The following is a 56,697-nucleotide window of genomic DNA, read 5'->3' as shown; positions in this document are numbered from 1 at the left end:
CGTCCTCCTCCGGAGGAACGACGCAAGACCCTACGGGTCGTCAAGACGACAAAACCCTACGGGTTTCAAACCCATTCCTCCGGAATGGGTTTAGAGAATTCCTCCGGAATTCCCGCACGTACCGGAATGTGGTGCGGGTGTGCTCGGCGGCTACGGGCCACGGTGGTGATGGGAAGTCAGGAGCCTTTGGATGCCTGCGCGCACGGCTCCGCAGTGCGCGCAGGCCGAGTCCGGAAAACACCTGCGGCATTATTCGACACATCGTCACAGACAGCTATGCGCCAACAAGAGGGGCGGGTGACTGGAGTGTGAACCGCGTGCCTCATTCTCGTCCGTAGCTAAGAACTGGACTCATCGGACATCACCTTGCATCACTAATAGTCCGGGGTAAAGAACGTTAATTTTGATGGTCCCCGCCGAATGCTCAGACGTACGGCACGTGTGGTGAACCAGCGAACCTGCGCAGTACTCAACCAACCTGCGCAAGCACGCCAGGAGCCAAAACACCACAGCCCAGACGGCTGGACCACCCCAACCCTGCGCAGATTCAGTGAGCTACCCAGCGAAATAACCGCTCATCCGAACTGTATAGAACAGGGTCAGGAGCATGGCCACCGCGCAGGTTCACCGATCCTCGTCAAGCAAGCAGACCGTCACCACGTACTCGGTGAGCGCCACGGCATCGGGCGGCTGCTCACCGTCAGCTCCAGCATCGTCGACCCGGACTGGCGGCCCACCGGCGCGCACTTCTTCAACCATGGTCCATGGAGGATTTCCGTTCCGGCCCCTCAGGTGAGACCAGTATTTCGGCCCAGTCCATCCGCGTGCGTTAACCGCGAACCTCCATCCAGTAGCGTCGCGCGAGTTCGTGACCCCCTGTTGTCGCTGTTTCCACGGCCATATCTACGGGGAGGCCAAGTGGTCCTCCAACCAGCAGCCACCGTCTGACCTGCGCAGAGGCGTGATTTTTCCGTCAAGGCACCAGCACCAGACGACCGCGCAGCCCACCCGCCTCCAGCCTGCGATGCGCCTCGGCGACCTTGTCCAGCGGCAGGACGTCGGCGACTCGAGGACGCAGCCCCGCAGCGACCAACTCGGCAAGACGGGGGCCGTTCGCGCGGATCCACACGTTGTCCACCCGGATGTCTCTCAGCGGCGTCGGCGCGTTGCCCAGCACGCTGACCAACGAACCCCCGCCGCGCACCGCGTCCAACGCCAGCATGCCCACAGACGCCGCGTCGACCGCGGCGTGCACGCCGCGTCGACCGCGGCGTGCACGCCGCCGGGCACCAGGTCGCGCACCGCGGCGGGCAGGTCCGCAGTCCGCGGCACGAAGAACTCCGCGCCGAGATCGTGCAGCAACTCCTCGTCGCCGACGCCCGCTACCGCAACCACGCGCACGCCGGCCAGCGCGGCAAGCTGCACTGTGTATCCGCCCACCGCCCCCGCCGCTCCGGTGACCAGCAACGTATCGCCGAGCTTGGCTCCAGTGATATCGAGTGCCTGAGCAGCGGTGAGCCCGCCCAAGGGCAGAGTCGCCGCAGCGACCAGGTCGGTGCCGGCCGGCATCGCAGCGACCGCGTCCACATCCAGCACCACGTGCTCAGCCTGCGTCTTTAGCGACAACGCCAGCCGGTCAGACAACCCGATCACTAAGTCGCCGAGTCGGAAGCCGACGACCTCGGGTCCAAGCGCCTCGACGGTGCCAGCGACATCCCAGCCGATGCCGATGACCTCCCGGTCAGGGAGCAGACCCGCCGCCGTGAGCGCGCCGGAGCGGGTCTGAATATCCACCGGATTGACAGCCGCGGCGGCGACCCGGATCCGGACCTGGCCGGAACCCGGTTCCGGCACCGGAACCTCCGCCACTTCAAGGACTTCCGGGCCACCGAAGGAACGTACGATCACAGCTTTCATGTCCGCGAACTTACGGGGTGTTACTCTCCAACAGGAAGTACGTACTTGGGAGTGCCTACCCGACCCGGGAGTGCCATGGTCACCCGCACCGCCCCCCAGCGCCGTGCCGACGAGCGCGCCGCCTACGACGCCTACCTCGCCACCTGCCCGGCCCGGCAGCTGCTGGACCGGATCAGCGATAAGTGGGTGAGCCTGGTGCTGAACGCGCTGGCCGACGGACCGCTGCGGTACCGCGACCTGAACCGGATCATTGCCGGGGTCAGCCAGAAGATGCTCACCCAGACGCTGCGTACCCTCGAACGAGACGGCCTGCTGACCCGCACGGTGACCCCTTCGGTGCCGGTCCGGGTGGACTACCAGCTCACCCCACTCGGCCGCAGCCTGCTGCCGGTGATGGCCTCGATCAAGGCATGGGCTGAGTGTCATATCGAGGAAGTCCAAAGTGCCCGTATGGACTACGACCGGGGCGTGGCTGCGGAGCCGCCAGTATCCAGTCCATGACGCCCACCTCACCCCGCCACGTCGACGCCATCGCCGTTGCAGGTCGTTCAGGGATCGTTGGTTGAGGTCGACTTGGCGGGCGAGCCTGTGAGCAAGCTGCCGAAGCCGCCCCGTGAGTTGACCACGACCCCACGGGTCCATCCCCCAGAACCAGGGCAACCCACCCTCGCGTTCCGCGATCCCAACCACTCCCGCCGATCACTTTCGATCTTGTTCCGGGAAAGAGTCCTGTGTGAGAGCTGATTCATTTACACGTCGAGTGAGGCCAGTGCCCGGCGAGTGACGTCGGCCGGGGCCGCAGCGATGACGTCATTGAGTGCGTCCATCGAGGTCTGAAGGTCGCTGATGACCCGAGCCATACGGTCGCGCTCCTGGTGAAGGTCGGCGAGCAAGTCCGAGCAGGTGGGGACGAGACGGTCGCCGGTGTCCCGCAGGCACGGCAGGACCGTGGTGATCGTAGAGGTGCCCAGGCCCGCGGCCAGCAGGCTGCGGATGCGGCGGACGGTGGCAACGTCCTCTTCGATGTATTCCCGGTATCCGCTGGGGCGCCGGGAAGGGTGGAGCAGACCCTGTTCTTCGTAGTAGCGCAGCAGGTGCACGGCCACGCCGGTCCGCCGGGACAGCTCACCGATGCGCACAACGACCTCCTGATGGTCGCGCGGGCTTTGCCCGTTCGACTTGACTCTCATATGGATATGAGACTTTAGCGTCTGCGGCATGAAGGTGAACAAGGGTTTCGCGACGCTCGCCGCGTTGTGCGCGAGCGTCTTTGTCGTGGGTACTTCGGAGTACCTGATCGCCGGGCTGCTGCCCCAGGTCGGCGCTGATCTTGACGTCTCCGTGGAAACTGCGGGACAAGCGGTGACCGCATACGCGCTCGGGGTCGTGATCGGAGGGCCACTCATGGCCCTGCTGACCTCGCGTCTGCCGCGCAAAGGACTCGCCATCGGCCTGATGCTGCTGTTCGCGGCGGGCAGCGCGATCAGCTTCGTGGCCCCGTCGTTCGGCCTGCTCCTGGTGGGCCGCGTGGTCTCCTCGCTCAGTCACGCTGTGTTCCTGGCCCTGGCGCTGGTGACGGCGGCCCGGGTGGTCCCGGCTGAGAGAACGGGCTCGGCCATCGCCGCCGTCGCCTCCGGATTCACCGGGGCCACGCTCCTCGGAGTACCCCTGGGGGCACTGCTCGGGCAGGGCGCCGGATGGCGGGCTCCGTTCGCCGTGCTGACCGTTCTGTCCCTGGTGGGCACCCTGCTGCTTGCCGCCGTACTGCCCCGGCAGAAGGCACCGTCCACGCGACTGCGTGACGAGATACGCGTAGTGGCACGTCGGCCGGTCATGCTCGCCATCGCCACCACCGCGGTGGGCTTCTCCGGGGTCGCCACAGTGTTCACCTACATCGCCCCGCTGCTGACCCGTGTCTCCGGCTTCTCCGCCACGGCGGTCTCCGGTCTGCTGTTCGCCTACGGCGCGGGCAGCTTCTTCGGCAACCTCACCGCCGGAAAGCTGACCGACAAGTCGATGAGCGCCACCGTACGCGGGGTATTCGGCGGGCTGACGGGAACGCTCTTGCTCGTCCCCTTCGCCGTGGTGTGGCAGCCCACCGCGGTGGCAGCGGTCCTGGTGCTCGGCCTGCTCGCCACCGCGACCATCGCCCCGCTGCAGGGACTGATCCTGCACCACGCGGGCGCCGCCCCCACGTTGGCGGTCTCCGTCAACGTGGGCGCCTTCAACCTCGGCGCCGCAGCCGGCTCGGTCATCGGCGGCGCGATCGTCGCCGCCGGCGCTCTGCGATGGACCGGCCTGGCAGGCGCGGTACTGAGTCTGATCGGTTTGGCCCTCGCCTCTCTCGTCCTGCCTCGGACACGGACGTCGGCGAAGGATGCCGACGAATCTCCGATCGCCGCCTGATTTCCGTCCACTCGCCTCGTAAAGGGGGTCGCCGTGGCGCGCGATCCAAATCGCTCGCCACGGCGGGCCCGAAGTCCTGTCCGTCCGGAAGGTCCCCGAGCCCACTCCAGCCCCCGGGAACCAGGTGATTGTCCGCGCGGCCGGTGCCGTGGGCGGCATCGCCGTCCAGCTCGCCCGCAACATCGGGGCCATACTCGACGCCTCGGTCTCCCGCCCCGAGCACCTCTACGCGGCCCGGGAACTCGGCGCCGAACACGTCTGGCACGCCCCGTCCGACCTCCCCCTCCGTACCTATACGGCAGCAGTACTGGACACCGCAGGTATCGACGTGGGCCCCGCCCTCGCGCCAGGGGGCGGTACGTCTCGGTCGCTGACCAGCCCCTGCCCGACATCCCAGGGGCCGCCAAGAGCTATGTCCGGGAAGACCGGGATCACCTCGCCCAGCGTCTCCAGGCCCGTTCGTACACGGCGGGTGGTCAGGCTGCCCAGCCGATGGAGGAGACGTGGGAGTATGCGTCCCAGTCGCTGCCGAGGCCGGTGATGATGTCGTCCCAGATGGCATCGAGTTCCTCGGTGTCGTCCTCGATCCAGGCGTCCACTGCTCGGTCCCAGACGCCACGGACGCTGACATTGCGGCTGGGCAGGTCCCGTTGGTGTTTGCGGTCGACGCTTGACTGGTCGACGGGGTTGATCTCGATGCGGGTGCCGCGGCCGTTGTTGTTGAGGCGGTGTTTGAGGTCGGTGGCGACGTTGCGGCGGCGCAGGTCCCAGTAGGCGGTGTCGAGGCGGGCGAGGTTGGCCTTGTTAGGAGTCTGTTCTTCGGCGAGCCAGGCCATGAGGGTGCGGGGGGATACGTGGATGCCCGCGCGGTCCATGGCTTCGTAGCCGGCGTCGGTCTTGGTGAGGTAGCGCAGGCGGGCGGCAAGTCCTCGTTCGCTGTCGACCGGTGATGAGATACCGGTGACCATGTGCTCGATGGCTGCGCCGAGGGCATCGGCTCCCGGTACGCCTCGGGCGTTGTACAGCCCGAGGTGCATCCAGCGGCCGGCCATCAGCGGGTCGCCTTTCCGACGGTGTACTCACCGGAAGTCTTGGCATCGCTGTGTTTGATCTTCATCTCGGACACCCCGCGGCCTTCGGTGAAGACCTGGCGCCAGTTGCCGGTGACGTGAAGCTCGTCGGTGCCCATCATGCTGATGATGTCGAGACCCGCCTGGTGAGCCTTGTAGGCCTTGCCCCAGAGGTTGGCGTATGCCTGGCTGTGGATGATGTGCATCCAGTCCGGTCGGACCATCTCACGGTTGTGGATCGACTCCCCCATCGTGGAGATGAACTTGGAGTACATCGCCTTGATGTACTCCAAAGTGACGGTGTCGTCCTCGGCGAGCGCGGTCTCGCGTGCGGCTGTGAGGGTTTTACGCAGGGCGTCGAGGAAGTTCTCCGTCGCACCGGACGTCCAGGATTCGTGGACGACGGGTGCTTCGGCAAGGCCGTACTTGGGGCCGGAGAGCCGCTGCAGGAGGCGCAGCGTGGCGTTGGTGACCCACAGGGCGCCCGGCTCGTCACGGTCGCCGATGGGGTCGGGCAGGTGCGGATGGAGCCAGCGGGCGGGGGTGATCAGGTGGACGCCCGAGCGCTTCGGGTCGATGCCGTCGGTGCCGGTGCTGTGCTCGAGTTTGCCGATCGGGAGCCAGCACTTGAGGGCGGACAAATAGGCCGCGTTGACGTCCAGGGCTGTGACCTTGATGTCGCCGGGGGCTCGGAGTGAGTAGTCGGGGTGGCGGAAGTTGGGGCGGGCCTCCCAGATCTGGTCCGGCTCCTTCTTCGAGGGTTTCTTCAGGATGTCCGGCAGCGCCGGGTACGCCGTGAACTGGTAGCGAGCGGTGGCACGCGTCTCGTCGAACAGGCGCATCACGTCGTTGATGGCGCGCTTGACGAGGGCGTTGAGCGCGATGTCGACGTCGCCTGCGGCGTTCGCCAGTTCTTCGTGGACGGCACGGCCGATGAGCCCGGTGGTCTCGTCCTGGGCGCGGGCGGCCGAGCGGGCACGGCGCTGCGGCCGCGTCGGGACGGGTGCCGGAGTCGGCGAGGCAGGAGACGGTGTCGGTGCCGGGGTGCTGGGCGTCGTGGTGGCGGGCCGGCACATGGCTCCGACATGGAGCGGGTGGCCCTCGATGGACTGGTGGGTGGTGATGACGCCGCAGCGGATACAGGGGCCGGGCGCGCCTTCGACGGCCAGTCCGTCGGGTCCACGGAGGGTTTCGAGCGAGAAGGTGAACTCCTCTACCAGGGCCGGTGCCGGGGTGGGTGCGGAGGGTGCCGGCGTGGGGTAGATCTCGGCGAGGCCCTTGAGCAGACGCAGGTACTTCAGGCGGCCGGGCGGCGTTGGTTCCGAGGATCCGGCTTCCCAGTTGGCGACCGTAGTGCGTCCGACGCCAACGGCGGCGGCCACCTGAGCGCGTGACAGGTTTGCCGCCTGACGCAGTCGCAGGCGTTCGGCGGCGGGCGGCATCCAGGCGGTGAGGCGGGCTTCCTCCAGGAGCGCTTCCACGCTGGCTTCTTCACTCATGCGCCCATCCTACAGCGATTTGACTCATTCTGGTGGTAAATTGGACAGTGATTGGACGAATGTTGGCGATTGAGTGTGGGGGCACTTGTACCTTCAGGTGAGGAAGGCAGGCCGCCGTCCACGGGACATGCGTGTCAGCCGGTACCGGATCGTGGAGCGGTTCACTGGTGCTCTTCCGGCAGCATCCAATCCTGTTGGCCTTGGGGAGTGAGGAGTGGCGAAGTTGAGTGGAATTTCCCTTCGGTCGCATCAGGTTGAGGCCGTCGACTCGATTGTCCGAGGGCTTTCCCTCCCCGCATCGGGGTTCGTTCCTGCCCGGGGCCGACGCGGACAGGTCCGGATGGCGACCGGTTCAGGCAAGACAATCACCGCCGGGGTGGCCGCCCTGCGGATGGTTCCGCAGGGCCTGGTCGGGGTCCTCGTGCCAACGCTGGAACTGCTGACGCAGACGGTCGAGGCGTGGCGGGCGGTAGGACACAAGGGTCCGGCGGTCGCGGTGTGCAGCCTGGGCTCCGATCCGTTGCTGGAAGCGCTCGACGTACGGTGCACGACCAATCCCACCCAGCTTGCACTGTGGGCCGGAAACGGTCCGATGGTGGTGTTCGCCACGTACGCCAGCCTCTCGCCGCAAGGTCTGGAGGACGACCAGGGCGATGCCGACAGCGCTGTGGCGCCGGGCGTCCTGGAGCGGGCGATGCGCGGGTCGTTCGGTCAGAGGATGGGGCCGTTCGACCTTTTGGTCATCGATGAGGCCCACCGGACATCGGGTGATCTCGGGAAGGCCTGGGCGGCCGTGCACGACCAGGAGCGGATCCCGTCGGTGCGACGCCTGTACATGACGGCGACACCGCGCCTGTGGGAGGCCTCACCTGCCCGCGGTATGTCGACGGACGCGCCGAACGCCGCAGAAGCGGTCGGCGGGCGCCTGGTGGCCTCGATGGACGATGTCGAGCTGTACGGGCCCGTGCTGTACGAGTTCGGCCTGATGGAGAGTGTCGAGCGCGGCGTCCTGGCCCGTTTCGAGATCGACGTGCTGGAGATCCAGGACCCTGACGGCACGGGAGCGGGCACGTCGGCGGAGGAACAGCGGGGCCGGCGCCTGGCGGCGCTGCAGGCGGCGCTCCTCAAGCACGCGGACACCACTGGTGTCCGGTCGTTCATGACGTTCCACTCGCGCACCTTGGACGCGATGGCGTTCGCCCGCGCCCTCCCGGAGACCGCCGCCGAGCTGCACGGGACGGACCCGATCGCCTATCCGAAGCGGGTGGGCGCGGAATGGCTGTGCGGTGAGCATCCGGCCGCACACCGTCGGCAAGTCCTGGACCGGTTCGCCGACGGCTTGGACGCGGATGGCTGGGTCACCGACCTCGGTGTGCTGAGCAGTTGCCGGGTACTCGGCGAAGGCGTCGACATCCGCGGGAAGCGGGGTGTCGGCGGCGTCGTCTTCGCCGACACTCGCAGCTCACCCGTGGAGATCGTGCAGATCACGGGCCGGGGGCTCCGTCAGGAACCGGGCGAGGGCAAGGTCGCGCGGCTGATCGTGCCCGTCTTCCTCGGCCCTGGTGAGAGCCCGGAAGACATGATGGCCTCCGCTAGTTACCGCCCCCTTGTCGCCGTACTTCAAGGGCTCAGAGCACACGACGAACGGGTCATCGAACGGATGATCCTCAGGACCACCACCGCCCGTGGGCAGGCCGGCCATGTGGTCGGACTGGATCCGCTCCACGAGAACGCCGACGCGGCCCCCGAGGACGAGGAAGGTCGAACGGCTACGCCGGTGGCTGGCGAGGACGAGGGCCCCAGCGAGGTCCCCGGTTCCGAAGGAGCCGAAGAACCCGCCGCCGGTAGCGGCCCTGTCGCTGCTCCCGGGGCCGCTTCGCCGCCGAGCGTGGAGTCAGTGCCGCTGCTGCGGTTCTCCCGGCCCCGGAACCCCGATGTCATCGCCGCCTTCCTGCGTACCCGCGTCCTGCGCCCCGACTCCGAGATCTGGCTGACCGGTCTCAACGCCCTGCGCCGCTGGGTGGACGAACACGGCAACGCGGACGTCCCCCTCGACGCGACCGCTCCGCAGAGCGGCGACCGAGCGGACGAGAAGACCTACGCGCTGGGATCCTGGGTCAGCGAGCAGCGACGCGCCTTCCGTCTCGGAACGCTGAAGGCCTGGCGCACCGATCTCCTGAACGAACTCGGCATGACCTGGTCGGTCGCGGACGCCCGGTTCTTCAAGAACCTGTCCGCGGCCCGCGCCTACCACGCGGCCCACGGCACGCTCGCCGCGCCGAAGGGCGCCTCGATCCAGGGGGTGGCCGTCGGTCAGTGGCTCGCCAATCTCCGTAAGACCGGCGGCCTGGGCGGGGACGTGGAGCGGGCGGTCGAGCGACGTGCCGCGCTGGAAGCGATCGATCCCGACTGGGATCCGCAGTGGCCTGTCGACTGGCAACGCCATTACGCCGCAGCCCTCGAACTCCTCGCCGAGGAGAACGGGCTCACCGAGGTGCTGCCCGGTGTCACCGTCCACGGCGTCGATGTCGGCAGCTGGCTCAGCCGGCAACGCGATCCCGCCGTGTGGCACAACCTCACACCCGAGCAGCGCGAGCGCCTTGAGCACGTTGGTATCCACCCCCACCCCGCCGCGAGCTCGGACGCTACTTCGGCCAGGAGCACCATCACCGCCTTCGAGCGGGGTCTGCAAGCCCTGGCCCAGTGGGTCCAGCGTGAAGGCCCGGACAGGCCGGTCCCCCGCGCGCACCTCGAAGAGATCCTCATCGACGGCCAGCCCGAGCCGACGCCCGTCAAGCTCGGGGTGTGGGTATCCAATACTCGGGCGCGGCGCGACAAGCTCTCGGCGGAACGGCGCACCGCTCTCACCGAACTCGGTGTGCGCTGGGCCTGACACGGGTGGCGTGCAGGGCCCGGCCTGGCGGCGCGGGCATCCCCGTCGGAGGCGTCATCGCCGTTACGCCGTGGGGAAGAGCGCGTGGCGAGCACCTCTCCATGGTCCGTACGGCCGCGCGCGATGTTGTACGCGTACAACATCGCGCGCGGGCCTCCCCCGGACGGTGAATGTTGTACGCGTACAACATTCGGGGAGAGCTCCCCCGGGCCGTGAATGTTGTACGCGTACAACATCGGGAGGCCCGTCCGACGCTTCGCAGGCGGAAGGCATAGCCCTTCAGCGGACGGGTGCCGCATCGCTGTGCCGGGTTGGTGGTTGGGCGGTTGGGATGTGCGGTGCCATCCGCTTCCGGCCGGTGGGTGTGGTGGCCTCGGCCGATGCAATCCCAGTCCGTGGGGCGAAGACACCGGCCGCGACGTGGTCCAGCGCTTCAGGGATCGGCCTGGCTTGCCCGGTCGGAGACGACCCTCTTTGGGCGTCAACCGGGTCACCTGCTGGGCGGACGAGTGCGAATGGCAGCCTGATCAGTGGCTGACGTTCAAGGCCGCGTACTCCGCGATTCCCAGTTCGGACAGCACGCCCCGGAGCCGCTCCAGGGCCGTCGATGCGTCCAAGTTCCCCGTGATTTCAAGGTCAAGATGGCATCGGCCCATGCCGCTGCCCGCACCCGTGACCTCGCCGTCGTACTCGAACGCCGTTTCCAACGCCTCCTCGACCTCGTCACGGTCGATCGGCAGTCCCACGAAGACGATCTCCACGAACACCGCGGTCCTCCTTCTCGGGGTGTGGATGTCACTGTCCTTGACGAGGCAGCGTCGCTCCCCGTTCGCGTGCCGGCTCGTCGCGGGCTCTCCCGATGTTGTACGCGTACAACATCGGGAGAGCCCGCCCCGCGTCGTGAATGTTGTACGCGTACAACATCGGGGAGGCCTCCCCCGGGCCGTGCGCCACTACGCAGCACTGAATCGGCTGCCCAGGTCGGTGCGCGCGGGCAGTCGCGGTCGTGCGCACCGCGTGCCTGCGCTTCAGGCCGGTGTGTTTTCACGCCGCGGTGCGAGGGCGCACTTCATCATCTGGGGCCTCTGCGCCGTCGACCGACTTGGCGGCGCCATTGGGGGATGCGATCGCGCCCGTGCGCTGAACCGGCGCCGCGAGTCGCTCACGGGCCTGCGGCCGCGTGCGGCCGGGGTGGTGACGGTTGGCCACTTCAGGATGTCGGTGGTCACCCCTGCGGCAAGGCCCTCGCTGCTTCGTTGCGGGGGAGCGGATGTTGTACGCGTACAACATCCGCTCCCCCGCGCGCGTGAGTCAGAGCTCGTCTATTTGTTGTCCGCCCGCTCCAGCAGCAGTCCCGCAAGCTTCTTCAGCTCCTCCGCGGGCATGTGATCGGCCAGAGCATCGGCGACCTGCTCCACGTGGCCGAGCTCGATGACCGCCCGTTCTGCCGGCACGGCGGGGTGCCGTGCTGCGCTTTGTGTGGGGACCGGGGTCGTCGGTCGAGCGGCTGCTTTCGCTGCCTCCGGTGTGGGGGAGTGCCCGGTATCCGGGGTTTCGGGAACGGCAGGAGCGGCAGGAGCGGACTGTGCTGCGGGCGCCGTCTCGCGCGCCGGCGTAGCCGGGGCTGCCGGAGAGTCAGCCGCCGGGCCGGTGGGTTCCTGGCCTTCCGGGCCGGGGGAGGGGCGGTCGGGTTGCGCCGGTTCCACGGTGTTCTGCGTGCGGCCCCTTGCCTCTGCGAGGAGGGCACGTTCGGCCTCCCGCTCAGCGGACCGTGCTGCCTTCTCGTCCTTCAGGACGTGCAGCAGCTCAGCGGCGGTCATCAGGCCCTGGTGGTCTTTCAGGTGCCGGACGAGAAGGCGTCCGTCTCGTTCCGGAAGGTCGCCGGAACTGAGCATCCGCTGGATCTCTTCGGGCAGCTCGAGCAGGGACAGTTGGTGCGTGACCCAGGACCGGTCCTTGCCCAGGTTCTCTGCCGCCCGGGTGCGAGCTCCACGCACTGATTCTTCGGCACAGACCTCGACGAGTTCGTTGATGCCGCGGGCTCGTTCGATGATGTCGAAGTCTGCGCGGTCCAGGTTCTCCTTGAGGAGATGGTTTATGAACGTCTCGCGAGAGGCTGCCAGTTCGTCACGGACGACGAAGTCCAGGGCGTCCAGGCCGACCTGAGAGGCGCTGCGATAGCGGCGTTCACCGTTGACGAGGATGTGCCCGGCCTCGCCGATGCGGTCCTCGTGGTCCGGCCACAGGTTCAGATAGACGTCGCGGGAGACGGCCACGCAGGCGGCAAGCTGTGCCGCTCGCAGTTCCTCACCGAAGCGGGTCAGTTCTTCCTTGGTGCCGAAGTTGCGCCGCGGGTTGAGGGGGGTGGGTGCCACCTCGTTGAGGCGCAGGCGGACGAGTTCGTACGCCGGCAGGTCGCCTTGGGTGACGGCCTTCGCTCGGCCGCGTGCGCTGCGGCCGCGGGGGACGTTTCCGAAGGAAGCGCCTGTTCCGAGGCGGTCGGCGGCCTTCATCCGTTCACCGCCATCGCGATGGTGCGCAGGACCTCGGACTGTTCGCAGTCGGGGGCCGACGTGAGCAGTGGCTGCTTGAGGCGGGCTGCTTCGCGCTGTTCCTTGCGCTCGGGAATCACGCCCAGAACGGGCGGGTCCCCGATGGCCTTCCAGCTGTCGAGGGAGGAGGTGGCGATGTATCCCTTACGGCTGTCGTACATGTTGACGATGAAGCCGATCTTGCTGATCTCTACGTCGAGGTCGGCCGTCAGGTCTTCGATCTGGTCGAAGAGCATGTCGTAGGCGTCCGCGGAGGAGTCTTCGGCCAGGACGGGGATCACGACGCCCGAGGCTTCGGGTTCCTCACCGTCGCGGGTGCGCCCGTAATACAGGGCGGTGTCCATGGAGTAGCCGAGACTGGGCGGGCAGTCGATGACGATGTAGTCGAACTCGCTCTCCAGTGGCTCGAGCGCCTTCTCCAGAGCGGTCTCCTTGATGCGCACGTGCCGGGTGGTTGCCAGCTTGGCGTCGAGCAGAAACGCGTCCTTGCAGCCGGGCAGCAGGAACAGGCGGCCGCCGAAGCTTCCCTCCTCTATCGGGACGAGCAGCTCGCGGAGCTTGCCCTTCCCTTCACCCAGCATGTGCTTGGCGAGACTCGGGTTGTCGATGGCGAGCATCGGGTAGCCGAGCTGCTTCGTCAGGTGGCACTGAGGGTCGAAGTCGATGAGCAGGACGCGCTGTCCGGCTTCGGCGAGTGCCTCGGCGATGCCGGCGGACGTCGCGGTCTTGCCGACTCCGCCCTTCTGATTGCCGAAGATCAGGCGTCGGGCGCCGGTTGTGCGGGGGACGCGGCGGGGGGAGGGGTTGCTGTCGAGCCAGAGCCGGATCGACTGGGCGATGCCTTGGTTGAAGGCGATACCGCGGTCCTTGCAGACGTCCTTGAACTGGCCGTACAGCCCGTTGGGAAGGTAGGTGGCGAACGAGGTTCCGCCGGAGGTGTCGACCTGCGGGCGCGGGGAATCCCCGGTTCTCCAGGCGTGGACACCTTCGGTGACGGCGTCCTTGATGTCCACGCCCAACTCGGCTGCGCGGACCTTGAGTTCTTGGCGTAGGGCTGCCGGCAGCTTCGCAACTACCTTTTCCCGATCATCGGGACTGTAAGGGACGGTCATGCGGGTACCTTACTCACCTCGTAGTCGATGGCAAGGCAACACCCCGCAGCGGGTGAGGGCGATCCGTCCGGCCGCGCCCCATGCCAACGCTCCCGTACTCACTGGGCGATCTGCCTCCTGCTCGCGCTGAACTTCCTGCTGACCCGGGGACGGGAGTGGGGGAGTTGCGCAGTGGGGGAGTGCCACAGGCGGCCGTGATCGGTGTGCCGGCGCCGCGGGCCCGGAGGGGATCCGTAGGAGGCACCGAGCGTCTGGAGACACAGCCCGGCCGGGTCCCTGTCCCCGGCCGGGCAGCTCAGCGGAAGGCGTGGACGTTCTCGGTCACCCATTGCTGAAACGTCCTGGCCGGAGTGCCGGTGATCCGGGACACCGTGTCACGCACCTTGAGCAGCTCGTCGTTGACGTCTCCACCCGTCAGGTCCAGCACCGCGTCAGCGGCTTCGTCGCCCAGGAAGTCGGCCATCTCCCGGTGGGCTTCCGCCCGGCTGATCCCGGCGAACGGCACCTGGCGCCCCAGCGCCGTGGCGACGGCCCCGACCTGCTGCCGGGGCGTGACCCTCTCCGGACCGGTCAGCGCGTACGTGCGCTCGTGGTGGCCGGATTGGGTCAGGGCCGCTCCAGCTACCGAGGCGATGTCCGCGGGGTGGATCGTGGGGAGACCGATGTCCGCATAGGGCACGCGGAGCGTTTCGTGCCTGCGAATCGCTCCTGACCACCACAGCGCGTTCGAGGCGAACTGCGTCGGCCGCAGGATCGTCCACGCCATGCCGCTGTCCTGCAGGAGCTGCTCGACAGCCAGGTTCTCGTGGGCGGGGCCCAGGTGCGGGTGGGTCTGGACGGTGATGGAGGAGACCAGCACGACGTGTTCCACGCCTGCCTGCCGGGCCGCCTCGATGATCTCGGCGTCCGATCCCAGGCGTGATACGAGAAAGAGCGAGCGGGCTCCCCGCATGGCGGGCTTCAGCGTGGCTGTCTCGGCGAAGTCACCGACTACGGCCTCGACTCCTTCCGCAAACGCGGCCCGTGCGGTGTCGCGGGTGAGTCCCCTCAGCGGTCCGGCGCCGAGCGCCTGGAGCTCCTTCAACAGCGCGCTTCCGATATTTCCGGTGGCTCCGGTCACGAGGATCATGAGGTCGTCTCCTGTGGTCAGGCGGTGATCAACACGCGTGACGTTAGGACCTCAACCAAACTTAAGGTCAAGGGCGTTGGCGAGCGCACGTGATCGCCGGCCCCGACGCGCCCGAAGGTACGCGACGATCGTGCGCCGGGCGTGCCCGGTTCGCGCGGCACGCCCGCTGCTACGGCGTACGAGAGGGCTGACGATCGACCGTGGCTGCCCCGGAGCTGCTCAACGCTGTGTCCACGCAGGCGTCCATGCAGGCGTCCAGACAGACTTCCTGACCTCGCTGCCGGGGCGGTCGGGGAAGTCGGGACGGTCGGGCTGTGCGGAGCCGAGGTAGGCGCGGAGTGTGGACAGGGCCGGGTGAGGGCTGTCGCGGCGCCAGATCAGCGAGTGCGGATAGACGGGCGTCGGGTCGGTCACCGGGATGCGGCGCAGGCCGTGGCCGGCGGGCCAGATGAGGCGGGTGTGCTCGCCCATGAACGTGGCCAGGGCGGGGGTGTCGGCAATGGTGTCGAGGAGAGCGTCGGAGCCGAAGTTGGGGCCGGTCGCCTCGATGGTGAGGCCGGCCTCGTCGACGAGGTCGTCGTAGTAGGCCGCCCACTCGGTGCCGGGGACGAGGCCGGGCATCCAGATCCGGTGCCCGGCGAGCTGGGCGAGCGGCACCGACCGGGCGTCCGCCAGCACATGGGCGGGGCCGGTGAGGAACTGGAGGGGCTCGTCGAGCACCCGGGCGGACTCGATGTCCTCGGGGAGGGGCCGGCCCGGCACGCCGACGGCGCGGAAGGACGCGTCGATCGCACCGGACCGGACGGCGGCGACGGCCGCCTCGATGTCGAACAGCATCAGCACGTCGAGCTCGATGTCGGGGTGTGCGCGGTGAAAGCCTCGCATCAGCCCCGCCTGTGCGCTGCGTGAAGCGATCACGTCGACGCGCAGCGGACGGCGGCCGGGCCGCACGGATGCGACGGCTCTCTCGGCAACGCGCAGCAGTTCGCGCGCCTGGGGCAGGAACGCCTGCCCGTCGATGGTGAGCTCGGCGCCGCGCGCCGTACGGGTGAACAGCCGCACACCGAGGTTCTTCTCCAGTACGGCGATGCGCTTGGAGACGGCTTGCTGGGTGAGGGCCAGATCGGCAGCGGCTTCCTGGAACTGGCCGGCGTCCGCGACGGCAACGAAGGTACGTACGGCTTCGAGATCCATGCCGGACCACGTTAGGGCACAACGTGTGGTTGTGGACGGTCGGCAAGCCGGTTGTTTGACCTGCTGCGGTGCTGCTCGTTTAGCTCTCATCGGTCAACGTCTGGTTGTTCGGGTGGGAGTCAGGGGCGTGCTGAACGTGAAGGGCAGGAGACCGCTCGGCCGGCGGTTCGGCTGGCTGTGGACCGCGTACGCGGTGAGTGCCTACGGGTCGGGGCTGGGGTTCGGCGCATTGCCGCTGATCGCTGTCCTGGCCCTGGACGCCAGTCCCGCCGAGGTGTCCGCGCTGTCGGCGGTGGGGCCTGCGGTGGGCGCGCTCATCGCGCTGCCGCTTGCGCCGTGGGTGGAGTTCCGGCGCAAGCGCCCGGTCATGATCGCGATGGATCTGACCCGGTTCGCGGCCATGGTGACGATCCCGGTCGCCTATGCCTTCGGATTGCTCGGTTTCGTCCAGATGCTCGTGGTCTCGGCCGTGGTCGCCTCAGCCCGGATCGCCTTCAACGCGTCCAGTGGCGCCTACCTCAAGGCTCTTGTCCGGCCGGATGACCTGCTGGTGGCCAACGCCCGGTTCGAGTCCACGAACTGGAGCTCCATCGCGGTCGGGCCACCGCTGGGCGGAGCGGCGATCGGTCTGTTCGGGCCGGTCGTCACCGTGGTGGCCGACGCGCTGAGCTATCTGCTGTCCGCCCTGTGCCTCACCGCTATCGGAGACGGGGAGGAAGCCCCGCAGAGGCCGGTGCCGCGCCCTGCCGGGGCGGGGGCGTTGCTCGACGGCTGGCGGCACATCCTGACGCATCCCGTCCTACGCGCGCTGTACCTCAACAACATGCTCGTCGGCGGTCTGATCATGGCCACCGAACCGCTGCTGGCCGTGCTCCTCCTACGCCAACTCGGTTTCCCGGCCTGGCAGTACGGCCTCGCCTTCGCGGTTCCCTGTCTCGGCGGGCTCATCGGCTCCCGGCTGGCCGGCCCTGTCGTAGCCCGTTACGGCCGGCACCGGGTGTTCCGGACCATCGGCACCCTGCGCGCCGTCTGGCTGATCGGTCTGGCCTTCGTCCGCCCGGGCATCGTCGGCCTGGTCACCGTGATGGCCGTCGAGCTGGCGATCATCATCAACATGAGCCTGTACACCCCGGTACTCGCTACGTACCGGCTCGAACACACCCCCAGGCATCTCGTCGCCCGCACTCTGTCTGCCTGGTCGATCGGCCAGCAGGTGTCCATCGCCGTCCTCACCGCGCTCGCCGGGCTGCTTGCCGACGCCACCAGCCCCCGCACAGCCCTCACGGCCGCGGGGTTGCTCATCCTGGCCACCCCGCTCCTGCTGCCCCGGGAGGACCTGATGGCGGCACACGAGCCGGAGCCGTCCCGCAGTCACTCATGAGGCGGCCGATAAACCTCATGTTCTAGGGCGAAAAGATCTTTCCGGGCAGGGACTGAACGGTGGGGCCCTTTTCGGTCCCTCTTCAGTCCCTCTTGAGAAAGTGCAGGTCAGAGGGCATATGGCGAAGCTTCGAGGGACTGAAGGGACTGAGAGGTCGCAGTTATCAGCGCTTCAGGAATACGTACCCTTTGTTTCGCGCGTGCACATACACACACACGCATGTAAGAGGGAACAGGGAAGTTCGGTCCCTTCAGTCCCTTCGGTCCCTCGTTTTGAGCAGTCACAAGCTTCTGACCTGCGCTTTTCCCAAAGGGACTGAAGAGGGACCGAAAGGGGCCCCACCGTTCAGTCCCTCCCGCGCGAGCCAGGCCCGACAGTGGCCCGACAGCAGCGACACGCCCGGCCGCCAGGCTCCTGGCATCCCGCGCCACCCGGCCGGACAAGCCCAACTTCCCAGGTGACAAAGGGACTGAAGGGACCAAGTCCGAAAACAGCCACACCTGCGCGCAAGCGCCTCCTGTAGGCTCTGTCGCAATTGAAAAACTCAGTCCCTTCGGTCCCTTATCCCACAGCAAGGACGCTGTGACCTGCATGTTTACCTGAGGGGCTGAGCATGTTGTTGGCCTTCGGCAAGGACGATCAGGGTGCCGCGTCACAGTGAGACCAGTGGGCCCCGCAGTGCGGGAACCACGAGTCCTTACGCTGTTGCGCGCTGGTGTGCCGGGAACGGCTGGCCCGTCCACCCTCTGGCAGCCGGCCGCAAGACCCCCGCCGGGAACTGCCCGCTGTGCCGCGAGGAACAGCACCAGCCGCGGGAATGCCCGTGCCACGCCGCAGGCAGGTGGTGTCACGGCTTCCACGCAGCGACTACGGACCCGGACCTTCTGGAAGCATGGTGGGGAAAGCACCCGCACCTGGGAGTCGGAGTGTCCTGCGGCCCGGCAGGCCTCGTCGTTCTCGACATCGACGCCCACAGTGCCGAAGTGCCCGACCGGAGCCGGCTGCTCCCCGGCATCGTGATTCACGAGAGCGTCAATCTCACAGGGCTCGCCTCCGGGTTCGACACGCTCGCTCTGCTGGCCGCGCTGCGCGGCCAGCAGAGCCCGGTGGACGACCACGGCACCCTTCGGGTACGTACCCCTTCAGGGGGACTGCACGTCTGGTACCGGACGCCGCCCGAAGGGCCGCGCTACCGGTCCTCCGTGGGTTCCAGCCCCAAAGCAGCCCTGGCCTGGCAGGTCGATGTCCGCTCCACCGGCGGCTACATCGTCACCCCGGCCACCCGCACGCCCGCCGGGACCTACACAGCGGTCGGCCCGGCCCGGCTCCCCGCGGTCCTCCCCGACTGGCTCGCGGCAGAACTCCGGCGCACGGGGCACCCGGTGCGCCAGGAATCCGTCCCGGTCCCGTCACCACGGCCCCGTTCACGACGACCGGCCGGGCAACGCGCCCACCAGCTTCTGGAAACGCTGCTGGCACAGGTGGAAGCATGCGCAGCAGCAACGGAGGGAACCGCCTTCACCGAAAAGCTCAACCGCGCCGCCTACACCGCAGGAGGCCTGATCGCCACCGGCCACCTCACCGAAACGCAGGCCCGCGACCTGCTGACCACAGCTGCTGACGCAGCACGACCCCACCGCAGCCGGCACAGCCTCTCCGTCATCGCCTCTGCCCTGTCCGCCGGCGCGAGCCGGCCGCTTCACCTCAAAGGACGCCCATGAGCAGCGCCGACAGCCCACGCTTCGACGCCACTGCCGCAGCGCAGCAGATGCTCGATCTCGAAGTCCGGGCAGAAGCCGAGGCAGGCCAGCCGAGCCTGCCCGCCCAGCAGACCGCCTCAGTCGTCTGTGAACAGCCTTCGCAGTCGGGCCGGCTGCCCGCCCTGCTCACGGACCGCGGCAACGCCAAGCTGTTCGCGGTGATGTTCGGTGATCAGTTCCGACACGTGGAGGGCCTGGGCTGGTACCACTGGGACCAGTACCGCTGGAAGCGCACGGGCGGTGAGAAGGCGGCGGTCTGGGCAGCCGGCGACCTTGCCGAGCAGATGCCCGCGAACGATCCCACCGGTCAGTTCACCGACCGGGAACTCGCCTCCCACCGCAGGCGCTCCATGTCGACCCCCGGGATCAAGGCCATGCTCACCCAGGCCAAGGCGTCCCCGGCCCTCGCCCTGGACCCGGACGTCCTGGACGGTGATCCCTATGTCCTATGCACTCCCGCGGGTGTCGTCGATCTTCACACCGGAGACCTCCACAAGCCCGACCCCGAGACGGACATGCACTCCCGGGCGACCAGCGTCGCCCCCGAGGCGATTCCCACTCCCCGCTGGCACCGCTTCCTCCACGACACCTTCGGTGACGACGCCAAGGGCGAGGAGACCATCCACTTCCTCCACCTGCTGCTCGGCTACTCCGTCACCGGAGACGTCGGCGCGCAGGTCCTGCCCTTCCTCTACGGCACCGGCGCCAACGGCAAGTCCGTCCTGCTGGACGTCATGACGCAGATCCTCGGCGACTACGCCCAGGCCGCCCCACCCGGCTTCCTCATGGAGAAGGGCAAGTTCTCCGAGCACTCCACCGAGCTGACCGAGCTGCACGGCCGCCGGATCGTCGTGTGCTCGGAACTCAAGCCGAACGACAAGTTCGACGAATCCCGGGTCAAGCTGCTGACCGGTGGCGACCGCATCATGGCCCGTCGCATGCGGCAGGACTTCTTCAGCTTCAACCCCACCCACAAGCTGTGGCTGCTGGGTAACCACCGCCCGGAAGTCGGGACCGGTGGCCACGCCTTCTGGCGACGGATCCGGCTGATCCCCTTCGAACGCGTCGTTCCGGCGATGCGCAAGATCGACAACCTGGCCAAGGAACTCGTACAGAGCGAAGGACCCGGCATCCTGCAGTGGCTCATCGAAGGGGCCAAGCTCTATCTCGCCACCCGCGACCCCCTGACCGGCCCCGCCACGGTCCGCACCGCCACCGAGGCCTACGCCACCACCGAGGACCACATCGGCCGCTTCCTCGCCGAATGCTGCACCACAGGGGCTCACGAGCGCGGCTCAGACCGTTCCCCGGGCGATCTCCGTGTCGAGCAGGGCCTGCTGTACGCCACCTACAGCAGCTGGTGCAGCGCCGGCGAAGGCATCCGGCCCGCCACGGCCCGCGCCTTCGCGACCCGCGTCCGCCAGGAACTCTCCCTCGCCTCGCCTGCCGACATGATGAAATCCAGCGGCAAGAAGTACTACCCGGGCCTCGGGCTCCTCTCCGACGACGAACCCAGGGCCGACCATGCCTGAGCCATCCGGCGGCTGCCCGCGCGCGGCCGGCGCCTATCCTGGACACGGTGCCCCCACCCGGGAACGTGCTCATCACACCCACTGCGGCCCGCAATCGGCCGACGACATCGAAAAGGGGCTGCGGTCATGAGTTCGCTGCTGAACGAGAGCGACCTCCGCCATGAGAACGCCGTGGTGTGGCTGGAGAACCCCGAAGAGCTCGACTACGTGCGCCAGGCCCTCGACAAGACGCCGCGGCGCCGCGGCAAACCCCGCTACGAACGGGACGGCCGCATGGTCGGCTACACCGAACTCGACGCCGAAGCCGAAGCCGATCCCGACAGCGGGCTCCAGCGCCGCCGTGTCTTCTTCCTCCTTCCGCACGACCGCGACGCGAAGCCTGACGGTCCGTACCACGAAGGCGCGCCCGGCGAGGCCGTGGACCCGCGCACCATCGAGCCCTGCCGTGTGGGGGACAAGACGCCCCGTTCCCAGCGCGGCCCCGCTGCGGGGATAGCGGCGACTCAGTGACCAAGAGGGTCTGAGTCCGGGCGTTCAGGGACTGGCGGCGGAGCGGAAATCGCTGAGCCGCTTCCTGATAACGCCTGGTCAGACTGCTTACCGGTACAGGAAAAGCGACTGAAGCGACTCAAGGTACGCATCTGTGACGCATCCGAGGCCGAGAGCGTAGGAGCCTGTAGTGCGAAGCTGAGTCGCTTCAGTCCCTGTCTGGCGGCCCGTACCTCTTTGACCTGCGGTTTCGTTCAGTTCCGGGCCAGCGATCAAAGAGACCGGAGCAGAGTCTCAAGGGTTTCGGTCGCTCGGGACACCAGCGACCGGGACAGAGAAGAAGGGGCCCGCGCGGGAGAACTCCGCACGGGCCCCTCAGGGGGCGATCAGGCCTTGGGCAGGGTGATGCCCAGTTCACGCATGGCGTCGGACGCGGGACCGCCTTCGGACCGTTCCGTCTTGTAGCCCTTCACTCCAGGGCTCACGGTGCGGGGGTCGACGGCCTCGGACGGGGCGCCGCTGCTGTAGAGCCCGTCGGGCTGCTGGTCGCGGTCGTGGGGGGCGAGCCAGAAGACCCGGCGGACGTAGGTGCCGGATGCGCGTGAGGGCCGGGCGCCGGGGCTGAGTGTGGCGTACCCGACGAGGCGCCCGGCCCGGTGATAGGGAGGCCGGCGGGTGCGGCCCGCGATGCGGTCGAGGGCCTGCCGTACGTAACCCAGAGAGCTGGTGTCCTCCAGCCACACGAGGTCGTGCTCGTGGGTGAGGTCCTCGGGGTCGATCAGGGCGCTCACGCACGCTCCTCGGTGTTGTCGGCGAGCAGGGCGATACCTGGGTAGTACTTTCTGGAGTTCGAGGTGGCCATCTCCTTGGGCGAACTGATGCCGATGACCTCGCGGACACGGGCGGCGAAGGCGCGTGAGGAGACCGGTGAGGCGCCCTCGCTCTCGCACCAGCGGGTGTAGGCGAGGTGCACCGTCTTCTGTTCGGCGCGCGCACCGGGCCGGACCTTGCAGGACTCGGCGAGGAAGCGCCCGAGGTGGTCCTCGGTCTCCGCGTACGCCGTCGTGGCCACCCGCACTCTCTCCGGCCCGGTGAGATCCTTGTCGCCGCCCAGGTAGCGGCGGGCCCCGGTGATCAGCCACGCCAGGATGCCGGGCCCCTCCTCGGTGACGAGGATGTCGGCGAGGTTGTCGACCTTGCGGATGTCGGGGACGACACGCTCGAAGGGCACCAGGCGCATCCGGCGCCAGAACGCGAAGCCGCCGGTGCCGACCTCGGGTCTGTGGTTGCCCAGCAGGAAGAGCTTGTGGGTGGGGACGAAGGAGAAGAAGTCCTGGCGCATCCGTCGGGCCTTGATGATGTCGCCGCCGGTGAGCAGCTTGACGCGGGCCTCGTCGAAGCGGTCGCCCGCCTTGAGTTCGGAGCAGACGATGACCCGGCGGCCGTGCAGCTCGGTGAGGTCCGTGGGGTGGCTCTCGAAGGGCTTGGCCATCAGGAATCCGGGCGGGGCCGCGTCGGCGTAGTCGCCCAGCAGTTTGACGAGCACGTCGAGCAGGACGCTCTTGCCGTTCTTGCCCATGCCGTAGAGGAACGCCAGGATCTGCGCGCCGACGTCTCCGGTGATGGCGTAGCCGAGCAGCAGATGCAGGAAGGAGATCATCTCCCTTCCCTCGGCGTCCGATCCGAAGGTGTCGGTCAGGAAGCGGTCCCAGCGGGGGGTGGGCATCTGCTGGGGCGAGACCGACGTGGCGCGTGAGTGGAATCCGGCGAGCGGGTCGGGCGGGCCGAGCGCCCCGGTGCGCAGGTCGACGACTCCGCCGGGTGTGCACAGGGCGTACGGGTCGGCGTCCAGGCGGGAGGCGTCCAGCAGCATGCCTTCGGCGGACTTGGCCTGGGTGAGCATGGACTTGATGCCAGGGGTCGACATGGCGCGGCGGCGCTCACGGCGCAGTTCCACGGTGTTGTACTCGCCGGTGGGGTCGGTGGTGGCCAGCGACTCGGCCATGTCGCCGGCGCTCCAGACGACTGTGTCGTGCTCGTCCGGCTCCCAGCGGTAGCCGGTCCACTTGTACCAGCCCAGGCCGTTGACGTGCCGGTAGTCCCGCGCGTATAGGTGGGCGAAGGTCTTCGCCATGCCCCGGTCGGTGAGGGAGTCGGGCAGCAGTCCGGAATCCGTCGTCCGGAACGGCCCGGCGGGCCTGCCGCGCAGGGGCGCGTCCGCGGCCCCGGCGCGTGGGTGCGGTGCGGTGGGCGCGCGTGACCAGGGCGTCTGGTCCTGCGGTGTCCTGGCCAGGATCTGCAGTGCTGTCGTGGCCGGGTCGAAGACGGCAGAACTCACGAGCGTCCTCCCGGGTAGAGGGGGCGTCGGGTGCCTGCGTCGAGTCCATTGCGCACGATGGTGGCCGCGCGGGTGTGCCGGCCGGGCCGGACATGTTCCGCGACGGCCAGCAGCGTGTCGTGTGCGGTGTGGTGGGAAAGGTGGCCCGCGGCCACCAGGCCGCCCAGGGTGAACGCCGCACGGTTGAGCTTGGCGGTGAAACCCGCACCCTGTTCGACGGCCGAGCAGGTGGCGACATCCGCCAGGACGCTTTCCAGCACACGCGCCGCGGCGGTGCGTCCGCCGCCTGCCGCGGCGACCGCCTGGCGGGCGCGGGACGGCGGGGTCCGGTGGGAAGGGGCCGTGGGCGCGGGCGTGTTCAGGTGGCCGGTGCGGGTGAGCTCGCCGGCCAGCCAGGCGGGCAGGGGGGCGGGCGTCCGGCAGTCGCCCACGGGTGTGTAGGTGCCGGCCGTCGTGGTGGTGCCCGGAGCGACGATGTATCCGCCCGTCGCACGTACGTCGACCTGCCAGGCCAGTGCCCGGCCGCGCCCCGAACCCGTCGAGCACAGCCAGTTCCGGCCGGCTCCTGCGCGGTACCACACGTGCATGCCGCCCGAGGGGGTACGGACCCGTAAGGTCGCCGGATCGGCTGCGGGGTCGGGCTCCCGGCGGAGTGCCGCCAGCAGGGCGAGGGAGTGGAAGCCGTTCTCCAGACCGGTCAGGTCCACGCCGTCGTGCACGGGGATTCCCGGCAGGAGCCGTCCACGCTCCGGGAGCGGGACGGCATGGGCGTCGATGTCGATCACGACGAGACCCGCCGGCCCGCAGGAGACCCCGACACCCGACCGCTGGTCATGGCCCCATCGGGCGCTGATCCGGCCGGGGTCCGTGGTCGCGGCGTGGAACCCGTGACACCACCGGCCGGCCGGGATGCAGGGGCAGCCGAGGTGTACGTGTCCGGGCTCGGCGCACGCGGGGCAGTTCCGTACGGGAGTCTTGCGGCCCGCGGCGAGCGGGTGCACCGGCCAGCCGGCCGCCGCACACCACCGCGCGATGGCCAGCATGTCCGGACGGAACGTGGAGTGCACGATGATGACGCCTTCTGACGATTCGGATGGGGAGTGCTGCCGCGGGTACGAGCCGCTGCCGGGGGAGGTGCGGTGGGGAGCCCTCCCACGGGAGCGGCGGCGTCTTGAGCGACTCCGGGTGCGCGAAGGGGCACGGACGGGAGGGCCTACGCCACGAACTGGGCCGGTGCCAGGACCGACGACGGGATGATGCCGGTCAGCGGCCGTCCGGGAATGCCGGTCAGTACGGGCGCCAGGGTGATGGTGGCCGCGAAGTTCTCGACGTCCTCCTGCCGCATGGTGATGCCCACGCGTGCGCGGCCCATCGTGTCGTCCGGGAGTGCGCGGGCGCCGATCAGGCAGGGCGCGTCGAGTTCGACGTAGCGTTTGAAGAGGGTCTCCATTCCCACCGGGGCCATGCGCCGCGGGTGGGTCATGGACTGCGCGGCCTGCAGAGCCGCTTCGAGCAGCAGCATTCCGGGGGCGTGGTCGACCGGGTGGTCGAAGAACAGCGAGTGTCCGGTGTCGACCCGCAGCTGCCAGAGACCGGGGGCTCCCGTGGGGGAGAGCGCCATGTCGTCGAGGGAGTCGCGGCCGAGAAGCTGTGGGGGTATCTCCGTCGCGGGTCTGCTCAGCGGGAGCGGGCGGATGAGGCCTGGCGCTCCGCGGCCGTTGCGCAGTCTTTGGTACACGGCCGGGGCCTGGACGGTTAACCGGGTGCGGGCGCCGGCCAGTTCGATGCCGTTGCGCACGGTGGTGATCTGGAGCGACAGCGCGGAGAGGCGGGTCCCCCGGTAGAGCGAGCTCAGGCACTTGACGTGCAGTTCGACGTGGCCGGAGAGGTCATGGGCGAGGGAGGCCGCAGGGGTGATCTCGTACGCGTAGGTGTCCCACAGCAGGTGGTGACCGAGCGGTACGCCGTATGCGGCGTGGCAGAGCAGCGGGAAGACCTGACGGACCGTCTCGTTGAGAAGCATCAGGTCGAGGTGTCCCTGACGCGTCACGTAGAAGCTGTGGGCGGTGGGCCAGTGGGCGGACACGGTGAACGTGTCGTCGTCCGTTCGGCTCCAACCGGTGAGGAGGACCTCGTCGGCGTTCGCCTTGTGGACGAACTCCTTCTGGACGAATTCGGGGCGCGGCGCAACGGCAGGGCGGTGCATACGGAACTCCCGGGAGATGTTGGGGCAGGTCCAAGTGCGGATGGCGCTGTCGTCGTGAGGTGGACGGTGCAGGCAACGATAGATAACATAGAGGTCGTTCTTTTTTTTGTCGAGCTGTACATGGGAGCTGAGATGGCGCGACCTACACAGGAAAGGGCTCTGAGGACCCGCGAGTTGATCGTGCTCGCGGCTGCGGAGGAGTTCGACAGGAACGGCTACGCGGGGGCGGCCATCACCAAGATCCTGGAGCGTGCGGGGGTGACCGCCGGCGCGCTGTACTTCCACTTCAAGTCGAAGCAGGAACTGGCGCTCGAGGTCATGAACGCACAGCCTCAGACAGTTGTGCCGCACCTTGCTTCGCGGGGACTGCAGCGGTTGGTGGATCTCACCTTGATCTGGTCACGGCAACTGCGTGAAGACGTGTTGCTGCGGGCGGGCGTGCGGCTGGCGGTGGAGCAGGGCGGCTTTGGCGTCCAGAACCTCAATGCCTACCAGAACTGGCAGGGAATCATGACGGATTGTCTGCAAGCAGCCGAGGAAGATGGCCAGTTGCGCCCAGGTGTGGACCCGGACCGGACGGCCACCTTCGTGGTGGGCGCGTGTACGGGTGTGCAGCTGTACGCGGAACTGCGCAACGGCAGGGAGGACCTTACTGAACAGGTGGTGCAGATGTGGCAGCTGCTGCTGCCGGGAGTCGCCGTTGCGGATCTCGCCGACAGGATCGATCTGAATCCGGAGCGGGGCAACAGCCGCGGTGCGCAGCCGGCCATGGGGTGACACCGGCGAGGGCGATGCCGGGGTGGAGGCCGCTTTCGGAGCGGGCCCCGGTGGTCATCGGGTTGGCGATGGCCACCGGGGCCCGCTCCGGCCGGGCAAGAGGAATGTTTCGGATGTCATGACGATCGTCGCTCCGAGAAGGTTCACTACTGACGGGCGGGGAGCCCGCGTCGATGGGGGGAGACACCATGAGTGAGGTACGGCGTCTACTGGACGGCAGACGGATCATGATCACCGGATCGTCCAGCGGGATCGGGGCTTCCGCGGCAAGGCTGTTCGCCGCGGAAGGAGCGCACGTCGCGCTGATGGCCCGCCGCAAGGAGCGGCTGGACGCGCTCGTCGAGGAGATCACCGCCGCCGGGGGACGGGCGGTGGCCGTGCCGGGGGACGTGGCCAGCGACGAGGACGTCGAGCGTGCTGTCGCGGTCACGGTCGACACCTTCGGCGGGCTGGACGCGGCGTTCAACAACGCCGGCTACGCGGTGGCGGGATCCCCGATCCACGAGACGGACCGAGCGGTCTTCGACCGGATCATGGACGTCAACGTGCGGGGCGTGTGGAACTGCCTGCACAGCCAGATCCCGGCCATGCTGTCCACCGGCCGCCACGCGGCGGTGGTGAACACCTCCAGCATCGGCGGAGTCAGGGCCACCGGAGCCGCCGCGGCGTACGTGGCCGCCAAGCACGCGGTCATCGGTCTGACCAAGGCGGCCGCTCTCGAGTACGGCGAGCAGGGCATCCGCGTCAACGCCCTGGTGGTGGGCAGCACGCGCACCGAGATGATGGAAGAGGTCCTGGCTCAGGCCCCGGACCTGGAAACGTCCTTCGTCGAGAAATCGGTCCAGAAGCGCATGGCCGACCCCGTGGAAGTGGCCCAGGCGGCGGCCTGGCTGTGCAGTGACCGGTCGTCGTTCGTCACCGGTGCCAGCCTGTCGGTGGACGGCGGCTGGAGCGCCGTCTGAGGCTGTCCGTTGCGGTTTCGCCGGGCAGGGCCGTGGACCGGCCCGGCCCGGCGGGACCCGGTTTCCGTGCGCACCCCGCGCCTGCCGGGGGGACACAAGTCGCCTCAGGACGGGGGCACTTGCCGAAGCCTCATCCGGTCCTCGCCGGTTGTGCGGTGTCCCGCGACGCGGCCCGTAGGTTCGGATACCGGCTCGCGGAAGGCGCGGTCGCCGAACTGACACCTGCGGAGGACCGCCGTGCCCGACCTGTCTGGAATCGTCAAGGCGTACGACGTTCGCGGTGTGGTCCCGGACGAGTGGGACGAGTCGCTGGCGGAGCTGTTCGGGTCCGCCTTCGTCGAGGTGACGGGTGCACAGGCGGTCGTCGTCGGGCACGACATGCGGCCCTCGTCGCCCGGGCTCTCCCACTCCTTCGCCCAGGGCGTCGCGCTGCGCGGCGCGGATGTGATCGAGATCGGGCTGTGCTCCACGGACGAGCTGTACTACGCGAGCGGGTCCTGGGGCCTGCCGGGGGCGATGTTCACCGCTTCGCACAACCCGGCCCGGTACAACGGCATCAAGATGTGCCGGGCCGGGGCGGTCCCGGTCGGGCAGGACACGGGCCTGGCACGGATCCGCGAGCTCGTCGAACGCTGGGCCGTCTCCGGTGCGCCGCCCCTGCTGAAGCCGGTCGGCGCGATCGAGCGGCGCGATGTGCTCGGCGCGTACGCGGAGCACCTGCGGGGGCTGGTCGACCTGTCCGGGATCCGCCGGCTGAAGGTGGTCGTGGACGCCGGCAACGGCATGGGCGGCCACACCGTACCGACCGTCTTCGCGGGGCTGCCGCTCGATCTCGTTCCTCTCTACTTCGAGCTGGACGGTACGTTCCCGAACCACGAGGCCAACCCGCTGGACCCGAAGAACATCGTGGACCTGCAGGCCCGGGTGCGGGAGTCCGGCGCCGATCTGGGCATCGCCTTCGACGGGGACGCGGACCGCTGCTTCGTGATCGACGAGTGGGGCGAGCCGGTCTCCCCCTCGGTGATCACCGCGCTGGTCGCCGTCCGGGAGCTGGCCAAGGCTCCGGGCGCCACGGTCCTGCACAACCTGATCACGTCCTGGGCGGTGCCGGAGGTCATCGAGGAGAGCGGAGGCAAGCCCGTCCGTACCCGGGTGGGGCACTCCTTCATCAAGGACGAAATGGCCAGGACCGGGGCGGTCTTCGGAGGCGAGCACTCCGCGCACTACTACTTCCGCGACTTCTGGAACGCCGACACGGGGATGCTCGCCGCTCTGCACGTCCTCGCCGCGCTCGGCGGCCAGAGCAGACCGCTGTCCGAACTGGTCGCCCAGTACGACAGGTACGCCGCGTCGGGCGAGATCAACAGCACCGTCGACGATCAGCACGCCCGTCTGGCAGCGGTCCGGGCCGCGTACGAGAGCCGGCCGCAGACCGAGCTCGACGAGCTGGACGGCCTGACCGTCATCACCCCGGACTGGTGGTTCAACCTGCGCGCCTCGAACACCGAACCGCTGCTGCGGCTCAACGTCGAAGCCCGGGACGCCCGGACCTGCGCCAGGGTGCGGGACGAAGCGCTGGCCCTCATCCTCGGCTGAGTGACGGGGGAGTACCGGTCCTCAGCTACCGAACGGAATCGGTAGCTGAACCGGTCCGGCGGCAAAGACGCAGCTCCCGCACCGCGGAGGAGCTTGAGGAGCGACCGAAGCGACCGAAGGCCTCTGTCTATGACGCGCACGGTCTCCGCACGGAGGCGAAGGGCCGGGCTCATAATCCCGGCCTTGCGTCGCTTGAGACGCTGTCCCCTCGGCTGACCCCTGTGACCTGCGCGTTTCTCCGGCCTCGGGGTGGAGCGACTCAGTAGCTGCGTAGCTCCGCCCCGGGCTGCGCCGGTCTCAGACCTTCGGAAGCGTGATGCCGAGCTCCCGCATGGCCGCGGACTCGGGCCCGCCCTCGGAGCGCTGTGTCTTGTAGCCCTTGATCCGGGGCGCGATGGTGCGGGGATCGACTGCCTCGGAGGGGGCTCCATATGCGTAGAGGCCGTCGGGGGCACTGTCCCGGTCGTGGGGGAGGAGCCAGAACACGCGACGCAGGAAGGTGCCCGAGGTGTGCGAGGAGTGGGCGGTCGGGCCGAGGAGGGCGTAACCGACCATTCTGCCGCCGCGATGGTACGCCGGCTTCCCGCGCCGGTTGGGGAGCCGGTCCAGGCTCTGGCGTACGTAGTTCAGGGAACTGACGTCCTCCAGCCAGACCAGGTCGCTCTCGTGAGCGATCTGCTCGGGATCGATCAGAGCGCTCATGAGTTTGCTCCCGCTTCCGCGTTGAGCCCGATACCGGGATAGAACTTGCGCTGATTCGAAAAGACCATGTCTTTCGGGGTGGCGATGCCCACGGTCTCGCGCACCCGGGCCGCGAAGGCCCGGGAGGAGACGGGGGACGCCCCTTCGAGCTGGCACCAGGCTCTGTAGCTGCTGTACAGCCGGCTCTGCTCCGCACGCACCTCCGGTCCCAGGAAGCAGCGTTCCGTGAGGAATCTGCCCATGTGGTCCTCGGTCTCGGCATAGGCGGTGGTGGCGGTACGGACCTGCTGGGGGCCGGTGAGGTCGCGCGGACCGGTGAGATAGCGGCGGGCCCCCGTGATGAGCCAGTGCAGGATGCCGGGTCCTTCCTCGGAGACGAGAAGATCCGCGAGGTTGTCGACCTTGCGGTCGTCGGCGACGATCCGGTCGAACGGGATCAGCTTCATCCGACGCCAGAACGCGTACCCGCCGGTGCCGACTTCGGGGCGGTGGTTGCCCAGCAGCCAGAGCTTGTGGGTGGGGGTGAAGGAGAAGAAGTCCTGCCGCATCCGGCGGGCCTTGATCCGGTCGCCACCGGTCAGCAGCTTCACCCGGGCCTCGTCGAAACGGTCCCCGGGCTTCAGCTCGGAGCAGACGATGATGCGACGCCCGTGGAGCTCGGCCAGATCGGTCGGGTGTCCTTCGAAGGGCCGGGCCATGAGGAAGCCGGGTGGGGCCGCGTCGGCGTAGTCGCCCAGGAGCTTCACCATGACGTCCAACAGGACCGACTTGCCGTTCTTTCCCTGCCCGTAGAGGAAGGGCATGATCTGTGCGCCGACGTCGCCGGTGATCGAGTACCCCAGCAGCTCGTGCAGGAAGTCGATCATCTGACGGCCGGTGCTGTCGTCGCCGAACGTGTCGGTGAGGAAGTTCTCCCAGCGCGGGGTCGCCATCGGGCGCGGCGCGACGCTCGTGGCGCGGGAGTGGTAGTGCTTCTCCGGATCGGGGGCGGAGAGCATGCCGGTGGTCAGATCGACGACGCCCTCGGGTGTGCAGAGGGCGTAGGGGTCGGCGTCCAGGAGTGAGGCGTTGAGGACCATGCCCGGTGCGGCCTTGGCCTGCGTGAGCATGGCCTTCATCCCCGAGGTGGACAGCGCGCGGCGACGGTGGCGGCGCAGCGCGCTGTCGCTGTGCCGGGCGCGGGAGTCCTTCTCGGCGAACGCCTCGGCCATTTCGCCCGCGGCCCAGATGACGGCGTCGTCCTCGTCGACCGTCCAGCGGTAGCCCGACCACTTGAACCAGCCGAGCCCCGGTACGTGGCGGAAGTCGCACCCGTAGAGCTGAACGAACAGTTTGGCGTTGCCGCGGTCGCTGAGGGTGTCGGGGAGCAGCCCGTTCTCGTCGGCGGGGACGGGGGAGGCTCTCTCGGAGGGAGCCTCGGGGGTGGCGAGCTGCATGATCTGCCGGGCGATCTCGACCGGATCAAAGAGCCCTTCCGGAGCGAAGGGCGTCTCGTTCACGAGCGGTCTCCCAGGTCGAGGGGCCGCCGGCTGCCGGCGACCAGGCCGCTGTGGATGATCCGCGCGGCCCGGCGGTGCTGGCCGGGCCGCGCCTGTGCGGCGGCAGCCAGGAGTGCGCTCTCGGCATCGGTGAGGTTCATGCGTCCGGCACCGACGAGTCCGCCGGCGGTGAAGGCCGCCCGGTTGAGTTTGTCGCTGAACCCGGCGCCTTCGGTGACGGCGCCGCAGTCCAGCACCGCGCTCAGGACGGTGGAGAGTGTTCTGGCGGCAGCGTTCCTTCCGCCGCCGGCCGCGATGACCGCGGCGCGAGCGCGGCCCGGTACGGATGCCGCGGTGCGGGCGGCGGGTGGTGGGGCACGGTGCCCCGTACGTACCAGCTCCGCTGCCAGCCAGCGGGGCAGCGGAGCCGGGGCCCGGGCCGGGAGACAGGCGGTGTAGGTGCCGGCGGCTGTGGTGGTGCCGGGGGCGATGATGTATCCGCCGTGCGCCCGGACGTCCACCTGCCACGCCAGCGCCCTTCTGGTGCCGGACCCGGTCGAGCACTGCCAGGCGTCGTTGCTGTCGACCGCGTACCAGAGGTGCAGCCCGCCGGAAGGGGTGCGGACGCGCAGCGTGGTGGTGTCCTGCGCGGGATCGTCCTGCCCGCGCAGAGCGGCGAGCAGGGCCAGGCTCTGGAAGCCGTGCCGCAGTCCGTTCAGGGAAATCGATGGGGGGATGTGAATGCCCGGCAGGAGCCGGTCGTGCTCGGGGGGTGGTGCGAGGTGGGAGTCGACATCGATCACCAGGAGTCCGGCCGGTCCGCAGGCCACTCCCACGCCGAACCGCGGCTGCCGGCCCCACCAGGCGGCGATGCGGGCCCGGTCGGTGGTGGCGCAGTGAAAGCCGTGGCACCACCGACCGGCGGGGATGCACGGGCACTGATCGGGTGCGTGGCTGCGCGACTGGCAGTCGGCACAGTTCGCCGCCGGTGTCTTACGGCCGGGGGCCAGGGGGTGGACGGGCCAGTTGCGTTCCGCGCACCACAACGCCGTGGCCAGGGGAGTGGAAGGCCGGGCGAAAGCCGTGTCGGTGACTGCTCGGTCTATCGGGTCGCTGCTCGGTAACCCCAGGTCAGTGGGCATGGAATGGTCCTCTCAGCGACCGAAGCGACCCAGTGCGGGAATTGTCTCCACCACACGGTTTTGGCGGTGGTGGCCGCATGCGCCGGGGGCGGGTGCGCCTCGGACAGCAGAGGGACATGGGCTCCGTAGTGCTCGGAGATCCGTGGGTCCGGTGCGAGAGGTGGCTGGGCGGCAGGCGCCGACGCGACGTCGGATGCCCGCGTGCCGTGGAGCCGCGGTGACGTCGGATGCGTACGTTCCGTCAGGGAGCGGCCAGGTTCCGGGGCGGGAGCGGTGTCCGGCACCCGGCCCCTGACACCGCTTCAGGCAGCCGGTGCCGCCTGGTGACGCAACGAGATACCTGGTAGCGAGCATGCCATCCCCCCGGGGCGTGCTTGGTGTACTGCTCAGTGGCGCGGCCCCGCCCGGCCTCTCCCGGCAGGGGGTGCTGCGGCCACGTGCGGCCGCTCGGTCCAGCATCCGCACCTTGGTTTGCAGTTGCGCAACTAGAAAATAACGGTGGCCCGGTTTTCTGTCGAGGGAGGGACGGGGGCCGCCGCGTTAGGAACGCGTCAAGGGGCCGGTGGGAGGGAGTGTGTCGGCGCAGGTGATGACGCCGAAACCGCCCGCCGGACGTGCCGTTTCGGCCGGGTGGCGCCGGGCTTTCCGCGGCACCCCCGGTGCCGCGGCGGGAGGCGTGGGGAAGCCTCCGCGGTACGCCCTCCGGGGTCTCGGACACCGCCGGACCTGGGAGATCGGTTCGTACGAGGGCGCCGTCCCGCACGGGCCGGCCGGCAGGTGCGGGCGCCGGGGTGGTCGCCGAAAGCGCCTTCGGCTGCCGGCGGTTCGCTTCCCGCCCTTGCGGAGGATGCACCTCCACATCTCGTCCCATGCTTTGGCCGAAGCGGGCTAGAGATAAAACCGGGGGGTACGTATCTTTGGTTCCGGCGGCGATGCGAAGCGTCCGACCGCTCACCAAACCGCGACTCTGGGGGATAGATGTCAACGGTAGACATGTTCCGGTACGCGATCCCGACCCACCGGCCGTCGTCGGGCGGCGTGAACGGTTCGCCCGCCCTGTCCGGCTATGGTCCACTCACTTCCACGGTACCCAAGGAGCTGGTGCACCGAGCCGCTGTCGCGGAGGTGCTGCTCACCGGATGGGAGCGGCACGAGGACACGCGCTTCGCGGTCACGGCCCAGTGGCCCCGGGGCCACAGCTTCTTCACCCCGGTCAACGGCACGCACTACGACCCGATGATGGTGGCGGAAACAATCCGCCAAGTCGGTTCGCTATTGGCTCACGCGGAGTTCGACGTGCCGGCCGGTCACCAGTTCCTGATGCACGACCTCGAAGTGGCCGTGCAGCCCCAGCACCTGGGGCTGGAGGGCGTTCCCGCCGCGCTGGACATCGAGGTCACCTACACGGAGGTGAAGCAGCGGCGCCAAGGCCACGCCGGCGCCCGCTACGAGGTGGTCATCCGTCGCGACGGGCACGTCGTGGCCACGGGCACCGCCGCCTACACCTGCGTCAGCCCCGATGTCTACCGGCGCGTCCGCGGCAGCCGGCTGTCCGGCGGTCGCCCTGCGCTGCGGCTCTGCGCCCCGGTCTCCCCGCAGAGTGTCGGACGGATGTCGCCCACCGACGTGGTGCTCTCGCCGCTGGGAGAAGCCGGAACCTGGCAGCTGAGAGTGGACACGCGCCACCCGATCCTGTTCGACCACCCGGTGGACCACATCCCCGGCATGGTCCTCGTGGAAGCCGCCCGGCAGGCCACCATCGCCGTACTCAGCCGCACGTCGCCGGACACCTACGGCTTACTGCCGACCCGGGTCACCGCTCGGTTCCAGCGGTACGCCGAGCTCGACAGCCCTTGCACGATCGAGGCGCACGAGCTCCCCGCGGGTCCGGGGCAGAGCCTGGTCCTCGTGTCCGGCCGGCAGGACGGCCAGCCCCTCTTCGACGCCACCGTCACCGCCCGCGGCGTCCACGTCTGACGCAGCGCCCTGCACCCTTCAGAGGCAACTCGTATCCAGGGGGACAGATGATTCTTGTGACGGGAGCAACGGGAACAGTGGGGCGCCTGGCGCTGGAGCGGCTGCCTGCCGACTGCGCGGTCCGCGTCCTGGCCAGGGATCCGTCCCGGGTAGCCGTTCCGCGCAAGGGCGTGGAGGTGGTACGGGCCGACTACCGCGACCCGGCCAGTCTGGGGAAGGCACTCAGGGGTGTGCACCGTGCTCTGCTGGTGACCAGCCGGGTGGGAGGGGACGACGACGTCGTGTTCCTGCGCGCCGCGCGCCGGGCCGGGGTCAGGCGGGTGACGAAGCTGTCGGCGGCCGCCGTCGTCGACGTCCGTGCCCAAGACCTCATCACCAGGTGGCAGCGCGACTGCGAAGCGGCGCTGACCTCCTCGGGGCTCGAATGGACCCTGCTGCGCCCCCGCGCGTTCATGTCCAACGTCCTGTCATGGGCCTCCTCCGTTCGCACCGAGAGCCTGGTCCGCGGGCTGTACGGACACGCCCCCAACGCCTGTGTGCACCCGAGGGACATCGCCGACGTGGCCGTCCTCGCCCTCACCGAGGACGGCCACGCCGGGCGGGCCTACACCCTGACCGGGCCGCAGCCGCTCAGCGCCGTGGAACAGGTGGAGCAGCTCGCGGAGGTGCTCGGCCGCCGGCTGCGGTTCGAGGAGATGGAACCGCCCCAGGCGCGTGCGGCGCTGCTGCGGCGCCATTCCGGTTCGATGGCGGACGCCCTGCTGGACAGCGCGCTGCGCCAGAAGGCCGGTAGCAAGGCGCAAGTGCTGGACACGGTCCGGGCGGTGACGGGCGGTGAGCCGAGATCGTTCCGCTCCTGGGCGCAGGAACACGCGGGTGCTTTCGGGCCCGCGCGGGAACAGGCGACGCGGTCCACTAAATTCTCCGAAAGGGGCTCCCCACTGACAGGACATGCCGTCAGCCTGTAAGATACATACTTGACGGTTTTTTTCAGGTAGGGGTTCACGGGACCCAGCGACATCGGGAAGGGAGGGAGACAGTGGTCAAGCAGGACCGGGCGGTTCGTACCCGCCAGACCATCCTGACGGCAGCCGCGAAGGTGTTCGAGGAACGTGGATACCAGGCCGCCACCATCACTGAGATCCTCGCCACCGCCAGCGTGACGAAGGGGGCCCTGTACTTCCACTTCCAGTCCAAGGACCACCTGGCCGAGGGTGTACTGGCGGAGCAGGACCAGCGGTTGGTGGTCCCCACCCGCAAGTGCAAGGTCCAGGAGATCGTCGATACCGTCGCCCTCCACGCGTACCGTCTGCAGACCGACCCCATGGTCAGGGCCGGGGTGCGCCTGTCGTTGGACCAGCAGGCGACCGAACTCGACCGCAGCGGACCCTTCCTGCGCTGGGCCGAGGTCGTCGGAAGGCTTCTGGAGGAGGCGCAGGGGGAGCTGCTGCCCCACGTGGTCCCGTCCGAGACGGCCGACGTGCTGGTGGGCTCCTTCGCCGGTGTCCAGGCCATGTCGCAGATCATCAGCGGATACCAGGACCTGGACCAGCGGGTGTCGCGACTGCTGCGCCACATCCTGCCCAACGTCGTGCTGTCCTCCGTGCTCGCGACCGTGGACATGTCCGAAGGCCGTGGCGCTGCGGTCTACCGGGAGGCCGGTGGCACCCAGTCGCTGGAAGAGCGGCAACCGGTGGCCACCACCGCGAGCTGACGACGGGCCTCGCCTCGACCGGTCCCGCTCCGGGCCGGACCGGTCACCCCGCGGAGCGGACGTCACCTTCCACGGCCAGGTACGCGGCCAGGGTCTCGTCCAGGCCTCCGCCGTCGGAGGCCCAGGCGATATAGCCGTCGGGGCGCACGAGCAGGGCTTCGCAAGGCACCACTGCCACCGGTTCGGCACGTACGACCCGCAGGGAGCAGCCCCAGCGCCGCGCGGCCTTCTCGTGCTGTCCGGCCGCGTCCGTGCCGAACAGGAGCAGCAGCATCCGGCCCTCCTGCAGCAGGCTGATCACGTCGGCCGGTCCCGACTCCGTGGTCAGGGCGATGTTCTGCAGGAACTTCCCCTCCCACGGCGAAGGGGCGGGGGAGCGCGCCGGAAGCACGGTGTCCTGGGCGCTGATCATCCCGGCGAGATGGGACCCGCCCCGGTCGTCGACGAGCAGCCCGCTGATCAGGCTCCGCAGCGAATCGAGCCGGACCTCCGGGTTCATCAGGGACACCTGCGCGCGGACGTTGGCGATGACGCGCTCTGCGGCGGGCCGGCGCTCGGTCTCGTAGGAGTCCAGCAGGCTCTCGCTCGCCGATCCCCGCACGGTGGCCGCCAGCTTCCAGGCCAGATTCAGGGAGTCGAGGAGCCCGGTGCTCAAGCCCTGCCCCCCGATGGGGAAGTGAAGATGCGCGGCGTCTCCCGCCAGCAGCACGCGTTTTTCCCGGTAGGCACGGGCCAGGCGCGCGTAATCGCTGAACCGGCTGAGCCAGCGGGGTGAACTCATGGCGATGTCCCGGCCCATGATGTGCGAGGTCTCCCTGCGCAGTTCCTCCAGCGACAGAGGACGGCCGCGGTCGGCGCCGGGCTGCGTGAAGTTGGCGGTACGGATGTGCGTCTCGCCGTCGGCGGCTTCTCCGACGACGACCCAGCCGTTCGCCGTGCGGTGCCATCCGGCGCTCAGGGCGTGGGGGTCGTCCAGGCGCACGAGGCCCATCATGGCCGAGACCGAGGCGTCGTACGTGTCGGAGAGGATGCCCGCCTGTTCGCGTACGGTCCCCCGCGCGCCGTCGGCGCCGACCACGTAGTCCGCTTCGTAGTCCACGGGTCCTCGCGGCCCTTCGGCCAGCACGGCTACCCGGTCCGGCAGTTGGCGGATCCCGACCATGCGGTGCTCACGCAGCACGCGCGCCCCGGCGGCGCGGGCGCGGCTCTCGAAGAGCCGCTCGATATCGGCCTGTGTCCGTTTGAGGACCGGTTCGGGTTCGGCGGCGGGCGCGGTGATGCGCAGCCCCGGGATGCCGGCGAAGTGGAACGGGCTGCTGACCGTGCCCGACGGCCGGGACGGTTCCGGGGCCGGCAGGTACCCCCGGCGGGCCAGTGTCTGGACCGTGCGGGCATGCAGCGTGGTGGCCTTGGGCCTCTTCGATGTGGAGGCTTCCCGTTCCAGGACGAGTGCGTCCACGCCGTACCTGACCAGTTCGGCGGCGAGTAACATGCCGACTGGTCCTCCCCCGACTACGACCACTTGCGTACGTATCGGGCGCACCATCCGGGGCTCCTCGTCCGAGACCTGCTGTCTCGGATATGCGCCGCGGGGCGGGCACTGCCGCTCCGGTCAGCGGCGCGACAGCGGCACGGAATTTACCGGAGTACCGCGGCCGTGCGGTGATTGTCAGGAGTCTTAACGGACAATTAGCACCTGCCGCCCGGTGCGCGGAGAGGCTGCGAGGAGGACCGGAAAACCGTGCTCGCGGTTTGTTAATCTGCTCGGATCGAGTCCTATGGAGCCCGGCTTCGGCTCGATGGCCGCACGCCCCGCATCCGCAGCAACGGAGGGCCCGGATGGCTCAGCAAGACCGCGCGCTGCGCACGCGTGAGGCACTGGTCGAGTCGGCCGCCGAGATCTTCGACAGGGAGGGCTTCTCGCTCGCGTCCCTGGCCATGATCAGCTCCCGCGCGGGAGTGAGCAACGGCGCCCTCCACTTCCACTTCGCCAGCAAGGCAATGCTGGCGCATGCGGTCGCCGAGGCGGCCGAGCAGCGGCTCACCCGGCTCACCGGCCGGTACGAGGGCCGGTTTCCCGGCGGCTCTCTGCAGCTCCTGATCGACACGACGCACGACCTGGTCCGAGGTCTCGGGGAGGACGTGCTCCTGCGGGTCGGCTTCGATGCCGCGCGAAGCCTCCACGAGTCCGGTGCGTCGGCCGGTTCCCGTCGTCTCTGGGCATCCTGGGTGCGGGAGACCCTTGAGCGTGCCCGCGGGGAGGGTGCGCTGAGGCAGGATGCTCCCGCGGATGCCGTTGCGGCCGCCCTGGTGGCCACGACGCTCGGCCTGGGCGTCCTGACGCAGAGTCCGCCCGTCCCCCGCGCGGACACCGTGACGCACCTCTGGGGCCTGCTGCTTCCCGTACTTGAGGCGGGCGGCGTCGCGGGCCGCCTCATGCCGTCCGGCACCCCGGCCGCAGCGGACCGAGGCTTCTTCCCGGCTCCCGGGCCGGCCGGATCAGGACGAGTCGTGCGCGACGTACCCGATGGGTGAGCGGTGCCCTTCGACGCGCGTCGGCGAGCCACCGGGTTCCAGTGCGCGCAGGATCTCGGGGCGTGCCACGGACCGGAGGATGAGCCGCCAGTACGCGGTGAGTGTCGCGGCGGAGAACCACGCGGGGTCGTCCCGCCCGAGCATCTCGAAGCCCGTGGTGGCCGCGACGATGCCGTCGGCCGCCGCGGAGTATTCGATGCCGTCGATCAGGAGAGCCTCGTCGGACGCCTCCGCCAGCAGCTGGCGCACGCATACCTGCCACTCCTGATGGAGGGTGGGCCCGGAGTCGTGAGGGGCCTCGTAGCTGAGCTTGAACCCGGCGCGTGCCACGACATCCCGGCGCAGTCGCTCCGCCAGGGCGTGCGAGGTGTTCGTCAGACGCTGCAGCGCGTTCATGCCGGGCCGCTGGGCAAGCCATGCCTCACGGCGCAGACTCACGCCGGCCGACGCTTCGACGGTGGCGGCCACGGCGGCCTTGTTCTCGAAGTGGAAGTGCAGGGCACCGGGGCTCACGCCCGCACTGGCACTGATGTCGGACAGCTTCGCCTGAATGTATCCGTGCCGCTCGAACTCCTCAGCCGCCGAGCAGATGAGGGCGTGGCGTGTGCGAACGGCACGTTCCTGTTGGGTCATGGGTGCTCCTTGAGTAAGCGGGCTGCACCGTGAGCTTATAAAACCAGCATAGCGGTTTTTTCATTGTAGGCGCCCCAGGAGTTCCTTGTACGGCTTGAAATGCCTAGGTAGGCGCGGTGTTGGCGTGCGGTGGCCGAAGCGCCGGCGAGAGGACGGGGTGCGGGGGAGTGAGTGCGGGAGGCCGCTCCGGGGCTTGAAAACCGGGACTTGAGTATGGTTTCCTGACGTCAGTCCCCGGTCGGGGACGGTCGGTGACTGGTTGGCTCTGTCAAGCTCCGCCCCTCGAACACGGCGGCGTGAACACGGCTTACGCCCCGTCAGGCGACCCTTCTGAACAGGCATTTCACCTGTTCGCTCCGGCCGGGGAGGCACTCCCGCAGCTGCGTCGAATTCCCCCGAGGCGCAGCTGCGGGAGCAGCGCGTTCCCCCTCCCCGCAGACGGACCTCCCAAAGAATCCGCGCCGAGGGGTCGATAAAAAACCCGCACACTGGTATTTTTTTTCGAGTCGAGGTTGTCGTGACCATCGAGGGGGAGCCGCGGTGCACCTGCTGAAGCTGCGCGTCAAGTCGCACGCGATGAACGGACCGGCCCTGAGGGAAACGTCCACACGGCCGCACGGTCCTCACCACCGCCCGTACGGGTGTACCGGTGCCGCACGCCGCTCTCCCGCAACCGGCGAAGAGGTCCCCACGAGTGCAGCGTCCCGACCGTCGTGCCCACGCGGTACGCGGGGCGGCCCCGTGGCTCGGTCCGCCGCCCGACACACCGAACACGCCTGGTACTTACGGGGATCCGGGCGGCCACCGGGGAGGAACCACCACGTCATGAAGGTCTCGGACAACCGCGCCGGAGCCATCGGCATCCGGCCCGTCACCCGAGGGCCGGACGCGCCGCGGCAGCACATCGCGAACGGCGGCACGGCCACGCGGTGGGAGGCGTACCGATGAGCACTCCACTATCGGTCCTCCCGGAGAGCCCGCGGACCCCAGCGAGCGTCATCGCGCCGGCGGACCGGCCGGGTGGGCAGCGGTCCACGGTGGCCATCACCGCACTGCTGCCCTCCGACTCCCCGCGGGCCAACGGCGAGGACGACGACCACGTCCGGCTCCTGGCCGACCTGGACGCCCCGCTGCCACCGATCCTCGTGCACCGGCCCACGATGCGCGTCATCGACGGCATGCACCGCCTGCGCGGCGCCGAACTGCGCGGCAAGAAGGAAGTCGAGGTGGAGTTCTTCGACGGCGAGCCGGAAGACGCCTTCGCCCTCGCGGTCAGACTCAACGTCGCGCACGGCCTCCCTCTCACCCTCGCCGACCGTACGGCCGCGGCCACCCGGATCGTCGCGGCCCGGCCGCAGTGGTCCGACCGGCGCATCGCGGCCAACACGGGCCTCGCCGCCAGCACCATCGCGGCCATCCGCCGCCGTTCAACCACCCAAGGCGAACAGTCGAACACCAGAATGGGCCGCGACGGGCGCGTCAGGCCGCTGCACGCGACCGAGGGAAGGCTGCGGGCCAGCCAGATCATCGCGGCCCACCCCGACGCCTCGCTGCGGGAAGTCGCGCAGCGCGCCGGTATCGCCACCGCCACCGCCAAGGACGTCCGCGACCGCATCCGCCTCGGCCAGGATCCCGTGGCGCCCCGACCCCGCAAGGCTCCCTCCGCGGCCGCGGCCTCCGTCTCCCGGTCGGCGGGCCTTCGCGCCGGCACCCGGACATCTGCCGCCGCCATCAGCCTGATGCTGCCGAACATGGGCAAGGACCCGTCGCTGCGCACCGAGTCCGGACGGACCCTCCTGCACCTGCTGAGCCTGCACGCCATCGGCGACGACGCGAAGTGGAGCCGCCTGGCCCAGAACGTCCCCGGACACCGCGCCGGAATGCTGGCCCAGGCGGCCCGCCGGTGCGCCGACCACTGGCTGCGCCTGGCCCACGAACTCGAGATGCGGTGCCCATGAAACCGCCCAGCCCTCCGCATCCGGGGCGGCGTGCTCACCCCGGAGCCCGTGCCCCCATCGGAGACCAAGGTGAAAGCCAGTCAGGGAAAGAGAACCGGAACGCAAGGAAGCGTTCAGCAGCATGCGCCACCACGGCACCCCGGCCGGCCCGGCGAAATGACGAGCATCGTCGGTCTCTGCCGAAAACGTTTCACCAGCTGGTCCATTCAATTCCGACGAATGCCCCAGTGAATTCCGTGCAGAGCTTGGACGGCGCAGAAGTCTTACTCACCGCAGCACATATTTCTTGGAGGAGCCGTGCGGACATATTCGCGGCGTACACGGGACCTGATGTTCCCGGTGCAGGCCGGACTCTCAGCCGTGGCGAGGTGTGAGGCATGACAGGGAACCCTGAACTCATCGCCGAGAGCCCCTACATCTGGCGTGCCAGGCAGGGCGGCCACCGCCACCGCCTCATCTGCTTCCCGCACGCCGGTGCCGGTGCCGGGGCCTACGCCGACTGGGCCGCACTGCTTCCGCCGGAGATCGAACTCGCCGCCGTCCAGCTGCCCGGCCGGCAGAACCGCATCGCGGAAGCCCCGGTCACCGAGGTCGGTCCCCTGGTCAAGGTGCTGACCCAGGCGCTGCGCCCCGTCATGGACGGGCGGTTCTCCTTCTTCGGCCACTCCGGCGGCGCCGTGCTCGCCTTCGAACTGGCCAGAGCCCTGCAGGCGAAGGGCGGCCCCCAGCCCAGCGGCCTGTTCCTCTCCGCCCAGTCGGCCCCGGGCACCGCCGGCCGGGTCACGCAACTCCACGGCCTCTCCGACGACGACCTCGCCGCCGAAGTCGTCCGGCTCGGCGGAATCGAGCCCGAGATCGCCGAGGACGAGGACGTCATGGACGCGCTCCTGCCGACGCTGCGGGCCGACTTCGACCTGTGGGAGCACCACCGGATCGCTCCCGGGCCGCGCCTGAAGGCCCCCATCACCGTCATCAGCGGCGAATCCGACCCGCGGGCTCCCCTCGACACCCTCGACGGCTGGCGTGACCAGACCGACGGCGAGTTCAGCCTCCGCCTCTACCCGGGCGGCCACTTCTACTTCCTCCACGACCCGGCCGAGCTGATCCAGGACATCAGCCAGGTGCTGCTGGAATCCGACAGAGCAGGGAGCGTCTCATGAGCACCTCCGAAGGCCTGGAACCATCCCTCGTCGCGGGGATAGCCGCCGCGGTACGGGCGGTGCCCGGCGTCCAGGAGTCCGTCGCCGTGGTCCGCCAGGGCGCGCGGACCGTGACCCCCGAGCCCGACCCGGCCGCCCCCACGGCCCGCGTGGCTCCGGCCTCCCCGCCGCCCCGCTCCGCGCAGCCCGCCTCCCAGCTGTACGGCGGCAGCCTGCGGATTCCCGAAGGCGGCGCGAACACCCTGCAGGAGGCACTGCGCCAAGCCGCTGAGCATGCGCCCGACAAGGGAACCGTGTACGTCCGCACCGGCCGTGAACCGCAGTTCCAGAGCTACGCGGACCTGCTGGCGGAAGCCGAGCGCGTCCTGGCGGGCCTGCGGGCCGCCGGGCTGGAGCCGGGCGACGCGGCGCTGTTCCAGTTCGACGACCACCGCGGGTACATGACCGCGTTCTGGGCGTGCGTGCTCGGCGGATTCGTGCCCACCCCGGTGGCCGTGGCCACGACCTACACCGCGCACAACGAGGCCAACCGCAAGCTCCGCAACGCATGGGACCTGCTGGACAGGCCGGTCGTCCTCACCGACGCCGCCACGGCGCACGACCTGCGGGAGGTGCGCACGCTCTGGAACGAGTCGACGGTGCGGGTCCTCGAAGTCGAGTCACTGGCCAGGCACGCACCCGACTCGCACTGGCATGCCGGCGGGCCTCACACCCCCGTGATCAACCTGCTCACCTCGGGCAGTACCGGCGTGCCCAAGTGCGTCCAGCACACCAACGCCTCCGTCACCGCCCGCAGCTGGTCGGTCATCCAGGGCCGCGGGTACACCAGCGACGACGTCAGCGTCATCTGGATGCCGCTGGACCACGTGACGATGGTCTTCTACAACATTCGCGACGTGTTCCTGCGCAGCCTCCACGTCAACGGGAAGATCGAGGACTTCCTCGGCAACCCGCTGATGTGGCTGGACCTCCTCGAACGCTACGGCGCCACCAACACCTGGGCGCCCAACTTCGCCTTCAACCTGTTCAACGAGTACGCCGACGAGATCGCGCGGGGGCGGTGGGACCTCTCACGCGTCCGTGAATTCGCCAACGGCGGCGAGCCCGTGATCGCGGCGAACAGCCACCGCTTCCTGGAACTGCTCAAGCCGCACGGCCTGCGCGCCGACGCCATGGCTCCCGCCTGGGGCATGTCGGAGACCTGCTCCGGGGTCACGTACTCCCGGCAGAGCAGGGAGGACCGCACCGCCGGCACGGTCGTCGTCGCCCCCTCCTCCTTCGACGGGGACCTCGTCTTTCCCGGCGGGAGCGAGCGCGGCGGCCAGGACGCGGTGGCCTTCTCCACGGTCGGAGCGCCCCTGCCCGGGGTGACCGTCCGGGTCGTCGACGCCGCCGGAGCGGTCCTCCCCCAGGACCGCATCGGCGAACTGCAGATCCGCGGCGTGACGATGATGCGCGGCTACCACGGCAACGCCGAGGCCAACCGGGCCGCCTTCGACTCCGACGGCTGGTTCCGCACCGGTGACCTGGCCTTCGTCCACGACGGCCAGCTCGTGATCGCCGGGCGCAAGAAGGACCAGATCGTGGTCCGCGGCGCGAACTACGTGGCCCACGAGCTGGAGAGCGTGATCGAGGAGGCCGAGGGCGTGCGCGTCACGTACTCGGCTGCGGCGGGTATGCGCGAGCCGGGGGAGGGGTCGGACCGGCTCGTCGTCTTCTTCGTCCCCACTCGCTGGGACACCGGTTCCCTCACCCGCACCCTTCAGGACGTACGGGCCAGACTGGGCCGCGAAGTGGGCCTGGCACCCGACCTCATCGTCCCCGTCACCGTGGCCGAGTTCCCCAAGACCGCCAGCGGCAAGATCCAGCGCAGCGCGCTCGTCGCCGACCTGCGCGCCGGCCGGTTCGCCGACCGGATCGGCCAGGAGGAGGACACCGAGGAGCCGGACACCACCTTCTTCCGCCGGCAGTGGTCACGCCTGGAGGAGGCCTCCGACAGGTCCGCCGCCGACGGCGTCCAGCTGGTCTTCGCCGAGCCCGGCGACCTCCCGCTGCTGGGGCTCGACCGCGGCCGCACGGTCGTCGTCCGCGAGGGAGACGGATTCGCCCAGGAGAGCCCCGTCGCCTTCCGCGTCACACCGGGCGACAGCGACCAGATCAGCCGGGTGCTGGACGAGGTCACCGCCCGGCACGGTCACATCTCCACGGTCGTGGTCACCGGATTCCCGGCCGGGGGAGGACGGACCGACCCCACCGCCCGGCTCCTGGAGGTCACTTCCCGGGTGACCGCACTGGCCGCGGCCCTGGACCGCGCGGACTGGCAGGAGACGCCCCGCCCGTTGCTGCTCCTGCTCACCACCGGCGCGGTGCACGTACGCCCGTGGGACAGGGTCGACCTCGGTGTCTGCGCACTCCCCGGCCTGGTGCGCACCGCCGTCAGCGAGCTGTCCCGGATCACGGTGCGCCAGCTCGACCTGCCGGCCGACCGGGGGAAGTGGGCGGCCGCCGTCACCGCCGAGCTGGCCGACCGCTCCCACGCCGGCGTGGTCGCCGCCCGGGAGGGCCTGCGCTGGCAGCCGCGCCTGCGCCCGGTACCCGCAGCCGAGACGGACAGCGCCCCCGCGATCGTGTCCGGCGGCCTGTACCTGGTCACCGGCGGGCTCGGCGCCATCGCCCACGACATCGCCGGCTACCTCCTTGCGGCCTACGGAACCAGGCTGCTGCTCGTGGGACGCTCCGCGGCCACCGGCGCGAAGGCCGACGCCCTGGCCGAACTGTCCGCCCTGGGCGAGGTGATGTACGTCCAGGCGGACATCGCCGACGCCACCGCGCTCGCCGAGGCGGTCTCCGCGGCGGAATCCCGGTGGAACCGCACACTCGACGGCGCGCTGCACCTGGCGGCGGCCGACGTCTCGGGGCAGTGGACGGACCTGGAGCAGCACACGCTGGCGAGGGCCTCCCGGGAGAGCTTCACCACCCAGTACGGAGCCAAGGTCGCCGGCACACTGGCGGTCGCCTCGGTCCTGGAGAGCCGGCCCAAGGCAGCTCTCGTGCTCTTCGGTTCGGTCAACGGGGAGTTCGGCGGACGCTCCTTCGGCGCCTACTCCGCCGCCAACACCTTCCTGGTGGGCTTCGCCGACCACTGGCGCCACGAGCGCGGCCGCGACGTCCGGTGCCTGGCCTGGAGCATGTGGAAGGACGTCGGCATGAACCGCGGGCAGTCCACGGCCCCCGCACGGCAGCGCGGATTCCGTGCCATCGACCCGGACGACGGGCTGCGGGCGTTCCTCTCGGCCGCGGCCATGCCGCACCACTACCTGCTGATCGGACTGGACCTGGAGAATCCGGCGATCCTGGCCGAGCTCGCCACCGACGAACTGAGCGCCCGGGAGGTCCTGGTGGCCTACACGGCGCAGGGAGTCGACGCCGAGACCGTGCACGCGGCCCTCGAACCGGTCCTGCGCGACATCCCCGTACCGGTGCGCCTGGTGGAGGTCCCCCGCATCCCCGTGGACGCCTCGGGCGCCGTGGACACCACGCAACTGCTGCTGGACGCGGTGCCCGAGAGGCCCGGCAGCCGCCGTGCCTACCAGGCGCCCGCCACCGAACTGGAGCGCAGGATCGCCGCGATCTGGGGCGATGTCCTCAACCGAAGCTCCGTCGGACGCGAGGACTCCTTCTTCGACCTGGGCGGCAACTCACTGCGCGCCACCCGGCTGCTGGCGCGGGTCGGAGAGGAGCTGGGTGTCTCGCTGACGGCCAACCAGCTGTACGAGAACCCCACCGTCGCCGGTCTGGCGGAGGTGTTCGTTTCCGCCGGACGCGGGGAGCCCGTGGCCGCCGGATAGCCGGCGGTGCGGCGCCGCGGACAGGTCTCCTCGAATTCCGTTCGGACCAATTGCTCCTGGTGCCGAAAATGATTCCCCAAAAGCGCTCTCCCCTTTTCCTGTCGAAGGGGAGAGCGCTTTTGTGCTGCCCGGTTTCCCGGGTTCGAACGCCGTTGTCGCCGACCCGCGGTGAAGTTAGGGTAATTCTCAATTCCACCGTTCCTGCCGGGGTCGGATAAAGCCCGCTCGGCGGCGATGTTCCGAAAGTAGATTCCTTCCTTCCGGGCAGTACCGAACGAGAGACGAGGCGTAGGAAATGGCCGGTCAGTGGCACGCGGGGCGGGCGCCGTCCCCCCTTCAGGGTGACGGGTTCGAAGGCGGGGAGCAGGCCAGGCATCTGCAGATCGGCATGGAGTCCCTGCACCGCTCGGACCCCGAGCTCGCCGGTCTGCTGGACGCCGAGGTGCGCCACCAGGACACGACTCTGGCGATGATCGCCTCGGCGAGCGTGGCCGACCCCTCGGTCCTCGCAGCCGGCGGAGCGGCCCTGTCCAACGTCACCGCCGAGGGCTACCCCGCGGCGCGCTACCACCCCGGCGCCGCCCGCTTCGACGAGGTCGAACTGCTCGCCATCGAGCGGGCCAAGAGCCTGTTCGGAGCCCAGTACGCGAACGTGCAGCCGCACTCCTGCTCCTCGGCCAACCTGGCCGTGCTCACCGCGCTCATCCCGCCGGGCGGCACCCTCCTCGGGCTCGACCTGGACGCGGGCGGCCACCTCACCCACGGATCGCCGGCCTCGGTGACCGGACGGCACTTCAACGCCGTGCACTACGGCCTGGACCGCTCCGGCCGCATCGACTACGCCCAGGTCGCCGAACTCGCCCTGCAGCACCGGCCCGGAGTCCTGATCGCCGGCGCCAGCGCCTACCCCCGCACGGTCGACTTCGACCGCTTCCGGGCCATCGCCGACTCCGTCGGCGCCTATCTCCTCGCCGACATCTCCCACATCGCCGGCCTGGTGGTCACCGGCGAGCACCCCAGTCCCATCGACGCCGCCCACATCACCACGACCAGCACCTACAAGCAGCTCGGCGGTCCTCGCGGCGGCCTCATCCTCAGTGGCAGGGACTACCGCGCCCCGGGACCCGACGGACGCACACCGCTGTTCCGGCTGATGCAGCGCGCCGTCTTCCCGCAGTCGCAGGGCACGCCCAGCCCGGCCACGATCGCCGCCAAGGCCCGGGCCTTCTCGCTCGCGGCGGGCCCGGAGTTCAGGGACGTCGCACGGCTGATCGTGGAGAACGCCGGCACGCTCGCCTACGAGCTGTCCGTCCTCGGCTACCGGGTCCTGACCGGCGGCACCGACAACCACATGGTCCTGCTGGACATCATCGACCGCGGACTGACCGGAGTCGTCGCCGAGCGGGCCCTTGAACAGTGCGGGATCCTCGCCAACCGCAACCGCATCCCCGGCGACACGAAGCCGCCGCTCGTCACCAGTGGCCTGCGGCTCGGTACCAACATCCTCGCCCAGCGAGGGATGTCCCCCCTCCAGATGCGGGAGTGCGCCCGCCTGCTGCACGCCGTGATCACCGCCACCACCCCCATGAGCGACACCGAGTACCTGATCGACCCGGCCGAGGTCGTGCGCATCCGCGCGGAGGTCGGGGAGCTGTGCGCTCGTTACCCGCTGGTCCTCGACGCCGGTGACCGCGCCCCCGCAGCCCTGATCGGAGCCGGACAGTGAACCACACCGACCAGGACACGGACCTGGCGCAGCCGCCCGTTCTGCTGCCCACGGACCGGCCCCGCCGCCCCGGCGCGCAGCCGAGGTGCACGGCGGTGGAGACCTGCGGCCTCGACGCGTACGCCGCGGTGCCCGGCCTCGACCGGCAGCCCGCGCACGCGGCCGCGTTCGCCGCGCTGCTCCACCGCTACACCGGCCAGGAAGGCATCGGATACGACCGCACCGACAGCTCGGGCACCACCCACGCGCGGATCCAGGTCACCGGCCCGAGGACCCTGCGCGAGCTGGCCGGCGCCGTGACCACCGGGCCCGCACCCGCCGCGGAAACCGTCCCCCTCGCACTGGCCTTCGTCGGTCCGGTGGAGCTGGTCGACGGCGCGGCCCCCTACGAGCTCCGGCTCGTCGTCCGCGACGGGCTGGTGGAACTCCACTACGACAGCTCCCTCTTCGACCCCGGTACCGCACGCCGGATCCTCACGCACTACCGAACCCTCCTCGAGGACGCGCTGCGCCGGCCCGACACACCGGTCTCCCACCTCCGCCTGCTCACCGACGCCGAACTGCGGCGCATGCTGGTCGACTGGAACCGGACCGGGGCGGACCTGGCGGACGGCAGCTGCCTCCACGACGCCTTCGAAGCCCGTGCCGGGCAGCGGCCGGACGCGACCGCGGCCGTCCACGAAGGCACACGGTTCACCTTCGGTGAGGTCAACGCCGCGGCCAACCGCCTCGCCCACCACCTGCGTTCCCTGGGGATCGGGCCGGACGCACGGGTCGGCCTCTGCCTGGAACGCTCGCCGGAACTGCTCATAGCGATGCTCGGCATCCTCAAGGCGGGCGGTGCGTACGTGCCGCTCGACCCGGACTACCCGGCCCAGCGGATCGCCGGCATGGTCACGGGCACCGCGTGCGCCGTCATCGTGACCCGCGACGCACTCGCCTCGCGCCTGCCCGGGACCGACGCCCCCCTGGTCATGCTCGGCGCCGGGGGCACCGACCTGTCGGCCTGCCCCACGCACAACCCCGAGCCCGTGGCCACCCCCGATCACCTCTGCTACATCATCCACACCTCCGGCTCCACCGGTGCGCCCAAGCCGATCGCGCTCCACCACCGGGGCGTGGTCAACAACATCGCCGACCTCAACTCCCGCTTCCTGGCCAGGCCGGACGACTCGGTCCTGTCCCTGTCGTCCCCCAGCTTCGACATGTCCGTCTACGAGTACCTCGGCGTCACCGCCGCCGGCGGCGCCGTGGTCATCCCCTCCTCCGGACGCACGAAGGACCCGGCGCACTGGACCGAACTCCTGGTCGAGCACGGCGTGACGATCTGGAACTCCGCCCCGGCCCTCCTCGACCTGCTGACCGACCACCTGGAGCAGAGCGGGGCCGAGCCGCTGCGCCACCTGCGCGCCGCCATGCTGGGCGGGGACTGGATCCCCGTCCCGCTTCCCGGCCGGGTCCGCGAGGTCGCCCCCGCGATGCGCGTGTTCACCCTCGGCGGCGCCACCGAGGCATCCATCCACTCCACGATCTACGAGGTGGTGGAGACCGACCCGGACTGGACGAGCATCCCGTACGGCCGTCCGATGGCGAACCAGCGCACCTACATCCTCGACGACGGTTTCCAGCCCGTGCCCCCGGGCGTACCCGGAGAGCTGTACCTGGCCGGTACGGGGGTGGCCCGCGGGTACCTCGGCCAGCCCGAGCGCACCGCCGAGCGCTTCCTGCAGTGGTCGCACGCCGGAGTGAGCGAGCGCCTCTACCGCACCGGCGACATGGCGCGGTTCGGTGAGGACGGCCTGATCGAACTCCTGGGCCGCAAGGACTTCCAGGTCAAGCTCAACGGGCTGCGGGTGGAGCTCGGCGAGATCGAGGCGGTGCTGCGCTCGCACCCCTCGGTGCAGCAGAGCGCCGTACTGGCGCACCGCAATCAGCTCGTCGCCTACGTCGTCGTGGAGGACGGCGGCAGCACCGACCTCGACGCACTCCACCGGCTCGCCGCGGACCGTCTCCCGGAGTACATGGTCCCCCGGGCGATCGTGCCCCTGGACCGGCTTCCCCTCACTCCCAACGGAAAGGTCGACCGCAAGTCCTTGCCGGAGCCCGGCCTGTCCGGCCCCGCCTACCGCGCACCGGGAACGCCGGGGGAGGAGATCCTGGCCGCCGTCTACGCCGATGTCCTGCGCGTGGACCGGGTCGGCGTCGACGACGACTTCGTCGCCCTGGGCGGCGATTCCATCCGCGCCATCCAGGCCGTCACCCGGGCCAGGCTCCGGGGCTGGGCGATCACCCCCCGCCAGATCCTCCAGCTGCGCACCGTCGCCCGGCTCGCCGAGGCCGCCGGGAAGACCGCGCCCACCGACGAGAGCAGCGATACGCCACTGCTCGCCCTCGGCGTACAGGACACCGAAGCCCTCCGCCGGCGCTACCCGCGGCTGAGGGACGTATGGCCGCTGACCCCGATGCAGTCCGGCATGCTCTTCGAGTCCATGCTGGCCGACACCGGCACCGACACCTACCACCTGCAGACCGTCTACCACCTGAACGGGCCGGTCGACGCCGGCCGGATGCGGGCGGTGGGGCAGGCCCTTCTGGACCGGTACGCCAACCTCGCGGTGGCCTTCGCCCCCGACACCTCCGGCGACCTCGTGCAGATCGTCGTCGGGGACGTCGAACTGCCCTGGCGGGAGATCGATCTCAGTGACCTGGCCGACGCCGACCAGGACGAGGCGTTCGCACGCTTCCTGGCAGAGGACCAGGCAGCCCGCTTCGACCTGGCCATCCCGCCGCTGCTGCGCCTGGCACTGGTCAGGCGCGGCCCCGAGCGCGCCGAACTGGTCCTCACCGCCCACCACGTACTGATCGACGGCTGGTCGGAACAGCTCATCGCCGAAGACCTGCTCCGTCTCTACGCCGCAGGCGACGACGCGGACGCACTGCCGCCGGTCCGCAGCTACCGGGACTTCCTGGCCTGGCTCGCGCGGCAGGACCAGGCGGAGAGCGCCCGCGCCTGGGCCGACGAACTCGCCGGCCTGGACGGGGCGACGACCGTGGCACCCGCCGCCGGCTCCGAGGAGGCGGACAGCGGCGTCGGCGAAGTCCGGCTCGTACTGACACCTCAGGAGTCGGACACACTCGCCCGCCGCGGTGCGGAGCTGGGCGTCACGGTCAACACCCTGGTCCAGGGTGCCTGGGCGGTGCTCCTCTCGGCCCTGACGGGGCGCCAGGACGTGGTGTTCGGCGCCGCCGTCTCCGGACGGCCCGGCACGCTCGCGGGCGTGGAGTCGATGGTCGGCCTCTTCATCAACACCGTGCCGGTACGTGCCCGCTGCGAGCCGGGCAGCACGTTCGCCGCGTTCCTGACCGGCCTCCAGAACCGGCAGACCGCGCTCCTGGACCACCACCACCACAGCCTGACCGAGATCCACCAGGGCGCCGGCATGGACACCCTGTTCGACACGATCGTGGCCTTCCAGTCCTACCCGTCGGACCCCGCGGACATCGCCGAGGCGACGTCGGCGGCCGGGTTCGAGATCACCGGTCTCGATTCGGTCGGTGGCGCGAACTACCCACTGGCACTGATCGTCGAGGACGGCCGACTGACCCTCCAGTACCAGCCGCACCTCTTCGAGCGGCAGGCCGCACAGGACATCGCCGACCGGTTCAGGTCCGTCCTCGGCCAGCTGGCCACCGGCACCGGCGACCGCCGCATCGGCACCGTCGACCTGCTGCTGGCCACCGAGCACGCGCTGCTCACCACGACACCCGTGCCCACGTCCCGGAACGCGGGCACGGCCGGGCCGGGCTCAGGGACGGTGGTGGCGCTCTTCGAGCAGCACGCGGCCGCCGCACCCGACGCGATCGCGGTGGTCTTCGGGGACACCACGCTGACCTTCCGGGAGCTGAACACCCGCGCCAACCGACTGGCCCACGGCCTGATCCGCCGGGGCGCGGGACCCGAGACGGTGGTCGGGCTGGCCATGGAACGCTCCGCGGAGCTGGCGATCGCACTGCTCGGGACCCTGAAGGCAGGGGCCGGCTACGCCCTGCTGAGCCCCGACCAGACTCCGGCACAACGGGAGACGGTCCTCGTCGAGGCGTCGCCCGAGCTGATCCTCGCCTCGTCCACCGCCGCACCCGAACTCGCGCTCACCGACATCCCGCTGATCCATCCGGACGACCCGGAGTGCACCGCGGGCCCGGACACCGACCCGGCCGAGCCGGACCTGGCCGCCCCGCTCCGGGACGAGAACCTTGGCTGCGTGCGCTACGGCCCGATGGCCCGGGGCGGGGTGGCGCTCAGCCACCGGGCCCTGGCCGAAGCCGTCCGGCGCTTCACCGCCGCCGCGGGCATCACGCCCGGCGCGAAGGTCCTGGCGACGTCACCCCACGTCGACACGGCGGCCTTCGAGATTCTCGGCACGGTGTGCGCGGGAGCACAGGCCGAACTCGTCCACGACCTCGACGCCCTCGGCACGGCGGGCTGGAGCGGCGACGTGATCAGCACGGTCGCCCCGCTACTCGCCTCGGTTCTCAACCGGTCCACGGCCCCGGTCCTTGCCCGGACAGTGGTGTTCACGGGTGATGTGCTGCTTGGATCGTTCATACAGCGCGTCCGGGAGGAGATCCCGGGAGTGCGTGTGGTCAACGCCTACGGTCCGGCCGAGACCATCCGGGCCACCGCGCTCGCCGCGGCGGAGGGATGGCACGGCGAAGGACCGGCCCCGCTCGGCTCCGTACTCGGAAGCGTGCGCGCCTACGTGCTGAGCCCCGCACTGCAGCTGGTACCGCCCGGCGTCACCGGCGAGCTGTACATCGCCGGCGAGGTCGCCCGGGGCTACCGGGGCCAGGCGGCTCTGACCGCCCGGAACTTCGTCGCGGACCCCTTCGGGCCGCCCGGATCGCGGATGTACCGCACCGGCGACCTGGCCCGGTGGAACACGCAGGGCGCCCTGGAGTACGCCGGCCACGGCGGGCGGCAGGCCCGGATCCGCGGCCACCACTTCCGTACCGAGGACGTCGAGGCCGCAGTGGCCGCGCATCCCTCGGTCTCCCAGGCGGCGGTGACGCTCCGCGGCGGGGACACGGACGGCGAGGAGCAGCTCGTCGGCTACGTCGTCGCCCGGCGGAACAGGCCGGTGGACACCGGGGAACTCCGCGAGTTCCTGACACGGCGTCTGCCGGAGCACATGGTGCCGGCCGCCTTCGTCCTCCTGGAGGACATGCCGGCGGCGGCCGACGGCAGCGTCGACCACCAGTCACTTCCCGAACCCGGGGCCGAGTCCGCGGGCGGGGGTCACGTGCCCGGCCGCACGCCGCAGGAAGAGGCGCTGTGCGCGCTGTTCGCCGAGGTGCTCGGCGTCGAGCGGGTGGGGATCCACGACAGCTTCTTCAGCCTCGGCGGCAACTCGCTGAAGGCGACCCGCCTGATCGGCAGGATGCGCCGGTCCCTCGGGCTCGAAACAACGATTCGGACGATTTTCCAGTATTCGACAATTGCGGAGCTTTCGGGTCAGGTCCAGGCCACTGGCACCACCAAGAGCCGGCCCCGTCTACGCAAGATGACCAAGGAGTAGACCCAAAGTGATCCCCTTGTCCTATGCACAGCGCCGTCTGTGGTTCCTCGACCGCTTCGAAGGGGCCTCGGCGACCTACAACGTCCCCCTGGCTCTGCACCTGACGGGCGACCTGGACACACAAGCGCTCACGGCGGCGATCCGTGACGTGGTCGCCAGGCACGAGGTCCTGCGTACCGTTCTCTTCGAGGAGCAGGGAGTCCCCTACCAGCGGGTCCTGCCCGTCGAGGAGGCGGCGCTGGAGGTACCGGTCGTGCCGGTGTCACCGGACGAGGTGGATCGGACCGTCGGGGAACTGATCTCCTACGCGTTCGACCTGTACGCGGAGATGCCGGTCAGGGCGCATCTGGTGCGGCACGCCCCCGACGCACACGTGCTGGTCCTGCTGTTCCACCACATCGCCGCGGACGGGGAGTCGGCCGTACCGCTGCTGCGCGACCTGTCGACCGCCTACACCGCCCGCCGCGACGGCGACGCGCCGGGCTGGCAGGAACTGCAGGTCCAGTACTCCGACTACACGCTGTGGCAGCGCGATCTGCTCGGGGACGAGAACGACCCCGAGTCCCTCCTGTGCGAGCAGCTCGCCTACTGGCGCGAGCAGCTCGCCGGCATGGACCAGCCGCTGAACCTTCCCCTGGACCGGCCCCGCCCGGCGGTGGCCGGCCATGCGGGCGACCACGTCGAGTTCCGCATCGAGCCCGGGCTCCGGGCCGATGTCGAGGAACTGGCCCGGACCCGCGGCCTGAGCGTTTCGATGGTCCTGCAGTCGGCGCTCGGCGTGCTGCTGCACCACCTGGGCGGCGGTCAGGACATCCCGATCGGCGCCCCGATCGCCGGCCGCATCGACGACGCGCTGGCCGATCTCATCGGCTTCTTCGTCAACACCTGGGTGCTGCGGGTGCAGCTGCCCGGCAACCCCACCTTCGAGGACCTCCTCGACCAGGTGAAGGACAAGGCGCTGGGTGCGTACGACAACCAGGACGTCCCCTTCGACATGCTGGTCGACGAGCTCAGCCCCGAGCGCTCCACCGCCTACAACCCGCTCTTCCAGGTCTTCTTCGCCTGGCAGAACATCACGCGGGCCGAGGTGGACCTGCCGGGACTGACGACCCGGCTCGACTTCGAACAGCTCGGCACCAAGACCGCCAAGTTCGACCTGGAGTTCAACGTCGCCCCGGACGAACGCGACGGGGCACGCGGCACCATCGAGTACGCGACCGACCTCTTCGACCGGGCCACGGTCGAGTCCATCGGAGCCCGGTACGTCCGGGTGCTGCGGGCTCTGGTGGCCGATTCCTCGGCGCCGGTGCGGAGCATCGACCTCCTGGAGCCGGCCGAGCACCGCCAGCTCGCCGAGATCAACGCCACCGCGGCCGACATCGCCGACACCACGATTGCCGGGTTGTTCGAGCGTCAGGTGGCGCTGGCTCCGGATGCGGTGGCGGTGGTCTTCGAGGGTGTGGAGCTGTCGTACGGGCAGGTGGACGCGCGGGCGAACCGGCTGGCGCGGGATCTGGTGGGGCGTGGGGCGGGTCCGGGGTCGGTGGTGGCGCTGGCGCTGCCGCGGTCGGCGGATCTGGTGGTGGGCATGCTGGCGGTGCTGAAGTCGGGGGCGGCGTATCTGCCGGTCGACCCGAAGTACCCCAGCCACCGTCTCGCGCACATCCTCACCGAGGCCGCACCCCAGCTGGTCCTCACGGACGCCGCGACCGAATCCGTACTCCCGGACACCGGCACAGCCGTCCTGCACCTGGACGATGTCGACCTGGAGAACGGCGAGGACGGCCCCGCCGGCCCGGGCGACGCGCTGCGGCCGGGTGATCTGGCGTACGTGATGTACACCTCGGGTTCCAGTGGTACGCCCAAGGGTGTCGCTGTCACTCATCGCAATGTGGTCAATGGTGTGTCGCGGCTGGCGGGGCTGATCGGGGCGGGTCCGGGGCGTACGGCGCTCGCGGGTACGTCGGTCAACTTCGATGTGTCGGTCTTCGAGATCTTCACCAGTCTGTGTCATGGCGGGACGATCGAGATCGTCCGGGATGTTCTGGTTCTGGGTGAGCGTGAGGGCTGGGGCGGGCATATCGTCTCCACGGTTCCGTCGGCTTTCGCGGAGCTTTTGGACCAGCTCGCGAGTCATGCCGGGCTGGACACGGTCGTCTTCGCGGGTGAGGCGCTGCCGGCTTCTCTGGTCACCCGTCTGCGGGATCTGCGGCCGGGCATCCGGATCGTCAACGCCTACGGCCAGACCGAGTCCTTCTACGCCACCACCTTCACGATCGCCGCCGACGACGCCTGGGACGGGACCGGCAACGTGCCGATCGGGCGGCCGCTGGGCAACATGCGCGCCTACGTGCTCAGCCCCGGCCTGCGGCCCGTCGTCCCGGGTGTCGCGGGAGAGCTCTACATCGCGGGGGAGGTGGCCGCCGGTTACCTCGGCCGCCCCGATCTGACCGCCGAGCGCTTCCTTCCCGATCTCTTCGGGCCGCCCGGGTCGCGGATGTACCGCACGGGCGACCTGGCCCGGTGGAACGCGCAGGGCGAGCTGGAGTACGCGGGCCGCGGCGACAGCCAGGTCAAGGTCCGCGGCTTCCGTATCGAGCCCGGCGAGGTCGAGGCCGCGATGGTCGCGCACCCCGCCGTCGGCCAGGCCGCGGTCGTCGCCCGCGAAGCAGCCCATGGCGCCGGCGTGAAGCAGCTGGTCGCCTACGTCGTTCCCGCCTTCACCAGCGACAACGACGTCCACGACTTCCGCTCCGGCATAGAGGCCGCCGAGCTGCGCACCCACGCCTCGCAGCACCTGCCCGACTTCATGGTCCCGTCCGCGTTCGTCGTACTGGACCGCCTGCCGCTGATGCCCAACGGCAAGCTGGACCACAAGGCCCTTCCCGAGCCGGAGTTCACCGGCGGCGCCTACCGGGCACCCGCCACAGCGGCCGAGCGGATCCTCGCCGACGTCTACGCCGAGGTCCTCGGTCTGGACCGGGTCGGTGTCGACGACGACTTCTTCGCCGTCGGCGGCGACTCCATCCGCTCCATCCAGGTCGTCTCCCGGGCCCGCGCCCAGGGGCTGGAGGTCACGCCCCGGCAGATCTTCGAGTGCCGGACCGTCGCCGCGCTCGCCGAGGTCGCCGCGAGCGACAGCGCGGCCGCCCCCGTGCTGGAGGAGTTCGAGGGCGGCGGCACCGGCTCGTTCCCCCTCCTGCCCATCGCGACGTACATGCGGGAACTCGGCGGCGGCTACGACCGGTTCTCCATGTCGCTCCAGGCCGAACTCCCGCTCGGTATCGACGGGGACGGGTTGGCGGCGACGGTGGGTGCGGTCCTGGACCGGCACGACATTCTGCGGTCGCGTCTCTCGCTCGACGGGGGCGGGGTCATCGAGATCGGTCCCGAGGGGTCGGTCGATGCCGCGTCGCTGATCCGGCGGATCGTGTG

The 56,697-nt window shown here is 69.8% G+C and carries 40 protein-coding genes and 1 pseudogene; 22 read left to right on the top strand and 19 right to left on the bottom strand.

The genetic code is table 11. The annotated features are described in order from the left end of the window. Nucleotides 1-672: 672 nt before the first annotated feature. Nucleotides 673-759: pseudogene (locus ACGFZA_RS40810) on the top strand (NAD(P)-dependent oxidoreductase); the annotation flags it as partial. Nucleotides 760-973: 214 nt separating this feature from the next. Here the strand turns inward: ACGFZA_RS40810 and ACGFZA_RS40805 are convergent. Together ACGFZA_RS40805 and ACGFZA_RS40800 are read right to left on the bottom strand one after the other, a co-directional pair. Beyond that, nucleotides 974-1,222, bottom strand: a complete 249-nt coding sequence (locus ACGFZA_RS40805) for a zinc-binding dehydrogenase (RefSeq protein ID WP_393686024.1) — start codon at nucleotides 1,220-1,222, stop codon at nucleotides 974-976. Beyond that, nucleotides 1,150-1,917 (bottom strand): NADP-dependent oxidoreductase, encoded by a 768-nt coding sequence (locus ACGFZA_RS40800; RefSeq protein ID WP_393686022.1) that lies wholly within the window; start codon nucleotides 1,915-1,917, stop codon nucleotides 1,150-1,152. Before ACGFZA_RS40800 ends, ACGFZA_RS40805 begins: the two co-directional genes overlap by 73 nt. 75 nt (nucleotides 1,918-1,992) lie before the next feature. On the opposite strand from ACGFZA_RS40800, the gene ACGFZA_RS40795 reads away from it, so the two are divergent. After that, complete coding sequence (locus tag ACGFZA_RS40795; protein WP_393686020.1) at nucleotides 1,993-2,418, top strand: winged helix-turn-helix transcriptional regulator; 426 nt, start codon at nucleotides 1,993-1,995, stop codon at nucleotides 2,416-2,418. 248 nt (nucleotides 2,419-2,666) lie between these two features. Here the strand turns inward: ACGFZA_RS40795 and ACGFZA_RS40790 are convergent, their stop codons facing one another. Beyond that, a complete protein-coding gene (locus ACGFZA_RS40790; RefSeq protein ID WP_393686018.1) occupies nucleotides 2,667-3,056 on the bottom strand; it encodes a MerR family transcriptional regulator in 390 nt (129 codons plus the stop codon). Nucleotides 3,057-3,135: 79 nt separating this feature from the next. Between ACGFZA_RS40790 and ACGFZA_RS40785 the strand changes: the two genes are divergently transcribed. Continuing rightward, on the top strand, nucleotides 3,136-4,323 hold the full coding sequence (locus tag ACGFZA_RS40785) for an MFS transporter (RefSeq protein WP_393686016.1): 1,188 nt from the start codon (nucleotides 3,136-3,138) through the stop codon (nucleotides 4,321-4,323). 476 nt (nucleotides 4,324-4,799) lie between these two features. Here ACGFZA_RS40785 and ACGFZA_RS40780 read toward each other — a convergent pair whose 3' ends face one another. Both ACGFZA_RS40780 and ACGFZA_RS40775 read right to left on the bottom strand, forming a co-directional pair. Further along, the gene (locus ACGFZA_RS40780; RefSeq protein ID WP_385286096.1) at nucleotides 4,800-5,375 is read right to left on the bottom strand and encodes a transcriptional regulator; all 576 of its coding nucleotides are present in this window, start codon (nucleotides 5,373-5,375) and stop codon (nucleotides 4,800-4,802) included. Then, nucleotides 5,375-6,892, bottom strand: a complete 1,518-nt coding sequence (locus ACGFZA_RS40775) for a helix-turn-helix domain-containing protein (protein ID WP_393686014.1) — start codon at nucleotides 6,890-6,892, stop codon at nucleotides 5,375-5,377. The genes ACGFZA_RS40780 and ACGFZA_RS40775 overlap by 1 nt, the downstream gene beginning before the upstream one ends. A 223-nt stretch (nucleotides 6,893-7,115) precedes the next feature. On the opposite strand from ACGFZA_RS40775, the gene ACGFZA_RS40770 reads away from it, so the two are divergent. Then, nucleotides 7,116-9,785, top strand: a complete 2,670-nt coding sequence (locus ACGFZA_RS40770) for a Helicase associated domain protein (RefSeq protein ID WP_393686012.1) — start codon at nucleotides 7,116-7,118, stop codon at nucleotides 9,783-9,785. A gap of 527 nt (nucleotides 9,786-10,312) precedes the next feature. Here the strand turns inward: ACGFZA_RS40770 and ACGFZA_RS40765 are convergent. The 5 genes from ACGFZA_RS40765 to ACGFZA_RS40745 all read right to left on the bottom strand — a co-directional run bounded on the left by ACGFZA_RS40765 (nucleotide 10,313) and on the right by ACGFZA_RS40745 (nucleotide 15,772). Continuing rightward, on the bottom strand, nucleotides 10,313-10,552 hold the full coding sequence (locus ACGFZA_RS40765) for a hypothetical protein (protein WP_385286090.1): 240 nt from the start codon (nucleotides 10,550-10,552) through the stop codon (nucleotides 10,313-10,315). A gap of 555 nt (nucleotides 10,553-11,107) precedes the next feature. After that, a complete protein-coding gene (locus tag ACGFZA_RS40760) occupies nucleotides 11,108-12,298 on the bottom strand; it encodes a ParB/RepB/Spo0J family partition protein (RefSeq protein WP_393686009.1) in 1,191 nt (396 codons plus the stop codon). Then, the gene (locus ACGFZA_RS40755; RefSeq protein ID WP_385286086.1) at nucleotides 12,295-13,449 is read right to left on the bottom strand and encodes a ParA family protein; all 1,155 of its coding nucleotides are present in this window, start codon (nucleotides 13,447-13,449) and stop codon (nucleotides 12,295-12,297) included. The genes ACGFZA_RS40760 and ACGFZA_RS40755 overlap by 4 nt, the downstream gene beginning before the upstream one ends. Nucleotides 13,450-13,744: 295 nt before the next feature. Next, the gene (locus tag ACGFZA_RS40750; protein ID WP_393686006.1) at nucleotides 13,745-14,578 is read right to left on the bottom strand and encodes an SDR family oxidoreductase; all 834 of its coding nucleotides are present in this window, start codon (nucleotides 14,576-14,578) and stop codon (nucleotides 13,745-13,747) included. Nucleotides 14,579-14,797: 219 nt separating this feature from the next. Beyond that, nucleotides 14,798-15,772 carry a LysR family transcriptional regulator gene (locus ACGFZA_RS40745; protein ID WP_393686004.1) on the bottom strand — a complete coding sequence of 325 codons (975 nt, stop codon included), beginning with the start codon at nucleotides 15,770-15,772 and terminating at the stop codon, nucleotides 14,798-14,800. 136 nt (nucleotides 15,773-15,908) lie between these two features. On the opposite strand from ACGFZA_RS40745, the gene ACGFZA_RS40740 reads away from it, so the two are divergent. From ACGFZA_RS40740 to ACGFZA_RS40725, 4 genes are all read left to right on the top strand, one after another. Further along, entirely contained in the window at nucleotides 15,909-17,153 is a 1,245-nt protein-coding gene (locus tag ACGFZA_RS40740; protein WP_393686032.1) for an MFS transporter, read from the top strand. Between the two features lie 644 nt (nucleotides 17,154-17,797). Further along, complete coding sequence (locus tag ACGFZA_RS40735; protein WP_393686002.1) at nucleotides 17,798-18,874, top strand: bifunctional DNA primase/polymerase; 1,077 nt, start codon at nucleotides 17,798-17,800, stop codon at nucleotides 18,872-18,874. After that, complete coding sequence (locus ACGFZA_RS40730) at nucleotides 18,871-20,445, top strand: phage/plasmid primase, P4 family (RefSeq protein WP_385286078.1); 1,575 nt, start codon at nucleotides 18,871-18,873, stop codon at nucleotides 20,443-20,445. Before ACGFZA_RS40735 ends, ACGFZA_RS40730 begins: the two co-directional genes overlap by 4 nt. A 126-nt stretch (nucleotides 20,446-20,571) precedes the next feature. Beyond that, nucleotides 20,572-20,955 (top strand): DUF6009 family protein, encoded by a 384-nt coding sequence (locus tag ACGFZA_RS40725; protein ID WP_385286076.1) that lies wholly within the window; start codon nucleotides 20,572-20,574, stop codon nucleotides 20,953-20,955. Nucleotides 20,956-21,320: 365 nt separating this feature from the next. On the opposite strand, the gene ACGFZA_RS40720 is transcribed toward ACGFZA_RS40725, so the two are convergent. The 4 genes from ACGFZA_RS40720 to ACGFZA_RS40705 all read right to left on the bottom strand — a co-directional run bounded on the left by ACGFZA_RS40720 (nucleotide 21,321) and on the right by ACGFZA_RS40705 (nucleotide 25,478). Continuing rightward, nucleotides 21,321-21,725, bottom strand: a complete 405-nt coding sequence (locus ACGFZA_RS40720; RefSeq protein WP_385286074.1) for a DUF6009 family protein — start codon at nucleotides 21,723-21,725, stop codon at nucleotides 21,321-21,323. Then, nucleotides 21,722-23,068, bottom strand: a complete 1,347-nt coding sequence (locus ACGFZA_RS40715; protein ID WP_393686030.1) for a phage/plasmid primase, P4 family — start codon at nucleotides 23,066-23,068, stop codon at nucleotides 21,722-21,724. Before ACGFZA_RS40715 ends, ACGFZA_RS40720 begins: the two co-directional genes overlap by 4 nt. 200 nt (nucleotides 23,069-23,268) lie before the next feature. Continuing rightward, a complete protein-coding gene (locus tag ACGFZA_RS40710; protein WP_385286070.1) occupies nucleotides 23,269-24,339 on the bottom strand; it encodes a bifunctional DNA primase/polymerase in 1,071 nt (356 codons plus the stop codon). A 146-nt stretch (nucleotides 24,340-24,485) separates the two neighbouring features. Then, nucleotides 24,486-25,478, bottom strand: a complete 993-nt coding sequence (locus tag ACGFZA_RS40705) for a ScbA/BarX family gamma-butyrolactone biosynthesis protein (RefSeq protein WP_393685999.1) — start codon at nucleotides 25,476-25,478, stop codon at nucleotides 24,486-24,488. 120 nt (nucleotides 25,479-25,598) lie between these two features. On the opposite strand from ACGFZA_RS40705, the gene ACGFZA_RS40700 reads away from it, so the two are divergent. The 3 genes from ACGFZA_RS40700 to ACGFZA_RS40690 all read left to right on the top strand — a co-directional run bounded on the left by ACGFZA_RS40700 (nucleotide 25,599) and on the right by ACGFZA_RS40690 (nucleotide 28,813). Next, entirely contained in the window at nucleotides 25,599-26,255 is a 657-nt protein-coding gene (locus ACGFZA_RS40700) for a ScbR family autoregulator-binding transcription factor (RefSeq protein WP_393686028.1), read from the top strand. Between the two features lie 188 nt (nucleotides 26,256-26,443). Then, nucleotides 26,444-27,217, top strand: coding sequence for an SDR family NAD(P)-dependent oxidoreductase (locus tag ACGFZA_RS40695; RefSeq protein WP_393685997.1), 774 nt, complete (start codon nucleotides 26,444-26,446; stop codon nucleotides 27,215-27,217). Between the two features lie 237 nt (nucleotides 27,218-27,454). Further along, nucleotides 27,455-28,813, top strand: a complete 1,359-nt coding sequence (locus ACGFZA_RS40690; RefSeq protein ID WP_393685995.1) for a phosphomannomutase/phosphoglucomutase — start codon at nucleotides 27,455-27,457, stop codon at nucleotides 28,811-28,813. Nucleotides 28,814-29,110: 297 nt separating this feature from the next. On the opposite strand, the gene ACGFZA_RS40685 is transcribed toward ACGFZA_RS40690, so the two are convergent. From ACGFZA_RS40685 to ACGFZA_RS40675, 3 genes are read right to left on the bottom strand one after another with little or no spacing between them, the layout of a single operon-like run. Beyond that, nucleotides 29,111-29,515: a DUF6009 family protein gene (locus tag ACGFZA_RS40685; protein WP_385286063.1), complete on the bottom strand. Its 405-nt coding sequence runs from the start codon at nucleotides 29,513-29,515 to the stop codon at nucleotides 29,111-29,113. Further along, nucleotides 29,512-30,951, bottom strand: a complete 1,440-nt coding sequence (locus ACGFZA_RS40680) for a phage/plasmid primase, P4 family (protein WP_393686026.1) — start codon at nucleotides 30,949-30,951, stop codon at nucleotides 29,512-29,514. The genes ACGFZA_RS40685 and ACGFZA_RS40680 overlap by 4 nt, the downstream gene beginning before the upstream one ends. 59 nt (nucleotides 30,952-31,010) lie before the next feature. Continuing rightward, nucleotides 31,011-32,135, bottom strand: coding sequence for a bifunctional DNA primase/polymerase (locus ACGFZA_RS40675; protein ID WP_385286061.1), 1,125 nt, complete (start codon nucleotides 32,133-32,135; stop codon nucleotides 31,011-31,013). Between the two features lie 978 nt (nucleotides 32,136-33,113). Between ACGFZA_RS40675 and ACGFZA_RS40670 the strand changes: the two genes are divergently transcribed. The 3 genes from ACGFZA_RS40670 to ACGFZA_RS40660 all read left to right on the top strand — a co-directional run bounded on the left by ACGFZA_RS40670 (nucleotide 33,114) and on the right by ACGFZA_RS40660 (nucleotide 35,826). Next, nucleotides 33,114-34,112 (top strand): ScbA/BarX family gamma-butyrolactone biosynthesis protein, encoded by a 999-nt coding sequence (locus ACGFZA_RS40670; RefSeq protein ID WP_393685992.1) that lies wholly within the window; start codon nucleotides 33,114-33,116, stop codon nucleotides 34,110-34,112. Between the two features lie 47 nt (nucleotides 34,113-34,159). Continuing rightward, nucleotides 34,160-35,080: an NAD(P)H-binding protein gene (locus ACGFZA_RS40665; RefSeq protein WP_393685990.1), complete on the top strand. Its 921-nt coding sequence runs from the start codon at nucleotides 34,160-34,162 to the stop codon at nucleotides 35,078-35,080. A gap of 71 nt (nucleotides 35,081-35,151) precedes the next feature. Beyond that, nucleotides 35,152-35,826, top strand: a complete 675-nt coding sequence (locus ACGFZA_RS40660) for a ScbR family autoregulator-binding transcription factor (RefSeq protein ID WP_385286054.1) — start codon at nucleotides 35,152-35,154, stop codon at nucleotides 35,824-35,826. Between the two features lie 43 nt (nucleotides 35,827-35,869). Here ACGFZA_RS40660 and ACGFZA_RS40655 read toward each other — a convergent pair whose 3' ends face one another. Continuing rightward, nucleotides 35,870-37,372 (bottom strand): FAD-dependent monooxygenase, encoded by a 1,503-nt coding sequence (locus ACGFZA_RS40655; RefSeq protein ID WP_393685987.1) that lies wholly within the window; start codon nucleotides 37,370-37,372, stop codon nucleotides 35,870-35,872. Between the two features lie 293 nt (nucleotides 37,373-37,665). Here ACGFZA_RS40655 and ACGFZA_RS40650 point away from each other — a divergent pair, with 293 nt between their 5' ends. After that, the gene (locus ACGFZA_RS40650) at nucleotides 37,666-38,361 is read left to right on the top strand and encodes a ScbR family autoregulator-binding transcription factor (RefSeq protein ID WP_393685985.1); all 696 of its coding nucleotides are present in this window, start codon (nucleotides 37,666-37,668) and stop codon (nucleotides 38,359-38,361) included. On the opposite strand, the gene ACGFZA_RS40645 is transcribed toward ACGFZA_RS40650, so the two are convergent. After that, entirely contained in the window at nucleotides 38,326-38,994 is a 669-nt protein-coding gene (locus ACGFZA_RS40645) for a ScbR family autoregulator-binding transcription factor (protein WP_393685983.1), read from the bottom strand. The genes ACGFZA_RS40650 and ACGFZA_RS40645 overlap by 36 nt on opposite strands. Nucleotides 38,995-39,819: 825 nt before the next feature. Between ACGFZA_RS40645 and ACGFZA_RS40640 the strand changes: the two genes are divergently transcribed. From ACGFZA_RS40640 to ACGFZA_RS40610, 7 genes are all read left to right on the top strand, one after another. Next, nucleotides 39,820-39,942 carry a hypothetical protein gene (locus ACGFZA_RS40640; RefSeq protein ID WP_385286046.1) on the top strand — a complete coding sequence of 41 codons (123 nt, stop codon included), beginning with the start codon at nucleotides 39,820-39,822 and terminating at the stop codon, nucleotides 39,940-39,942. Next, complete coding sequence (locus ACGFZA_RS40635; RefSeq protein ID WP_393685981.1) at nucleotides 39,939-40,952, top strand: ParB/RepB/Spo0J family partition protein; 1,014 nt, start codon at nucleotides 39,939-39,941, stop codon at nucleotides 40,950-40,952. Before ACGFZA_RS40640 ends, ACGFZA_RS40635 begins: the two co-directional genes overlap by 4 nt. A 377-nt stretch (nucleotides 40,953-41,329) precedes the next feature. After that, entirely contained in the window at nucleotides 41,330-42,112 is a 783-nt protein-coding gene (locus ACGFZA_RS40630) for a thioesterase II family protein (protein WP_385286042.1), read from the top strand. Continuing rightward, nucleotides 42,109-45,960, top strand: a complete 3,852-nt coding sequence (locus ACGFZA_RS40625; RefSeq protein ID WP_393685979.1) for an SDR family NAD(P)-dependent oxidoreductase — start codon at nucleotides 42,109-42,111, stop codon at nucleotides 45,958-45,960. Before ACGFZA_RS40630 ends, ACGFZA_RS40625 begins: the two co-directional genes overlap by 4 nt. Nucleotides 45,961-46,255: 295 nt before the next feature. Continuing rightward, nucleotides 46,256-47,686 carry a serine hydroxymethyltransferase gene (glyA, locus tag ACGFZA_RS40620; RefSeq protein WP_385286038.1) on the top strand — a complete coding sequence of 477 codons (1,431 nt, stop codon included), beginning with the start codon at nucleotides 46,256-46,258 and terminating at the stop codon, nucleotides 47,684-47,686. After that, nucleotides 47,683-53,262, top strand: coding sequence for an amino acid adenylation domain-containing protein (locus tag ACGFZA_RS40615; RefSeq protein ID WP_393685976.1), 5,580 nt, complete (start codon nucleotides 47,683-47,685; stop codon nucleotides 53,260-53,262). The genes glyA and ACGFZA_RS40615 overlap by 4 nt, the downstream gene beginning before the upstream one ends. 16 nt (nucleotides 53,263-53,278) lie before the next feature. Further along, nucleotides 53,279-56,697, top strand: a 3,419-nt coding sequence (locus ACGFZA_RS40610) for an amino acid adenylation domain-containing protein (RefSeq protein ID WP_393685974.1), incomplete at its 3' end; no start/stop codon positions are given.

The organism is Streptomyces sp. NPDC048211 (genome assembly GCF_043202315.1).
In the GTDB taxonomy this organism is placed as follows: domain Bacteria; phylum Actinomycetota; class Actinomycetes; order Streptomycetales; family Streptomycetaceae; genus Streptomyces.
Note: the sequence above shows the minus strand (reverse complement) of the source record. Positions and strands in the feature narration are given on the sequence as shown.

Excerpts from the sequence above, each read along its gene's own strand:
- ACGFZA_RS40805 (WP_393686024.1), bottom strand. The coding sequence starts at position 1,222 with ATGCTGGCGTTGGACGCGGTGCGCGGCGGGGGTTCGTTGGTCAGCGTG.
- ACGFZA_RS40800 (WP_393686022.1), bottom strand. The coding sequence starts at position 1,917 with ATGAAAGCTGTGATCGTACGTTCCTTCGGTGGCCCGGAAGTCCTTGAA.
- ACGFZA_RS40795 (WP_393686020.1), top strand. The coding sequence starts at position 1,993 with ATGGTCACCCGCACCGCCCCCCAGCGCCGTGCCGACGAGCGCGCCGCC.
- ACGFZA_RS40785 (WP_393686016.1), top strand. The coding sequence starts at position 3,136 with ATGAAGGTGAACAAGGGTTTCGCGACGCTCGCCGCGTTGTGCGCGAGC.
- ACGFZA_RS40780 (WP_385286096.1), bottom strand. The coding sequence starts at position 5,375 with ATGGCCGGCCGCTGGATGCACCTCGGGCTGTACAACGCCCGAGGCGTA.
- ACGFZA_RS40775 (WP_393686014.1), bottom strand. The coding sequence starts at position 6,892 with ATGAGTGAAGAAGCCAGCGTGGAAGCGCTCCTGGAGGAAGCCCGCCTC.
- ACGFZA_RS40760 (WP_393686009.1), bottom strand. The coding sequence starts at position 12,298 with ATGAAGGCCGCCGACCGCCTCGGAACAGGCGCTTCCTTCGGAAACGTC.
- ACGFZA_RS40755 (WP_385286086.1), bottom strand. The coding sequence starts at position 13,449 with ATGACCGTCCCTTACAGTCCCGATGATCGGGAAAAGGTAGTTGCGAAG.
- ACGFZA_RS40750 (WP_393686006.1), bottom strand. The coding sequence starts at position 14,578 with ATGATCCTCGTGACCGGAGCCACCGGAAATATCGGAAGCGCGCTGTTG.
- ACGFZA_RS40745 (WP_393686004.1), bottom strand. The coding sequence starts at position 15,772 with ATGGATCTCGAAGCCGTACGTACCTTCGTTGCCGTCGCGGACGCCGGC.
- ACGFZA_RS40730 (WP_385286078.1), top strand. The coding sequence starts at position 18,871 with ATGAGCAGCGCCGACAGCCCACGCTTCGACGCCACTGCCGCAGCGCAG.
- ACGFZA_RS40725 (WP_385286076.1), top strand. The coding sequence starts at position 20,572 with ATGAGTTCGCTGCTGAACGAGAGCGACCTCCGCCATGAGAACGCCGTG.
- ACGFZA_RS40715 (WP_393686030.1), bottom strand. The coding sequence starts at position 23,068 with ATGGCGAAGACCTTCGCCCACCTATACGCGCGGGACTACCGGCACGTC.
- ACGFZA_RS40705 (WP_393685999.1), bottom strand. The coding sequence starts at position 25,478 with ATGCACCGCCCTGCCGTTGCGCCGCGCCCCGAATTCGTCCAGAAGGAG.
- ACGFZA_RS40700 (WP_393686028.1), top strand. The coding sequence starts at position 25,599 with ATGGGAGCTGAGATGGCGCGACCTACACAGGAAAGGGCTCTGAGGACC.
- ACGFZA_RS40695 (WP_393685997.1), top strand. The coding sequence starts at position 26,444 with ATGAGTGAGGTACGGCGTCTACTGGACGGCAGACGGATCATGATCACC.
- ACGFZA_RS40685 (WP_385286063.1), bottom strand. The coding sequence starts at position 29,515 with ATGAGCGCTCTGATCGATCCCGAGCAGATCGCTCACGAGAGCGACCTG.
- ACGFZA_RS40680 (WP_393686026.1), bottom strand. The coding sequence starts at position 30,951 with ATGCAGCTCGCCACCCCCGAGGCTCCCTCCGAGAGAGCCTCCCCCGTC.
- ACGFZA_RS40675 (WP_385286061.1), bottom strand. The coding sequence starts at position 32,135 with ATGCCCACTGACCTGGGGTTACCGAGCAGCGACCCGATAGACCGAGCA.
- ACGFZA_RS40670 (WP_393685992.1), top strand. The coding sequence starts at position 33,114 with ATGTCAACGGTAGACATGTTCCGGTACGCGATCCCGACCCACCGGCCG.
- ACGFZA_RS40665 (WP_393685990.1), top strand. The coding sequence starts at position 34,160 with ATGATTCTTGTGACGGGAGCAACGGGAACAGTGGGGCGCCTGGCGCTG.
- ACGFZA_RS40655 (WP_393685987.1), bottom strand. The coding sequence starts at position 37,372 with ATGGTGCGCCCGATACGTACGCAAGTGGTCGTAGTCGGGGGAGGACCA.
- ACGFZA_RS40650 (WP_393685985.1), top strand. The coding sequence starts at position 37,666 with ATGGCTCAGCAAGACCGCGCGCTGCGCACGCGTGAGGCACTGGTCGAG.
- ACGFZA_RS40645 (WP_393685983.1), bottom strand. The coding sequence starts at position 38,994 with ATGACCCAACAGGAACGTGCCGTTCGCACACGCCACGCCCTCATCTGC.
- ACGFZA_RS40640 (WP_385286046.1), top strand. The coding sequence starts at position 39,820 with ATGAAGGTCTCGGACAACCGCGCCGGAGCCATCGGCATCCGGCCCGTC.
- ACGFZA_RS40635 (WP_393685981.1), top strand. The coding sequence starts at position 39,939 with ATGAGCACTCCACTATCGGTCCTCCCGGAGAGCCCGCGGACCCCAGCG.
- ACGFZA_RS40630 (WP_385286042.1), top strand. The coding sequence starts at position 41,330 with ATGACAGGGAACCCTGAACTCATCGCCGAGAGCCCCTACATCTGGCGT.
- ACGFZA_RS40625 (WP_393685979.1), top strand. The coding sequence starts at position 42,109 with ATGAGCACCTCCGAAGGCCTGGAACCATCCCTCGTCGCGGGGATAGCC.
- glyA (WP_385286038.1), top strand. The coding sequence starts at position 46,256 with ATGGCCGGTCAGTGGCACGCGGGGCGGGCGCCGTCCCCCCTTCAGGGT.